Annotated in this window: 49 protein-coding genes (1 of these 49 running past the window's edge); 13 read left to right on the forward strand and 36 right to left on the reverse strand. The window is 42.8% G+C overall.

All coding sequences use genetic code 11. The features are described 5' to 3' along the window. From HRU23_09775 to HRU23_09805, 7 genes are all read right to left on the reverse strand, one after another. Nucleotides 1–1,619 carry the 5' portion of a methyl-accepting chemotaxis protein gene (locus HRU23_09775; GenBank protein ID NRA54420.1) on the reverse strand. It extends 709 nt beyond the left edge of the window, so the window shows 1,619 of its 2,328 coding nt (coding positions 1–1,619); it begins with the start codon at nucleotides 1,617–1,619; its stop codon lies off the left edge, out of view. 294 nt (nucleotides 1,620–1,913) lie between these two features. After that, a complete protein-coding gene (locus HRU23_09780) occupies nucleotides 1,914–4,703 on the reverse strand; it encodes a TRAP transporter permease (GenBank protein NRA54421.1) in 2,790 nt (929 codons plus the stop codon). A 232-nt stretch (nucleotides 4,704–4,935) separates the two neighbouring features. Continuing rightward, entirely contained in the window at nucleotides 4,936–5,904 is a 969-nt protein-coding gene (locus tag HRU23_09785; GenBank protein ID NRA54422.1) for a TAXI family TRAP transporter solute-binding subunit, read from the reverse strand. A 212-nt stretch (nucleotides 5,905–6,116) separates the two neighbouring features. Continuing rightward, on the reverse strand, nucleotides 6,117–6,938 hold the full coding sequence (locus HRU23_09790) for a 3-keto-5-aminohexanoate cleavage protein (GenBank protein NRA54423.1): 822 nt from the start codon (nucleotides 6,936–6,938) through the stop codon (nucleotides 6,117–6,119). Next, nucleotides 6,928–8,289 (reverse strand): aspartate aminotransferase family protein, encoded by a 1,362-nt coding sequence (locus tag HRU23_09795; GenBank protein ID NRA54424.1) that lies wholly within the window; start codon nucleotides 8,287–8,289, stop codon nucleotides 6,928–6,930. The genes HRU23_09790 and HRU23_09795 overlap by 11 nt, the downstream gene beginning before the upstream one ends. A 90-nt stretch (nucleotides 8,290–8,379) precedes the next feature. Next, nucleotides 8,380–9,315, reverse strand: a complete 936-nt coding sequence (gcvA, locus tag HRU23_09800; GenBank protein ID NRA54425.1) for a transcriptional regulator GcvA — start codon at nucleotides 9,313–9,315, stop codon at nucleotides 8,380–8,382. A gap of 48 nt (nucleotides 9,316–9,363) precedes the next feature. Next, complete coding sequence (locus HRU23_09805; GenBank protein ID NRA54426.1) at nucleotides 9,364–9,708, reverse strand: HopJ type III effector protein; 345 nt, start codon at nucleotides 9,706–9,708, stop codon at nucleotides 9,364–9,366. A 147-nt stretch (nucleotides 9,709–9,855) separates the two neighbouring features. On the opposite strand from HRU23_09805, the gene HRU23_09810 reads away from it, so the two are divergent. After that, nucleotides 9,856–10,974 carry an N-acetyltransferase gene (locus HRU23_09810; protein NRA54427.1) on the forward strand — a complete coding sequence of 373 codons (1,119 nt, stop codon included), beginning with the start codon at nucleotides 9,856–9,858 and terminating at the stop codon, nucleotides 10,972–10,974. A gap of 9 nt (nucleotides 10,975–10,983) precedes the next feature. Here the strand turns inward: HRU23_09810 and HRU23_09815 are convergent, their stop codons facing one another. The 3 genes from HRU23_09815 to HRU23_09825 all read right to left on the reverse strand — a co-directional run bounded on the left by HRU23_09815 (nucleotide 10,984) and on the right by HRU23_09825 (nucleotide 14,979). Continuing rightward, nucleotides 10,984–11,574 (reverse strand): DUF938 domain-containing protein, encoded by a 591-nt coding sequence (locus tag HRU23_09815; protein NRA54428.1) that lies wholly within the window; start codon nucleotides 11,572–11,574, stop codon nucleotides 10,984–10,986. A gap of 116 nt (nucleotides 11,575–11,690) precedes the next feature. Continuing rightward, a complete protein-coding gene (locus HRU23_09820) occupies nucleotides 11,691–13,757 on the reverse strand; it encodes an extracellular solute-binding protein (protein ID NRA54429.1) in 2,067 nt (688 codons plus the stop codon). Between the two features lie 517 nt (nucleotides 13,758–14,274). Continuing rightward, the gene (locus tag HRU23_09825; protein NRA54430.1) at nucleotides 14,275–14,979 is read right to left on the reverse strand and encodes a hypothetical protein; all 705 of its coding nucleotides are present in this window, start codon (nucleotides 14,977–14,979) and stop codon (nucleotides 14,275–14,277) included. A gap of 294 nt (nucleotides 14,980–15,273) precedes the next feature. Here HRU23_09825 and gmk point away from each other — a divergent pair, with 294 nt between their 5' ends. The 6 genes from gmk to HRU23_09855 all read left to right on the forward strand — a co-directional run bounded on the left by gmk (nucleotide 15,274) and on the right by HRU23_09855 (nucleotide 22,097). Then, complete coding sequence (gene gmk, locus HRU23_09830) at nucleotides 15,274–15,906, forward strand: guanylate kinase (GenBank protein NRA54431.1); 633 nt, start codon at nucleotides 15,274–15,276, stop codon at nucleotides 15,904–15,906. A gap of 45 nt (nucleotides 15,907–15,951) precedes the next feature. Next, nucleotides 15,952–16,230, forward strand: coding sequence for a DNA-directed RNA polymerase subunit omega (gene rpoZ, locus HRU23_09835; protein ID NRA54432.1), 279 nt, complete (start codon nucleotides 15,952–15,954; stop codon nucleotides 16,228–16,230). Nucleotides 16,231–16,280: 50 nt separating this feature from the next. After that, nucleotides 16,281–18,386 carry a bifunctional GTP diphosphokinase/guanosine-3',5'-bis pyrophosphate 3'-pyrophosphohydrolase gene (gene spoT / locus HRU23_09840; protein NRA54433.1) on the forward strand — a complete coding sequence of 702 codons (2,106 nt, stop codon included), beginning with the start codon at nucleotides 16,281–16,283 and terminating at the stop codon, nucleotides 18,384–18,386. A gap of 100 nt (nucleotides 18,387–18,486) precedes the next feature. Next, entirely contained in the window at nucleotides 18,487–18,870 is a 384-nt protein-coding gene (locus HRU23_09845; protein ID NRA54434.1) for a RidA family protein, read from the forward strand. A 134-nt stretch (nucleotides 18,871–19,004) separates the two neighbouring features. Next, the gene (gene recG, locus HRU23_09850; GenBank protein ID NRA54435.1) at nucleotides 19,005–21,086 is read left to right on the forward strand and encodes an ATP-dependent DNA helicase RecG; all 2,082 of its coding nucleotides are present in this window, start codon (nucleotides 19,005–19,007) and stop codon (nucleotides 21,084–21,086) included. 12 nt (nucleotides 21,087–21,098) lie between these two features. Then, a complete protein-coding gene (locus tag HRU23_09855; GenBank protein NRA54436.1) occupies nucleotides 21,099–22,097 on the forward strand; it encodes a DUF3014 domain-containing protein in 999 nt (332 codons plus the stop codon). On the opposite strand, the gene HRU23_09860 is transcribed toward HRU23_09855, so the two are convergent. Genes HRU23_09860 through HRU23_09875 form a run of 4 tightly spaced genes read right to left on the reverse strand, consistent with a single transcriptional unit; the run spans nucleotide 22,081 to nucleotide 25,172 of the window. After that, nucleotides 22,081–22,893, reverse strand: a complete 813-nt coding sequence (locus HRU23_09860) for a YiiD C-terminal domain-containing protein (GenBank protein NRA54437.1) — start codon at nucleotides 22,891–22,893, stop codon at nucleotides 22,081–22,083. The two genes, HRU23_09855 and HRU23_09860, sit on opposite strands and share 17 nt — an antisense overlap. Further along, nucleotides 22,890–23,330 (reverse strand): D-tyrosyl-tRNA(Tyr) deacylase, encoded by a 441-nt coding sequence (locus tag HRU23_09865; GenBank protein NRA54438.1) that lies wholly within the window; start codon nucleotides 23,328–23,330, stop codon nucleotides 22,890–22,892. The genes HRU23_09860 and HRU23_09865 overlap by 4 nt, the downstream gene beginning before the upstream one ends. After that, nucleotides 23,327–24,295, reverse strand: a complete 969-nt coding sequence (gene pip, locus HRU23_09870; protein ID NRA54439.1) for a prolyl aminopeptidase — start codon at nucleotides 24,293–24,295, stop codon at nucleotides 23,327–23,329. The genes HRU23_09865 and pip overlap by 4 nt, the downstream gene beginning before the upstream one ends. Continuing rightward, nucleotides 24,258–25,172, reverse strand: coding sequence for a virulence factor BrkB family protein (locus HRU23_09875; GenBank protein NRA54440.1), 915 nt, complete (start codon nucleotides 25,170–25,172; stop codon nucleotides 24,258–24,260). Before HRU23_09875 ends, pip begins: the two co-directional genes overlap by 38 nt. 110 nt (nucleotides 25,173–25,282) lie before the next feature. On the opposite strand from HRU23_09875, the gene HRU23_09880 reads away from it, so the two are divergent. After that, nucleotides 25,283–25,924 (forward strand): DUF2959 domain-containing protein, encoded by a 642-nt coding sequence (locus HRU23_09880; GenBank protein NRA54441.1) that lies wholly within the window; start codon nucleotides 25,283–25,285, stop codon nucleotides 25,922–25,924. A 64-nt stretch (nucleotides 25,925–25,988) separates the two neighbouring features. Here the strand turns inward: HRU23_09880 and HRU23_09885 are convergent, their stop codons facing one another. Continuing rightward, entirely contained in the window at nucleotides 25,989–26,729 is a 741-nt protein-coding gene (locus tag HRU23_09885) for a transporter substrate-binding domain-containing protein (protein NRA54442.1), read from the reverse strand. A 228-nt stretch (nucleotides 26,730–26,957) separates the two neighbouring features. Between HRU23_09885 and HRU23_09890 the strand changes: the two genes are divergently transcribed. Further along, entirely contained in the window at nucleotides 26,958–27,530 is a 573-nt protein-coding gene (locus HRU23_09890; protein NRA54443.1) for a PhnA domain-containing protein, read from the forward strand. A gap of 59 nt (nucleotides 27,531–27,589) precedes the next feature. Here HRU23_09890 and HRU23_09895 read toward each other — a convergent pair whose 3' ends face one another. The 8 genes from HRU23_09895 to HRU23_09930 all read right to left on the reverse strand — a co-directional run bounded on the left by HRU23_09895 (nucleotide 27,590) and on the right by HRU23_09930 (nucleotide 35,435). Continuing rightward, a complete protein-coding gene (locus HRU23_09895; protein NRA54444.1) occupies nucleotides 27,590–28,336 on the reverse strand; it encodes an SDR family oxidoreductase in 747 nt (248 codons plus the stop codon). Between the two features lie 87 nt (nucleotides 28,337–28,423). Beyond that, a complete protein-coding gene (locus tag HRU23_09900; protein NRA54445.1) occupies nucleotides 28,424–28,888 on the reverse strand; it encodes a YaiI/YqxD family protein in 465 nt (154 codons plus the stop codon). Further along, nucleotides 28,885–30,156: an O-antigen ligase family protein gene (locus tag HRU23_09905; protein NRA54446.1), complete on the reverse strand. Its 1,272-nt coding sequence runs from the start codon at nucleotides 30,154–30,156 to the stop codon at nucleotides 28,885–28,887. The genes HRU23_09900 and HRU23_09905 overlap by 4 nt, the downstream gene beginning before the upstream one ends. Nucleotides 30,157–30,246: 90 nt before the next feature. Then, nucleotides 30,247–31,203, reverse strand: coding sequence for a siroheme synthase (locus HRU23_09910; protein ID NRA54447.1), 957 nt, complete (start codon nucleotides 31,201–31,203; stop codon nucleotides 30,247–30,249). A 52-nt stretch (nucleotides 31,204–31,255) separates the two neighbouring features. Continuing rightward, nucleotides 31,256–32,086 (reverse strand): uroporphyrinogen-III C-methyltransferase, encoded by an 831-nt coding sequence (gene cobA, locus HRU23_09915; protein ID NRA54448.1) that lies wholly within the window; start codon nucleotides 32,084–32,086, stop codon nucleotides 31,256–31,258. Between the two features lie 508 nt (nucleotides 32,087–32,594). Then, nucleotides 32,595–33,068 carry a DUF494 family protein gene (locus HRU23_09920; protein ID NRA54449.1) on the reverse strand — a complete coding sequence of 158 codons (474 nt, stop codon included), beginning with the start codon at nucleotides 33,066–33,068 and terminating at the stop codon, nucleotides 32,595–32,597. Then, the gene (dprA, locus tag HRU23_09925) at nucleotides 33,068–34,168 is read right to left on the reverse strand and encodes a DNA-protecting protein DprA (protein ID NRA54450.1); all 1,101 of its coding nucleotides are present in this window, start codon (nucleotides 34,166–34,168) and stop codon (nucleotides 33,068–33,070) included. Before dprA ends, HRU23_09920 begins: the two co-directional genes overlap by 1 nt. A 169-nt stretch (nucleotides 34,169–34,337) precedes the next feature. Then, the gene (locus HRU23_09930) at nucleotides 34,338–35,435 is read right to left on the reverse strand and encodes a LysM peptidoglycan-binding domain-containing protein (protein ID NRA54451.1); all 1,098 of its coding nucleotides are present in this window, start codon (nucleotides 35,433–35,435) and stop codon (nucleotides 34,338–34,340) included. A gap of 219 nt (nucleotides 35,436–35,654) precedes the next feature. Here HRU23_09930 and def point away from each other — a divergent pair, with 219 nt between their 5' ends. Genes def through trkA form a run of 4 tightly spaced genes read left to right on the forward strand, consistent with a single transcriptional unit; the run spans nucleotide 35,655 to nucleotide 39,828 of the window. Continuing rightward, nucleotides 35,655–36,170, forward strand: coding sequence for a peptide deformylase (def, locus tag HRU23_09935; GenBank protein ID NRA54452.1), 516 nt, complete (start codon nucleotides 35,655–35,657; stop codon nucleotides 36,168–36,170). A gap of 1 nt (nucleotide 36,171) precedes the next feature. Further along, a complete protein-coding gene (fmt, locus tag HRU23_09940; GenBank protein NRA54453.1) occupies nucleotides 36,172–37,113 on the forward strand; it encodes a methionyl-tRNA formyltransferase in 942 nt (313 codons plus the stop codon). Further along, nucleotides 37,110–38,408 carry a 16S rRNA (cytosine(967)-C(5))-methyltransferase RsmB gene (rsmB, locus tag HRU23_09945; protein ID NRA54454.1) on the forward strand — a complete coding sequence of 433 codons (1,299 nt, stop codon included), beginning with the start codon at nucleotides 37,110–37,112 and terminating at the stop codon, nucleotides 38,406–38,408. Before fmt ends, rsmB begins: the two co-directional genes overlap by 4 nt. A 10-nt stretch (nucleotides 38,409–38,418) precedes the next feature. Continuing rightward, entirely contained in the window at nucleotides 38,419–39,828 is a 1,410-nt protein-coding gene (gene trkA, locus HRU23_09950) for a Trk system potassium transporter TrkA (protein ID NRA54455.1), read from the forward strand. A gap of 45 nt (nucleotides 39,829–39,873) precedes the next feature. On the opposite strand, the gene HRU23_09955 is transcribed toward trkA, so the two are convergent. The 13 genes from HRU23_09955 to HRU23_10015 all read right to left on the reverse strand — a co-directional run bounded on the left by HRU23_09955 (nucleotide 39,874) and on the right by HRU23_10015 (nucleotide 53,293). Then, complete coding sequence (locus tag HRU23_09955; GenBank protein ID NRA54456.1) at nucleotides 39,874–40,548, reverse strand: DUF2982 domain-containing protein; 675 nt, start codon at nucleotides 40,546–40,548, stop codon at nucleotides 39,874–39,876. Between the two features lie 25 nt (nucleotides 40,549–40,573). Continuing rightward, complete coding sequence (gene hemG / locus HRU23_09960) at nucleotides 40,574–41,104, reverse strand: menaquinone-dependent protoporphyrinogen IX dehydrogenase (GenBank protein ID NRA54457.1); 531 nt, start codon at nucleotides 41,102–41,104, stop codon at nucleotides 40,574–40,576. Nucleotides 41,105–41,107: 3 nt separating this feature from the next. Beyond that, nucleotides 41,108–42,565 carry a potassium transporter gene (locus HRU23_09965; protein ID NRA54458.1) on the reverse strand — a complete coding sequence of 486 codons (1,458 nt, stop codon included), beginning with the start codon at nucleotides 42,563–42,565 and terminating at the stop codon, nucleotides 41,108–41,110. Nucleotides 42,566–42,755: 190 nt separating this feature from the next. After that, a complete protein-coding gene (locus HRU23_09970; protein NRA54459.1) occupies nucleotides 42,756–44,627 on the reverse strand; it encodes a methyl-accepting chemotaxis protein in 1,872 nt (623 codons plus the stop codon). A 563-nt stretch (nucleotides 44,628–45,190) separates the two neighbouring features. Continuing rightward, nucleotides 45,191–46,099, reverse strand: a complete 909-nt coding sequence (gene hemF / locus HRU23_09975) for an oxygen-dependent coproporphyrinogen oxidase (protein NRA54460.1) — start codon at nucleotides 46,097–46,099, stop codon at nucleotides 45,191–45,193. 39 nt (nucleotides 46,100–46,138) lie between these two features. Beyond that, the gene (locus HRU23_09980) at nucleotides 46,139–46,693 is read right to left on the reverse strand and encodes a threonylcarbamoyl-AMP synthase (GenBank protein NRA54461.1); all 555 of its coding nucleotides are present in this window, start codon (nucleotides 46,691–46,693) and stop codon (nucleotides 46,139–46,141) included. After that, nucleotides 46,694–47,203, reverse strand: coding sequence for a 5-(carboxyamino)imidazole ribonucleotide mutase (purE, locus tag HRU23_09985; GenBank protein NRA54462.1), 510 nt, complete (start codon nucleotides 47,201–47,203; stop codon nucleotides 46,694–46,696). 42 nt (nucleotides 47,204–47,245) lie between these two features. Beyond that, a complete protein-coding gene (locus HRU23_09990; GenBank protein ID NRA54463.1) occupies nucleotides 47,246–47,797 on the reverse strand; it encodes a topoisomerase DNA-binding C4 zinc finger domain-containing protein in 552 nt (183 codons plus the stop codon). A gap of 132 nt (nucleotides 47,798–47,929) precedes the next feature. Further along, the gene (locus HRU23_09995) at nucleotides 47,930–48,580 is read right to left on the reverse strand and encodes a hypothetical protein (GenBank protein ID NRA54464.1); all 651 of its coding nucleotides are present in this window, start codon (nucleotides 48,578–48,580) and stop codon (nucleotides 47,930–47,932) included. 276 nt (nucleotides 48,581–48,856) lie between these two features. Next, nucleotides 48,857–49,933, reverse strand: a complete 1,077-nt coding sequence (locus HRU23_10000) for a nitroreductase family protein (protein ID NRA54465.1) — start codon at nucleotides 49,931–49,933, stop codon at nucleotides 48,857–48,859. A 204-nt stretch (nucleotides 49,934–50,137) separates the two neighbouring features. Continuing rightward, nucleotides 50,138–50,992: a PEP-CTERM sorting domain-containing protein gene (locus HRU23_10005; GenBank protein ID NRA54466.1), complete on the reverse strand. Its 855-nt coding sequence runs from the start codon at nucleotides 50,990–50,992 to the stop codon at nucleotides 50,138–50,140. Nucleotides 50,993–51,242: 250 nt separating this feature from the next. Continuing rightward, nucleotides 51,243–52,097 carry a ThiF family adenylyltransferase gene (locus tag HRU23_10010; protein NRA54467.1) on the reverse strand — a complete coding sequence of 285 codons (855 nt, stop codon included), beginning with the start codon at nucleotides 52,095–52,097 and terminating at the stop codon, nucleotides 51,243–51,245. A gap of 104 nt (nucleotides 52,098–52,201) precedes the next feature. Continuing rightward, nucleotides 52,202–53,293 carry a hypothetical protein gene (locus HRU23_10015; protein NRA54468.1) on the reverse strand — a complete coding sequence of 364 codons (1,092 nt, stop codon included), beginning with the start codon at nucleotides 53,291–53,293 and terminating at the stop codon, nucleotides 52,202–52,204. Nucleotides 53,294–53,665 lie beyond the last annotated feature (372 nt).

A 53,665-nucleotide genomic window follows, 5' to 3' on the forward strand; every position in this document is an offset into this window, starting at 1 on the left:
TCCATGGCTGTAGCGACCATCGCTGTTTGACTGTGTTGCTCTTCAATCAAGATACTGTTTTGATTAGTAATCACCGACGCTTGCTCAGCTGTGGTCGCAATTTGTGTCGAGTTCTCAGCGACATTTTTAATGCCACCGTGAAACTTAGTTAACATTGAATTTAATGCCTTCGACGCTTGACCAATTTCGTCACCAGTTTCAATCAGAAACCGGTGAGTTAAATCGGAATCTAGTTCAACTTTCTCGATACCTGTACTTAGGTTAATGATCGGCTTACTAATTCTATTCGCAAAAAATAAACCGCCTAGCAATCCGAATATAATTAACACTAGCCCGACAGACACCGCTGATATTTTAATCACTGCCGTCATTGCATTGGCACTAGCAAAAGCCTCACTGGTATCGATTTCAGCCAAAATAGCCCAGTTTAAGCCGTTAAACGTTACCGGTGCATAAGCCGATAACACTGAAACTCCCCGATAATCATTAATGGTTTCAATCCCTGATTTACCATTTAATGCCTTTGCCGCCGACGGTGTGCTTACGGCCTGCAGACCAATTCCGCTCTTTTTCGCTTCAATAATACCGACAATCTCAGCACTCACCCCACCATTCTTTAAGGCTGTTATATAAGCGGGTAAATCTTGCTGCAAAAATCGACTCTGAGACCTGAGGGTATTGTCTGACCCAATTAAGTAGGTTTCTCCTGACTTACCTAGTCCTGATTGCTGCCAGTGGCCGTCTTGATTCATAATGTTATTGATTCGACCAATCGGCATTTGAAAAATCAGTACCCCGATATTTTTGCCTTGATCAAAAATAGGCGTTGCGATAAACGCCGCCGCATCTTGGTAAGACGGCTGATAACTTGCAAAATCACTGATCACTGTCTCACCTGGTGTCGTCGCTTGTTGCGCTGTTCTAAATACTTTGCCGATGGCTGAATTAGCAAATGTGCCCGTTGTTAAGGACGTTGAAAAATCCAATTCTTTAAACACCGAATAAACAACATTACCGCTGGTACTATCAACTAAAAATATATCGTAATACTCAAACTCCGCTAAATAGTTACTAATAATTGGATGGTAAAGCTGGTGAGTACGGTCATAATCGGAGCGATTATTAAGCGCAACCATTTGGTCTTTTTGCCCCAAAGGGTCGGGGTTTTTCTCGATTAATTGATGCTGAAGCAAGACCGAGGTATCTGACAAATTGCCAAGCCATTGTTCAAACGGCGCATTATCACCTTGGTTGCGTGATTGATATTGCTGATTAAACTCTTGTTGATAATACCGACGAAGTTCACTTCTGGCAGTGTCTGGCGATATTGTTACTTGCGTAGCATAATTGTCATAAGACCATTTAAACGCATGCATTGCATTAATCGTCATCGTACTTTGAGCAAAAGTCCGAACTTGCTTATCAATATTACCTAAATAATCTTCGATCCGGCCCTTAGTAATATCTCTAATGGCTAACAGACGCTCGTTAGTCGCAACCTCCATCGCTTGATAAGCGCTGGTCGATGATTGATAACCAATAATGAATGAGGAGATAATGACAGGAAGAGCAACCAACAGGGTAGCGCCAACTAAAATTTTACTTTTCAACTTGAACATGAAATTTACCATCCTTGATAAAAAACCCTAACCATTAACTCAACACTACGTAATTTTTTCGCCATGCGCCAGAAATAACTGAACTCAGTGCGCACTATTACCCCTGAGATTTATAGCAAATATCCTGGATTGAGTTATCAATTCACAAACTAAAATTCACCATAAACCAAGGTAAATTCAGCTGCCTGCAATGTGGTTATACTAATTTAATTAATTAGCTGATCAATTTTTTATCAAAAAAAACGGCCCATCAAAGGACCGTTTTATAATCGATAAATCAATTACCGCATCAGGTTAAACTTGCGCTTGACTCAATACCGCCGCACGACGACGTTGAGCAAATCCAATTAAACCTAATAACAATAAGGCTGGAATATAGAACCACTGACGAGCAGGACGGTCAACGGGTACGCCAACACTAGCAATTACCTGATCAAAGTCGAAGCCAGCTTTTGAAGCGCCACTGTCAAAACCAACCCCATCGATCATGACATCGCCATTATCTTGAGTAAGCAACTCTAAACCATAACCTTCCAGTCGATCTTGACCAGTAGTTTCATCACCAACGGTCAATAACATCGTTAAGGTCACGGGATCACCAACATCGTTTTCGCCATTAACCAAGATCTTTAATTCTTGTCCTGGCTCAACATCGGCCATTGCTTGCACCAGACCAGCACCACCGCGTTCTTCGTATGGTGGCACCACATAGTCCATCCAAAAACCAGGACGGAATAAGGTGAATGCAACCAACATTAACGCTGCTGATTCCCACAGCTTTGATCTTGCAAGGAAGTAACCCTGAGTACCCGCGGTAAAAATCAACATCGCAGCAGTTGCCACAATAAAGATAAATATACCTTCGGTAAAGGTGACGTCAATCAGCAACAAATCGGTATTGAAAATGAACAGGAATGGTAATAAAGCGGTACGCAACGAGTAGAAAAATGCGATAAAGCCAGTCGTTATTGGTTTGCCGCCAGATATTGCGGCGGCGGCAAAGGACGCGAGCCCCACCGGCGGCGTAACGTCGGCCATAATACCAAAATAGAACACAAACATATGCACCGCAATTAACGGCACAATTAAACCATTTTGCTGACCAAGGCTAACAATAACCGGAGCCAGTAACGAGGAAACAACAATATAGTTCGCAGTGGTCGGCAAACCCATGCCTAAAATTAGACTCAGGATTGCGGTCCACAACAGGATCAACATAATGTTGCCCATTGACAAGAACTCAACCAGTGCCGCAAGTTTAAGCCCAACGCCCGTTTGCGATACTGCGCCAACGATGATACCTGCAGCCGCTGTTGCGATGCCAATACCAATCATATTACGTGCACCAGCGATTAAACCTTCAATCAACTCGTTAAAACCTAATTTGAAACGACCGATAGTTTCTTGATTGCGGAAAAAAGCAAAAACATAACGCTGGGTCAGCAAAATGAAGATCATCAATATCGTGGCATAAAATGCCGACAGTCCTGGTGATAAACGCTCAACCATCAAACACCAAATCAACACGATAACTGGTAATAAGAAATGTAAACCAGCCATTACTGTCGGTTTTGTTTCTGGTAATTCCAACACGGGTGAATTTGGATCGTCCAACACTAAATCTGGATAAGCAGAGCTAATTTTAGCTAAATAAATATATGCTGCGATTGTAATCGCACCCATAACCCAAGGAGTAAAGTCTTTACCTACCGTAGCTTGAACTATGTCAATTAAGAAAAACAGACCAAAGGCACCAATCACAATATTACACAAGACCATCGCACCGGTTGATACTAGCTGCGCATAAGTATTTTCCGTCGTTTTAGCCTTTAGACCATTAACAACGAAGAACTGCACCGCTAAAATTCCCGCTACACCCATTAAACGTGCGCCGGTAGATTCCAGTAACTGATAAACTTCGGATAAGTAATAAAGACCACCGCCCATCGCCATAATAGCCGATACGGTCATTGCCCAAGATAGCATTACATACTTAGCTGGCTTGCTTTCACCAAGCTTAGTCAAGCCTTGCATGCCAGACTTCATCGCTTCTAAATGCACAATGTAGACGAGTGCGATGTAAGAGATGATTGCCGGCAAAAATGCGTGTTTAACCACTTCGAAATAAGGAATGTTAACGTATTCCACCATTAAGAAGGCCGCGGCCCCCATCACGGGTGGCATAATCTGGCCGTTTACTGACGAAGCAACTTCAATCGCACCGGCTTTTTCAGCGCTAAAACCAACGCGTTTCATCATTGGAATGGTAAAGGTACCCGTAGTAACCACGTTGGCAATTGAAGAGCCAGAGATTAACCCGGTCATACCTGACGCAACAACGGCTGCTTTAGCAGGTCCACCACGCAAGTGGCCCATCATTGAGAAGGCAATTTTAATAAAGTAGTTACCCGCACCAGCGCGATCTAACAAGGCGCCAAATAATACGAATAAGAACACTAGCTCGGTCGATACACCCAGTGCGATCCCGAAGACCCCTTCACCGAATAACCATTGGTGATCCATGGTGCCACCAAAAGAAGAACCTTTCCAAGCCAGTAACCCCGGGGCATATGGCCCAAGGAAGGTATAACACAAGAAGACGATTGCAACGACCATTAACGGCGGCCCTAAGGCACGACGAGTAGCTTCAAGCAACAAAATGATGCCGATAACCGAGGCAACAATGTCAAATGTGTTAGGATTTGCCGGACGATCAGATAGCATAGTGCCAAATATTGAATCCACTAATGCCGAATCAGCAATAAACGGATAAAGCGCACAAAGTGCACCGACAATAGCCAGCGTCCAGTCAAATACTGAAATATGTTTACGCGACGAACTTTTCAGGGCTGGATAGGCCAAGAAAGTAAGAAACATTGAAAATGCTAGGTGAATTTTACGTGCTTCATCCCCAGAAAATACTCCCCAACCAATAGTAAATGGCACAGGTGAGGCGATCCACACTTGAAATAGCGACCAAGCCAATGCGGTCATAGCAAGTAAATTAACTATGGCTTTATTTGTAGGCGATCGCCCTCCCATATCACTTGATGCGACTAAATCTTGTATTTCTGAATCAGTCATTTGTTGTGAGTTGCTGCTGTTATCTGCATTCATCCCCATATCTCTATCTCTCTGGCGAATATCAACACCTAAATGTCGATCACTTCTCGCGTTATTAATGGAATTTTTCTTAACTTTTCTACTTCTAGTCGCTGCAGGTTGACAGCGCTAAAAACGAAATCAGGCGAAAGTGTTGTGACACTTTCGCCTTTGGTAGACTACTGAATTATATTCACTTTAGGCGAATATTAAATTACATCCAACCGCGTTCTTTGTAATAACGAATTGCACCATCGTGTAATGGAGCAGATAGGTTATCAATGATCATGTTGCTCTCTTTAAGATGAGCAAACGCTGGATGCATTTTCTTGAAACGCTTAAAGTTTTCGAAAACAGCTTTTACCATTTGGTAAATAGTTTCGTCATCAGTCGCGGTTGAGCTAACAAAAGTAGCGCCAACACCAAACGTTGCAGTATCAGTATCAGTACCTTTGTACATGCCACCAGGAATACTAGTCATTGCATAGTAATCATTGTCTGACGCTAGTTTCATCGCTTCAGCATTAGCTACAGGTACCATCACAGCATCACAAGAAGTTGTTGCTTCTTTGATTGAACCGTTAGGATGACCCACAGTAAATACGATTGCATCAACTTTTCCATCACAAAGCGCTGCTGCTTGCTCTGATGATTTTAGCTGAGAAGCCACGGCGAAATCATCCATGGTCCAACCCATTTTGCCCATGATTACTTCCATGGTGCCGCGTTGACCAGAACCTGGGTTACCAACATTAACTTTTTTACCTTTAAGATCAGCAAAAGTCTTGATACCAGAATCAGCACGAGCAACTACAGTGAATGGTTCCGGGTGAACAGAGAATACTGCGCGTAATTCTTTGTAAGCACCGTCTTGGAACTTGTCTGGTGCAGTGCCGTTATATGCGTGATACTGCCAATCAGACTGAGCAACACCCATGTCAACATCGCCAGCACGAATGCCGTTAAGGTTAGTTACAGAGCCACCTGTTTTATGAGTACAGTTAATGTTGTGATCAGAAGTGCCTTTATTAACTAGGCGACAAATTGCACCACCAACTTGGTAATAAACACCAGTTTGACCACCGGTACCAATAACCACATGTTTAGTTTCTGCAAATGCAGACGCTGTCATCATAGTGGCAGCACCAACCATCGCAGTAATGGCTAACTTTTTAATTAACATTCATTTCTCCTTTGTTTTTATACTTATGTAATTAGAGTAAACATACAGCTGTTGCTGTTAGTTTATGACTATATAATAGTTGGTCTTTGTGACTTCAACCAAATATAACCATTAAAATAATAATCCAGTATTAGGTAAAACATTGCTCTAAGCCAACCTGCTCAGTGCGGCGCTAGTGTATGAGTATTAGCACCCAATAGAAAGTCCTTATTCTATTTCATCCCTAGAATTTCTCTAGAGTCGGCGGAGGTTGCCCGATTACGGCCCAACTTGCCAAGATTTGACACGAAATTTGTGACCAATGCCGCGTTATTAGGCGCTTTAGCACCATTTGGCAGTAACATGTTGTTCTCGAATCCGATGCGACAGTGACCACCATGCATCGCAGCAAGCAGTACGCACTCAGCTTCTTTAGCACCAAATGCACAGACAGCCCACACAGATTCAAACTCATCAAGCGCTGCCAGCATTGGTTTTAAGTCATCAGGATCTGAGGTTTGGTTTTCACTATAACGCCCTAAAACCAGCAATAATGATGGGCAGGCATCAGGAATAACGCCTTGGCGATGTAGCTTAATAAAACGTTCAATGTCTTCAACACTATAAAGAATATATTGAGGTGCAATTTTATTTTGTAATAACCAGCGAAAGAACTCGCCAGCTTGCTGTTCACGGCCCTCTGGACACAGTTCTTTTAAGGCTACTGAGACGGCTTCAGGTTTTAGCTCGCGTACCGCAGCCATCTGCTGCTCTGGCGTATACATGCCTACAGCTTCGGTGGTCGCTTGAATAATTAAGTCATGGCCAACTCGCGCTCTAATTGCCGCAATTGCCGGACGATAATATGCAGGCTCAATTGAATGTTTACCTTGGGGGTCTCTAACATGCAAATGAATCATTGAAGCACCTGCCCGTAAACAATTTTCAGCTTCAGTCGCTAATTCCTCAGGACTAATAGGTATAGCACTATGATCTTGTTTGCTTTTTCTAGCACCATTAGGTGCCACGCAAATAATCACTGAGTTATTTTTCATCTTGAACAATCCCTTTTTCGACTAATGCTTGATCTAATGCCAGACCCAGTTTGGTGACAATTTCATCAATATGGCATTGCTCGATGATAAAAGGTGGTGCGAGTAAAATATGGTTGCCAGCGACCCCGTCAATTGTGCCACCGCTCGGATAACAGATGAGACCTTGCGCCATTGCGGCCTTTTTTATCGCGCTATGGATCTTTAACCCCGCATCTAATGGTGCTTTCGTACTCCGATCAGCAACCAATTCAAGTCCCCAAAATAACCCGCGGCCACGAATATCTCCCACATTAGGATGGTCGCCAAAACGCTCAATCAACGCCTGCTCAAACTTACTGCCCATCAAATTGACATTATCGAGCAGGTTATGACTAACTATTTCCTGCTGAACCGCCAAAGCGGCCGCGCATGCCGTTGAATGTGCTAAATAAGTATGACCGTGCTGGAAAAAACCGCTGCCATTGATAATCGCATCGTATATTTTACCGCTGAGCAGCATCGCCCCAATCGCCTGATAGCCAGCGCCCAGGCCTTTAGCCACGGTCAAAATATCAGGGGTGATATCTTCTTGCTCACAAGCAAATAAACTGCCAGTTCGCCCCATGCCGCACATTACTTCATCAAGAATTAATAAAATACCATGCTGATCGCAAATTTCTCGTACCCGTTTAAAATAGCCAGGCACTGGCGTTAATACCCCAGATGTCGCGCCCACGACCGGCTCGGCTAAAAACGCAATAACATTCTCAGCCCCAAGCGCTTGAATGCGTTCGTCTAACTCATTGGCTATGCGCTGACCGTATTGGTAGTCACTTTCGCCGGCCGCTTTGCCACGATAAGGATAACAGGGACTAATATGCTCAACGTCAATCAGCAGTGGATCAAATTGTTGGCGGCGCCACATATTGCCACCAGCAGCTAGCGCCCCCAACGTATTACCATGATAGCTTTGCTTGCGAGCAATAAAGTATTTACGCGAGCTTTCGCCACGCTCCATAAAATATTGCCGCGCCAACTTTAGTGCTGACTCAACCGCTTCAGAGCCACCCGAAACAAAATACGCATAAGCAAGTCCTGCTGGTGCTTGCTCAACCAAAAAGTCAGCCAAATCTTCGGCCGGATCACTGGTAAAAAATGACGTATGGGCAAAAGCAATTTTATCAACCTGATCTTTAATTGCTTGGCGGACTTTAGTATTTGAGTGGCCCAAGCAAGAAACAGCGGCACCGCCGGAGGCATCAATGTAACGCTTACCGTCTTGATCGATGATATATGGACCATCTCCCAGCGCAGCGACTGGTAATGTATCTTTGGGTTGGCGGTGTAAAATTCGGGTGGTACGGCTTGGCATAGTGAACAGCTTGTATCGTTTAAAGTCTTACCAGACTAAGCCATCACTTGGTCGTTTTTCAATCGATTTAATCTAATGCACACTGTTAGATTATCTAACAGCCACCACATACTGACTCAGCGGCGTCCGCGTTTGTTGGTAATGTTCAACTTGTGCTAGTAACCAACGATGAAATAGCTCAATAGTCGGTTGTGAGCTGTCTTTCTTAGGATAAAACAAATAATAAGCCATGCGACTGCCAACAAATATATTGAACGGAATAACGAGTTTTCCTTGCTCTAATTCTCGCGCAGCGAGAATACTGCCTGCAGTGATTATGCCTTGACCATCAATTGCCGCCTGCAATGCTAACGCAGAATCTGAAAAGTAGTGTCCGGTCGTCGTATCAACGTTGTCAATTCCCGCTTCTTGGCACCAAGTTTTCCACGCCGTGCCATCGTCATCATGAATTAAGGTTTGCCGTGCCAGATCGGTCGCCGTTTTTAAACCACAATCGCCGTCAAGTAATTGCGGTGCACAGGCAACAAAGGCATCGACATCAAAAAGTTTAGTCACGTTAGTCATTTGATCGTGCTGACAGTCCCAGCGGATCGCAACATCGACTTCGTCACCGTTATTAAAACCATCAAAGGTTGCGCTTGGCTGAAGTCTAAGTCGAATATTAGGGTGGCGCTGTTGAAAGTCATTTAATCGCGGTACTAACCAATGAATAGCAAACGCCGAGGTCAAACTAATCGTTAGCGTTTCAATTGCAATATCATTGCTCAGTTTCTCACAAACGTTCGCGAGTTGGTCAAGAGCACTAGAGGTTACTGGTAACAGTTTTTTACCTTGCTCATTCAAAGATATTTTACCGTGTGAACGGACAAATAATGGCTGATTAAAATAAGCTTCCAATAATTTAATTTGCTGGCTTACCGCACCATGAGTCACATGCAACTCTTGGGCAGCTAAGGTAAAACTCTGTAATCGTGCCGCTGCCTCAAAGACTCGCAAGGCTTTTAAAGGTGGTAATTTCCGCTCCATTTGTTAACCCCTAGACCATGATTTTAATAGCAATGACGACTCGCTAACTTAAACTGCAACCAGTGCCACACCTTCAAATTTTATGCCTTGCCAACCTTGAGCGATAAATTGTCGAATATTGCCATGATCTTCACCCTGAGGATGCTTTAATACATCATCACGATAATAGGCACCGAAACAGGCTAACGTTTGCTGCTGATTCAACTTATTAAGCAGTGCAAAGGCAAATATTTTGCACGAACCTTCATTTTTACCTGCGGCGTTAAGCAGCGAACCATTGGCAAACGTTGTTGGCAGGTAATTATAATGTTCACTTATCACCGCCATTACTTGCACAAAGTCGATTTGCTGTGGCTGGTCTTCAATTTGGTTAAGTAATTCAGTCAATGACATTTTTTTGATTCTTGATGGTTAATTTATTAGTATTTTGTCAGAATAAGCGTTAACAAAATAGCCTCAGTAGCAATAAATTACCGCTTAACCTCCAGCGAGCTAACCATCGCAGTTAAAATATTAAGAAAAAATTTATTAGGAATAACGATGAAGATTGATTTTATCGACAGCATTAGTCCGATCCCTGCCGCTCAATGGCAAAGATTAAACAATTGTGAGTCGCCATTTTTACAACAGTCTTTCTTTAGCGCGTTAGAAACAAGCCACAGCGCCGTAGAGGCCAATGGCTGGATACCACACCACATGCTGGTCCACGGTGAGAACGAGCAGCAACTTAAGGCGATTTTACCGCTCTATATTAAGCAGCACTCGTGGGGGGAATTCGTTTTTGACTGGGCCTGGGCCGACGCATTTGAGCGTAATGGTTATGCTTATTATCCCAAGTTAGTAAGTACCATTCCCTTTACCCCGGTTAGCGGTGATAAGCTACTATCGAACGATATTTCACAATATGAAGTTATGCAATCGCTGACGGAACACTGTCAGCAACAAGATTTTAATAGCTGGCATTTATTATTTTGTCCCGCAACAGACCAGTTGCCCGATGATGTTTTTTTACGTCACACCGTTCAATTTCAATGGTTTAATCGTGACTATCTAGATTTTGATCATTTTTTAGCGACATTTACAGCCCGAAAACGTAAAAACACCCGCAAAGAACGCTTATCAATTGCTGCACAAGGGCTAACAATACAACGACTTAGCGCTGATGAGATAACCGAGCACGAACTGGACTTCTTTTACCTGACCTATCAATTAACCTATGCCAAACGCGGTCATACTCCGCATTTAACCAAAGCGTTTTTTCAGCAAATCATTGCAGATCAAGCAAGCAATGTCTTGTTGGTTATCGCCAGTTATCAAAAAAAATATGTTGCGGCGGCTTGGTTTTTTGTCGACCAACACCAGCTGTATGGTCGTTATTGGGGCTGTACAGAATATTTTCCCAATTTGCATTTTGAGCTCTGTTATTACCAAGGTATTGAGTTTTGCATTGAGCATAAACTGCAAGGATTTAACCCCGGCACCCAGGGCGAACATAAGATTCAACGGGGTTTTGAACCAATATTAACCCACTCGTATCATTGGATAAAACAAGTAGAATTTAGGCCGGCAATCAAGGCCTTTTGTACGCAAGAGCGCCAAGAGCTTCGCGCTTATCAGCAGCAGTGCCGGCAAGCCCTGCCCTTTAAAAATGCCGATTAATCGGCGCTACTAGATTTTTCGAAAAACCAACAATCTATTATTAGCAGGCATTTGATGATCGAACGCCAACGCCAAGCCCGCCGCGATGGCTAATCGTTCAATCGCTTCGATATCACGAATACCACTGTCTGGGTCGCGTCCTTTTAACCACAAATCAAAATCAGCGTTGCTGACGCTGGTAAATTGACCTTGATAATTAAAGGGACCATAAACACACAATGAACCACCCGCCGTAAGGTGCTTGGCCACTCCAGTAAAGAAATTCTCTACTAAGCGCCAACTAACAATGTGTAAGGTATTGGCGGTAAAGATGCCATCAAACGATCCAACGGGCCACGTGAAATTAAGATCTAAAGCAATTGGCGGCTGTAGGTTAGCCAAAGAAACACCGCTCAACCATTGATTAATGCCTTGGTGATTACAGGCTAAGTCACTGGTTTGCCAGGTTAGATGGGCTAAGTTTTTGGCCAAATAAATCGCATGCTGACCGGTACCTGAGCCCACTTCTAATACCAGCTCGGATGAACTAAATGCTTGTTCAAGCACAGATAATATCGGTTGCTTATTATTTTCACATGCCTGAGAGAATGGTCTTTCCATGTTTATGCCTAAAGTTATGCTGTTATCCATGATATCGACCAAGCACTGGTTTTATATGATGAACAATCAAAAATTATACCGCCAGTTCATCATTATAATATGTTGTCGTCTAGGTTTTAATTTCCATAACCTGCTAATCGCATTTTTTTAGCCACAAAGCTTTGCGAGCTTCGCAACGCATTACTTAACGTTTTCTTTCTCGCTAGCACTAAACTAATATTTTTTCCCACTTCAGTGCCTAACGCAGGAAATTCAGGTATAGCTACCAAATTAGATCCCAAATAAGGGGCCGACCTCGGTGTTTCTCCCTTCGGAGCGCTATTCTCAATTGCTGCCAGCACAAACGATGAAAACGGTGCAGCAAAACGATAATTATCATTTTGATAAGTTGAATAACGAGTGCCTGGCGGCACAGCCATCCAGCCATTCGATTGAGCAACTTTATCAATATAATTTTTGGAGGTTGCCCAAGTAATAAACTCAAGTGCATCATCTTTTAGGGTCGAAGAGCTCGGTATTGCCAGCGCCCAAACCCACAACCAACCGCCGCCTATTGATGTGACAGTAGTTGGCGCTGAAGCATACCCGATCAAGTTTGAGACTTTTGACTTATCAGGATCAAATAACAGACTAGATGCTACTGTAGCATCAATAGTAATACCGCAATGACCATCTGCTGTTAATTGAGATATTTCGCTATATCCATTTTTGTCTGGATTGGGCGGGCCATAATTTTGCAATAAACCGATATAAAATGAAATGGCATCAAACCACTGACGTGAATTGAGTTGGGCTTGCCAGTTTTTATCAAACCAACTAGCACCAAAAGCATTAACGATCGTATTAATGACCGCCATATTTTCTCCCCAACCAGCTTTACCTCTTAAACAAATGCCATAAATTTTTGCCTTTGGATTATGAATTATTGCGGCATATAACCGAATTTGCCGCCAAGTCGGATTAGCTGGCATGGTTATTCCCGCCTGTTTGAAAAGATCCTTCCTGTAGTAAGTCATCGAGCTTTCGGCATAAAATGGTAAACCATAGATATCACCATTATGAGAGAGGCTTTGCCTAACCTGCTTAATCAAATCAGCTTGATCATAATTCTGTGGTAACTTCACCAGCGGTATTAACCAGTGATCTCTTGCCCAAAATTGAGCCTCAAAAGCACCAATCGTCATTACGTCAAATTGACCGTCAGAAACGGCTAGGTCACTTAATAATCTTTTTCGTAACACCGTTTCATCGAGCACGCGCCAATCGAGCACAATATCGGGATGCTCCTGTTCATATTGACGTGATAAGTTTTTCATTGTCAGCATATCTGGGTTAGCGACAGTAGCGATACGTAGCACTTTTTTACTATGACTAGGTTTAAACGAAAGTAACCCATGTTTATATAAAATATTATTCAACGTTCCATTGACTGTTATTTTTTTTAAGCCCTGGTTAAAAGCAGCGACCAGCGCTTTACTGCTAGTATTTTTTTTTGAAAAACCAACATAAAAATTTACCGGTTTGATCGTGTCTTTGACAAAGTCTAATTTACCAATCATATAAGGCAGTTTATCGACCATTAAATCTGCGGCTGTAAACTTATCGATTAGGACATAATCAACCCGCCCAACGTATAGCATTTTTAATAAGTCTTCATTGGAGCTCACCTGATAAAATTTTGCTCCCGCTGTTTTTATATCCATGCGGTTAAAATCTGAAAATCGCCCTCTTAATACCCCAATATATTTACCGCGAGGCTCGTATGTTGCTTGAATACTTGTTTTCTTGTGCAACATGCCTAACCGCTCCCCTGGCAAAGGGTCAGAAAAATACATATCCGCTTCGAGCTCGCCGTCATAGCTAATCGGAAAAACCGCGACCGATGAACCAGCCTTGGTCAACTTCATTGCTCGAACAAATGGATAAAATTTGCTTTCAATCCTATAACCAGAGGCGTCAAAGGCTTGCTCGACAATCTCATGGATTGCTCCCTTGCCCGCTAGGTGCTGCCCGATATAAGGATTATGTTCATAAGTAGATAATTCGATTATAGGAAGCTGCGCGGCGAAAGGACTCGTCGCAATAATAATAAATAACCAGACAATTTGGATTTTCTTTATGGCCCACCAACGATTTAAACGTGATACTAGGACCTGATGGAGTGTATAGCTAAGAGTAAACATTAATAGTTTATCCCCTAAAGGAAAAAAGCAATTTTAGTAGACAAAATTCACGCTATTAATTTTAGTACACGATAGCTAGGTGTCAAAGCAAAACAACAGCCGAGAACCGAGTTCAACATAAAGAAAACCGCTCTTTGCGAGTAATCGCTGGCGCTTTAAGCCAACCACTCGCTGCACAGTAACATTCATGCGCGACGTCTAGTAACAAATTCAAGGGGGAATTAACACTAGCATGGCGTGGGTTTCGGCATGACCCATGTAACATACTGTTGAACTGTGATTTTACGATCAACGAAGAGCGTTGTTTACCAGGATGGAATGACTAGCGGTCAGTTATAAAGGCTTGTTCACCGACACCCTATGTATGGAGATTGTCTGGCCCGCTAGCAGCGACACTCCTCTTAACAGGCAAAGGGACTAACTCTCAATAATACAAGATGATCTGCGGTTAAGCGCCGTAATAATAGCCCTGCTATAATTTCATTTATAACCACCGCGTATTCCTTGTGATTTTTCGTTAATGTTTTCCAGCAGCTAACAGCTGCACCAGCTCTCCTGATACTTGCATACTTTCAAGTTGTTTAGTAATAAGAGGGATTACACCAAGATGCTTACGATGAACATAATGAAAAAGCTGTGAGTGCCTTACCGCAGGTGATACTTCGACAATATTTTTATTTGCAAAAGTACTATTCATTAACTCAGTGGCGCCCGCACGCCCAAGCAACACATAGTCCACGCGATTAGCAATCAGTAATTTAAACAAACTGGTGGCACTATTGACTCGGGTATGAGGACCTTGGCTATGCTGAACAAAGCTCTCTTGCCACAGCATCCCGCTATGAATGCCTATCCGGTAATTTAGTAGGTCGTCTACATCTGCAAATTTTATCGACTTAGAAATGGTATAGGCCACCCCATCAATGAGAGTCATAGACACTGGGATTGCGATTAAATTACGATAGCTATTTTCAATGTTAGCCACCCGTAATACCTCGCCATCTAACAGGACACTGTCACTTTGTTGCAACGAGCGTTTTGCTGGCAAGCCAATAAACATCACATCAATACCAATGCGCTGATAAGCAATAAACAACACGTTACTAGCCGCTAACGCTATTTGACTATCTTTGATATAACCAAAAGTCAATTGCTTAGGCAGTGCATCGACAGCCCCCGAAAACGTCAGCAATAGAACCAATGAATAAAGTGCTAGTCTCATGCTTTTATTTCACTTCTATATTTATAATCGTCAACCATTTTGTTTCGAGCCACAGTTCGTCAGTATGAAAATTGGTCACAAAAAAATACTAACCAATTACCCCTTCATCACCACTGGACTAAAGTCTAGAAAAACCCAAAGCGTGACACATATCACGCTTGTGGCGTTTGTTTTAATGACCGACCTTACGAGTGCCTCAAAACAATAAAGTTCATCGGCATTATTAGGCGTTGTAGATTAACTAATGGTATATTTCGCCATTAATATTGTTTTTGAGTTTTATTGGGGACCGCCATGCTACCTACAGGCACGCTATATATTGTTTCTGCGCCGAGCGGCGCAGGTAAATCCAGCTTAATTTCGGCGCTGCTAGACCAGAGTAATGACCAACTTCAAGTGTCGGTATCTCATACTACACGTAATCCTCGCCCAGGTGAGATTGATGGTCAACATTACCACTTTGTCAGCGTTGAAAAATTCAAACTGCTGATTGATGATGGCGTATTTTTCGAATGGGCAGAAGTGTTTGGTAATTACTATGGCACCTCGCGTACTGTCATTGAACAGCAACTGCAACGCGGCATCGATGTCTTTCTTGACATCGACTGGCAAGGTGCTCGGCAAGTAAAGCAGCTGATGCCACAAGCGCAAGGGATTTTCATTTTACCGCCTTCGCAACCCGAACTTGAACGTCGGTTAATTGGCCGTGGCCAAGACAGTGATGAAATCATCGCAGCAAGAATGTCTAAAGCCGTTAGTGAAATGAGTCATTTTAACGAATATGAGTTTTTAATTGTTAATGATAATTTCGAGCAAGCTTTAGTTGATTTTAATGCTATTATCAAAGCCAATCGCTTAAAAGAATCACCCCAAGCAATAAAACATTGTGATATGCTCAAAGAGTTATTGGCAGAGCAACTTAAATAGAGTACACTTTTGCGTCATTTTTTATCAATTTTTTAGGAGTGCCTGATGGCTCGCGTAACAGTTGAAGATGCTGTAGAACAGGTTGGCAACCGTTTTGACTTAATTCTAGTGGCAGCACGTCGTGCCCGCCAACTAGCCAACGGTGGTCAAGAACCACTAGTAGATGTTGAAAACGACAAACCAACAGTCGTTGCACTACGTGAAATTGAACAAGGTCTGGTGACCACAGCAACCATGGATGAGTGTGAGCGTTTAGCTCAACACGAGCAAGAAGTAGCTGAATTAGCGGCTGTTGCAGCAATTGCTGAAGGTCGAATCGGTTAATATCGAATCGATACTTCATCATCCTAATTTTAACACTGTCGGGGTGATACTTGTATCTGATAGAAAACCTTGTCGAGGTAGCCTCTGGCTACCTCGAACCATCACAAGTTGAACAAATAAAGCAAGCATATGTCGTCGCTCGTGACGCCCACTCGGGACAGTTTCGATCAAGCGGTGAGCCGTATGTTACGCATCCAGTCGCTGTTAGCCAAATTTTGGCTGATATGCATCTCGACCACGAAACCCTGATCGCCGCGCTTTTGCACGACGTTATCGAAGATACTCCAGTTACCCAAGAACAACTAGCACAGCAATTTGGCAAAACTGTTGGCGAATTGGTTGAAGGCGTTTCAAAGCTCGATAAATTAAAATTTCGCAATAAAGAAGAAGCCCAAGCCGAAAATTTTCGTAAGATGATGATGGCCATGGTGCAAGATCTGCGGGTCATTTTAATTAAACTGGCTGATCGCACGCACAACATGCGAACGTTAGACTCATTACGCCCAGATAAACGACGTCGTATTTCGCGTGAAACACTCGAAATATACGCACCTATTGCGAACCGTCTAGGCATTCATAATATAAAGTTTGAGCTAGAAGAGCTTGGATTTAAAGGCTTGTACCCAAATCGTTTTCGGGTGTTAAGTAAAGTAGTGCACCATGCTAAAGGCAACCGCCGTGAAATGTTGCTCAATGTTGAGCAGGAAATTTCGGGCCGATTAAAAGAAGCAGGCATTGAAGCAACAACGTTAGGTCGTCAAAAAAATCTTTATTCGATCTATAAAAAGATGAAAAGTAAAGAAATTCAGTTTGAAGATGTCATGGATATCTACGCATTTCGGATCATCGTTGCTGACATTGATACCTGCTACCGTAGCCTCGGTGCGATGCACACCTTGTACAAGCCTCGCCCCGGTCGATTTAAAGACTATATTGCACTGCCTAAGATTAATGGCTACCAATCACTGCATACCTCTATGCTTGGCCCTCATGGCATTCCGGTCGAAGTACAGATCAGAACTGAACACATGGAACAAATGGCTGACAAAGGCGTTGCTGCACATTGGCATTATAAAAACAGTGATAATCAAGGCACAACCGCACAGGTTCGTGCCAGACGCTGGATCCAGAGCCTGCATGAGTTGCAACTGAGCGCTGGTAATTCTTTCGAGTTTATCGAAAATGTTAAAACCGATTTATTTCCTGAAGAAATCTATGTATTTACCCCTGATAGCCGTTTGCTCGAGCTACCTGCTGGTTCCACTGCGGTCGATTTCGCCTACGCGGTCCACACAGATGTCGGTAATACTTGCGTTGGTGCTCGCATCAATCGTCAGGCTTATCCGCTAAGTCATCCGCTTGAGAGTGGCCAATGCGTTGAAATTATCACGGCACCGGGCTCACAGCCCAACGCTGCATGGTTAAACTTTGTTGTTACCGCTCGCGCTCGCTCAAAAATACGCCAGGTTTTGAAAAATCGTCAGGCCCAAGAGTCAATAAAACTTGGCAGGCGCCTGTTAAAGCACGCCTTAGGTGATATTGAACTCGACCAATTACCACCGGAGCTTATTGCCAAAGTGGTCGCAGAAACCAAGAATGAAAGCTTTGATCAGCTATTGTCTAATATCGGACTAGGTAATGTGATGAGTTTAGCTATTTCGCATCGCTTAACCAACGGCCATACCGAGCATAATCACGACTTACCAGCAACCAAACGCATGCCAATTAAAGGTGCTGAAGGCATGCTGGTTTCATTTGCTAAATGCTGCAAACCAATTCCTGGTGACCCGATTATTGCTTATTTAAGCCCAGGCAAAGGCCTCGTGGTGCACAACGAAACTTGTTCTAATATTCATGATCACGCCAAAGAACAAGAAAAGTATCTTCATGTGCAATGGGATAAAGATAGCGAGCAGCAGTATGTCACGGCAATCCGGATTGACATGGTAAATCATCAAGGTATTTTGGCGGCTGTAACTACCGCTATCTCCAAAGCTGATGCGAATATTCACACCATGACGACCGAAGAGAAAGAAGGCCGGATTTACACCGTTAATGTCACAATGAGCGTCAATGACCGAATTCATTTAGCCAACGTTATTAGAAAAATAAGAGTATTGCCTGATATTTTGAAAATTATCAGAACGAAGCACTAACATAAACTAACTTTACGTAACTCTGTATTTATGTTTTTAAATATAAACATGGGGTTGCGTTAATTTTCGGGCGTTACCCGATCCAAACAGAGAGTGAAATATGGCCGTTAAAGAAATCATTTCAACCGACAACGCTCCACAAGCGATAGGCACTTATAGTCAGGCTGTTAAAGTAGATAATACCGTATATTTGTCAGGTCAAATCCCACTAGTACCAGCTACTATGGAAATGGTCAGTGATGAATTTGAACCGCAAGTTGTTCAGGTATTTGAAAACATGAAAGCAGTGTGCGAAGCCGCCGGGGGTTCACTAGCCGACGTGGTTAAGCTTAACATTTTCATGACTGACCTTAGCAACTTCGCCACCGTCAATGAAGTAATGGCAAAATATTTCTCTCAACCTTATCCGGCCCGCGCTGCACTTGGTGTTCGTGCATTGCCAAAAGGCAGCCAGGTTGAAATGGATGGTGTAATGGTGCTGTAAACTTCAATGGTTTACTCAACACTGAACGGGAGGCTTAGGCCTCCTTATTTGTTATAAACAGGTTGGTTCTAAGTGCTTTGTATTGTATGTTAGCGTTCAACTCCAATTTTGTTCTTGAGATATAATCACCGGCTATGTTAGTGCAAACGAGTATGTTGTCTTCTCCGTTAACCGATCTGTCTGGGATCGGGGTAAAAATGGCCGAGAAATTAGCCAAGTTAGGCCTCAATACAATTGAGGATGTATTATTTCATTTACCGCACCGGTATGAAGATCGCACCCGTGTCTACAGCTTAAATCAGGTTACTCCCGGTCAGCACGTTAGCATAATTGCCACCATTGATAGTTGCGAGATAACCCACGGCCGCCGTTCGATGATGGTCTGCCAAGTCTCTGATCTGTATGGCAGAGCAACGCTAAGATTTTTTAATTTTAGTGCGCAGCAAAAGAACAGCCTTATTATCGGCAGTCAAATTCGTTTTTTTGGTGAAATTAAGCTTGGTAATCGCGGCCTTGAAATTATCCACCCCGAGTACAAAGTATTTAATCAATCAGCCACGGTTGAACTAGAGCAAAGCTTAACACCGGTTTACCCCGCGACTGATGGCGTTAAGCAATTAACCCTGCGTAAACTTTCTGACCAAGCATTAGATTACCTCAATAAATACCCCATTAGTGACTTGTTACCGCCTCAGCTTTACCCAAATCAATTACCGTTAACCCAGGCACTGCTTTATTTGCATCGTCCACCGCCAGAAGCCTGCGTTGAACAACTAGCCAATGGTGAGCACCCAGCTCAGCAGCGCTTAATTATTGAAGAATTACTGGCGCATAACTTATCAATGCTACAAGCTCGTCAGCATAACCAGCAGCATCAAGCGGCCCAAATTTCACCGTGCAACCTTTATGAGTCGCAATTGTTGGCTGCGCTGCCATTTAGTCCAACCAAAGCTCAACAGCGAGTTTTAGCTGAAATAAAAACAGATTTAGCCTTAGACAAGCCAATGATGCGCCTCCTGCAAGGTGATGTCGGCTCAGGTAAAACATTAGTCGCCGCTTTGGCTTCCCTCGGAGTGCTTTCTCAAGGTTATCAGGTCGTATTAATGGCACCGACCGAATTATTAGCAGAGCAACATACGAGCACCTTTGAGCAATGGTTTGCGCCATTAGGCATTAAAGTGGGCTGGCTGGCTGGGAAATTAAAAGGCAAAGCACGGCAACAAACGATTGCTGATATTGCCGCTGGCGAAATTCAAATGATTGTCGGCACCCATGCAGTATTTCAAGCTGATGTTAATTATAATAATTTAACGTTGGTTATTATTGATGAACAACATAGGTTTGGTGTAAATCAGCGCCTAGCGCTGCGAGAAAAGGGCCTGCAAGGTGAACATTTCCCGCATCAATTGGTGATGACTGCCACCCCTATTCCGAGAACGCTCGCAATGACGGCTTATGCCGATCTAGATACCTCAATTATCGATGAGTTACCTCCGGGTCGAACACCGATTACTACAGTTGCGATTGATGATCTGCGCCGCGATGACGTTATTGAACGCGTTCGTAATGCGTGCCTCGCTGGCCGTCAAAGTTACTGGGTCTGCACTCTGATTGAAGAATCTGAAGTTTTGCAATGTCAGGCAGCGGAACAAACGGCGCAAGAGCTGCACGAGCGACTACCAGATTTAGCGATTGGCTTAGTGCATGGCCGAATGAAAAGCGCTGAAAAACAACAGATCATGAATGAGTTTAAACAAGGAAATCTTAATCTGTTGGTCGCAACAACTGTTATTGAAGTGGGGGTTGACGTGCCCAATGCGAGCCTAATGATTATTGAAAACCCCGAACGGCTCGGGCTAGCCCAACTGCATCAACTCAGAGGACGAGTTGGTCGCGGTAAAATTGATAGCCACTGTGTCTTGTTGTATCACAGCCCTTTGTCGGTCACTGCGACTAAGCGACTAGGCGTATTGCGTAAAACCAATGATGGCTTTGTTATCGCGCAAAAAGATCTCGAAATTCGTGGTCCTGGAGAAGTACTTGGCACCAAACAAACGGGCTTGGCCGATCTAAAAATAGCCGATCTCATTCGCGACCAAAAGCTAATCCCACAGATCCAACAAATGGCCCATAATTTAGCTGAGCATTATCCACAATGGGTCTCCCCCATCGTCACGAGATGGCTCGGCAACAAACAACATTATAGTCAGGTATAATTGAGGAACCCAATGCAAGTGAAATCACCGCGAGATCCAAAAACAGCGAACAATTCGACTGAAATTTATATTGTTATTGCTATTGCGCTCGTCATCGTAGTCGTAGGTACGTATCTGTATAACTCTAACGACCCATTAACTGCGCATCCAACTCCGGAACAACTGCCTCTACTTCAAGAGCCTAACACCGCAGGAGATAGCCCTGTCATCGAACCCAATGATCAAATAAGCATTGGTGATAACGATCTTGCAAGCCAAGATGTAGCAACTCAAACGAACATGTCAGCGGTCAACAGCTCGAGCCAGCAACAGCCTCAATCGATAGCGGCTCAACTCATCGCGGCTAAGCAAAAAATAACAGGCTATGAGCCAGAGATCGAACCGACGACAACACCCGAGCCAGCAGCGGTATCACTGCCAAGCCTCGATAAATCAGACGCGGTAGTATTACCTGCAGCCAAGCAATTGTCTTGGTTACCACTTTATTCTGCCTTACTGATTAATAAAGATCTTATTCGCAATTTTGTGGTATTTGTCGATAACTTATCGCGCGGTGATTTAGTGACAAAATTTAGTCCGTTACAGCGGCCTCAAGAAAAGTTTTTGGTGACCGAGCAGGCGCAAGAAATTTATTTAGATACACTAGGTTATGCGCGCTATGATTTGTATGTCGATATTATTAATTCGATTGATATCGAGTTTGCGACCAATCAGTATCTCGCGTTAAAACCTTTATTTAAAGATGCATATCAAGAGCTTGGATATCCTGGCGATTCATTTGACGCAACGCTTTATCAAGCAATTGAAGTATTGCTCGACGCGCCAGTGATCCGCGAGCCGATCAAACTCGTTGCGCCATCTGCGATGTACAAATTTGCGGATCCAGACTTAGAACAGCTGCCAGCAGCGCATAAATTGATGCTAAGAATGGGTCCAGATAACCAGCTAAAATTACAGCCTAAATTACTGCAAATTCAACTGGCCTTAGAAAACATCACGCGGCAGGGCTAGGCAATATCACATAGCGGCCGTTAAATATTGCGGCTGCGCTTGATTGTTGCTGACAAAACATCTCAACTGTTAATTCAATACTGACCTTATCGCCGCTTAAGATCGGCAATAACTGGGTTATTTCAATCAACTGATTCGCCACTCCAGTAGGTTGTTGTGACAAGGGCCGTCGATAGCGGATTTCTCCTTTAGCTAGCACGATGCTGCCTGATATTCCAACACGCTGTAATGCTAGATGCACTAAACCCCAACCGGTTAAAACCGCTTGAGAGTATATCGCACCGGCAAACATTGTTTGATGAACATTAATGCTCGCTGCCAGTTCACTGCTGGTGACCAAACGGTCTGGCGTTGCGGCAGTAATGGCTAATTTCATATAATCAGTCATCGGGATACCGCTGTGCCAAGTCAATTCAAGTGCTTGAGTCGCTGGCGGCAACAACAACGAAAAAGTCTTATCAACTGTTGGTAAAAAACCAAGACTTAACCAAAAATTCGGCTCGCTAAAAGCTATTAGACGTTGAAATTGTTGCTGAGTGGCTTGGTCGTTCAGCCGATTAACGACCTCACGACCTAAACCCATGCGACGAAATGAGGGCAATACAACAACGTCGAGTCTCGCGTGTTCATCACTCAAATGAGATAACTTCCCCGCAGCCACAATATGTTGCTGATGATCATAAGCAACGAGGTAATCACCGATACTGACTTCATAGTCGATCATAAACTGAGCTAACAATAAATCATCACTCGGTAACCACTGCCAGCTTAATGCTTCAACCGAGGCATGGTTCATGTCGTGCGCAAAGTAAAGGTCACCGGACCATCATTGACTAAAGCTACCTGCATATCGGCACCAAATATTCCGGTTGCGGTATCAAAGTCGAGCTGACGACAGCCAGCGACAAAGTATTGATACAAAATGTCGGCTTGCTCAGGGACCGCGGCACAAGAGAAACTAGGCCGCAGGCCTTTTTTAGTGTCAGCGGCTAAGGTGAACTGAGAAACTACTAATAATTGGCCGCCAATATCACGCAGACTTAAATTCATTTTGTCTTCGTTATCGCTAAATATTCGATAGTTTGTAACTTTTTTCATCAATTTATCGGCATCGGCTTTTGTATCACCACGCTCAACGCCTAATAACACTAATAAACCTTGCTCTATTTTACCTACGACTTGATGCTCAACAGTGACACTCGCTTGGGTCACCCGCTGAATTACTGCAATCATGTTAATGCTCCAAATAACCAATCTGCGACATTATCGGTGGCAAACACCAAGGCGTCAATCACCCCGTCTTCGCTACTTGAATGACCGGCACCAGGAATAATTTGTAATTGGCAGTTTTGCCAGTGTGCAACTAAGGCTTGCGAACCTTCGAGCTTGCACACCATGTCATAACGGCCGTGCACTATGGTTGCGTCAATCTCATTAATTTTAGCAATGTTATCAATAATATGATTCTCTTCCATAAAACAATGATGACCATAAAAATAACTTTCAATCTTGGCCAATGCCAAGGCTTCATGGGCATGCCCAAAACGATGCTCAGCATCCGCTAACGGCAACAAGTGTGATAAGCCTCCTTTCCATATTGACCACTGCTTGGCCGCGGCTAGTTGTTCGAATTGGTTGGCACTATTAAATAATTCGTTATAACCAGCAATAGGGTTGCTGTGGTGATGTGATGGAAGTTTTTCAATAAAACGTTGATAGTGATCTGGATAAATTTGTGCAGCCCCACCATTAGCATCGAAACGCCACTGCATGTCCTGAGCTCGGCCTAAAAATGGGCTGCGTAAAATATAGCTATGGATAAATTTCGGATATTTAAAACCATATCGCAAGGCCAACTGCGCTCCCCACGACCCCCCAAAGATAACCCACTTTTTAATGTCGAGGTAACAGCGGATTTTATCAATGTCATCAATTAATGCTTGGGCATTATTGTCGGTTAATTCACCGTAAGGCGTTGACTGACCACAGCCGCGTTGGTCAAATAAAATAATTCGAAAACGCAGCGGGTCAAAAAAGCGACTTAACCGCTGTGAGCGGCCTCCGCCGGGCCCGCCGTGCAGCACAATAACAGGTATTCCTTGCGGGTTACCTGCTTGCGATACTGATAACCGGTGTCGTGATGAAACATCAATAAATGTCTCACTGTACGGTTTTATTACTGGGTAAAGGATCCGCATCGTCAGAGACCTCCCGATCTATAAGTAATTGGTCTTCGTTACTTTCGTAAAATTCTGGCAAGCCGGCTGTCAGCTCAGCGCCAATGAGCACCACAATCCAGACCAAGTAAACCCAGACAAATAAAATTGGAATGGTCGCTAATGCGCCATAAATCGCTTGATATGATGGAAAGTAAGTAATATATAAGCCAAAGCCTTTTTTACTTAATTCAAACAACAAAGCTGCCACCATGGCACCAATTAACGCATCAACAAAACGAACTCGCACATTAGGTACCAGCAAATACATCATTAAAAATGCTAAGACCGAAAATAATAACGGTAACCAGCGTAAAAAAAATGAAAAAACTTCGCTGAACATTCCCTGCTCAAGCCCACCGAGAGATATCACATAAGATGAGATTGCAATACTAGCACCGAGTAATAGCGGCCCAAGCGTTAGGATCATCCAGTAAATAGAAAAAGAAATGACTATCGGTCGCTTGGTTGGACTGCGCCAAATTTCGTTAAGTACTTTATCAATGTTAGAAATAAGTAATAAGGCGATAAACACTAATGCCACAATGCCAACTGCACTGGCTTTAGAGGCATTATTGACAAACTCAGTTAGGTTTTGCTGCACAATATCGCCAGCCGTGGGCAAAAAGTTACTGTAAACGTACAGCTCTATTTGGCTCTTAATTTTGTCAAAAACAGGAAAAGCAGACAGCATAGAAAAAACCACTGAGACTAAAGGTACAATCGACAACAAAGTGACATAAGACAAGTATCCCGCCGCCATTCGTAACCGATTTTGCACAGCTCGCTGTTTGATGTGTAAAAACAAAAGTGGCAGCTGACTGAAAAAATTCACAGCACTTCGTGATTTATGATTCACAGGTGAGCATCTCCTATTACGACATAAGATAAAACAAAATAGATTTAATCATAGCTAGCTTTGTGTTGTTATAATATAGCTAACGCGCAAAAACTCACAAGGATATTATAATGTTTAAAGCTCTCGCGGCTACGCTTGTCGTGTTAAGTCTGCTTGGTTGTCAGACTGTGTATTTTAATGCCATGGAGCAACTAGGCATTGCTAAACGGGATATATTAGTCGATCGGGTCGAAGATGCTCGTGACGCTCAAACTCAAGCCCAGCAGCAATTTAAGTCGGCGCTCGATGAGCTTAGCACCTTAATAGACTTTGATGGCGGCGATGTGCAACTAGCCTATGATTCACTATCAGATCAGTATGATTCAAGTCAGGACGCAGCAGATCTGGTTAGCGCACGAATAGATGACATTGAAAGTGTCGCCGCGGCCCTTTTTGACGAGTGGCAGGACGAGATCGAGCAATACTCGAGCACTAAATATAAACGCAGCAGCACAAAGCAGTTGCGCAAGACCAAAAATTCTTATCAAGCATTATTGCGCTCGATGCGCCGCGCCGAACACAAGATGCTGCAGGTACTTAGCTCATTAAAAGACAATGTGCTGTATCTAAAACACAACCTTAACGCCCGTGCAATTGGCGCTATAAGCCTTGAGTTTGAGGGGCTAAAACAAGAAATTAGCTCATTGCTGACAGAGGTCAATAACTCGATATCCGAGTCAAACAAATTTATTGCCGAAATCGATCACAAATAACCTGTTATATATTGGCCAGTGCTATGAGGGCTCGCCCCTCATAGCAACAACAGTACCTTAATCTTCATGGATAGCAGCCTTGCTCAACTTGCTGACGATAAACTTCAACCGTTAAGTTAAATCGATATATCCGATCAACGCCCTGTTGTAATATCGAAATTAAAGCTCTGTGGTTATCGGTCTTAGATAGGTGCAACCACGCTTCTTTATTACCAAGATGGTAAGCTTGTTTTAATATGCTTGGATTGATCGCCAGTTGCTTCATCGCATAACTCAGGCCAAGTTCAGAGCCAATTATCGCTTCTACTAGGCCAACCTTCAACATTTTCAACCCTTGCTGATAGCTCTCGACATAGATTTTATTTAGCTCGCGATCCTGATCAAAGTCGACTTGATATTGCGCCTTTCTAATCACCGCTATGCTCTGTAATTGCTTGAGATCAAGGTAAGATTGCGATTGTGCCTCACCGAGACTTACCACTAATATCCGCGATGTTGTCACCGGCCCTACATAATAAACATCATCACGCAACATCCTGTTCTTAAATATTAATGCTGCGTCTAACTTACGTGACTTTAAGGCCTTTAAAATACGGGCGTAAGGATAGCTCTCAATCTCAAAATGAACCCCCGTTTGCCGGGTGATAAGATCAAGAATTTTAACGCCTACGCCCCGGCAATCCTTATTGGCATCAACATAAAAAGGGGCAAACGGCGGTAAACTGGTCGTTAAACTCAATGACTGTGCTGAAAGTTGCCAAGTAATTAATAGGCTGCAAGACCAAAGTTTATACTGATTTTTCATCTTGAAAGTGTAGTATACATTTGGTTTATCTCAACACCCTAAGCAAGGATTTACTCTGATTTACCTCAATTATTGGGCTGTGTCGTCTCTGTTGATTATTGTGAATCAACAAAGCTACTGCCGGCATTGATAATACTGATATAATAAGGCTCATTGTTATCGCCGTCGGCGATGTTTTCCAGAGCAATACCCACCTACTTGTTTGCTCTTAGATTAAGGTAGTTAAAGATGTCTATTGAAACCGCGTTAAAACAACGTAGTGATTCAACCTGTGAATTATGCGCCAGTGCCAATAACTTATCAGTATTTGAGGTACCGCCGACAGAGGCTCATTCTGATAAATGTATTTTACTGTGTGACACCTGTAAAATTGAGATCGAGCAAGCTGATGCCCTAAACGTTAACCATTGGCGTTGTCTTAACGACAGTATGTGGAGTCAAGTGCCGGTCGTTCAGGTAATGGCTTATCGTATGCTAAATCGTTTAATTGGGGCTGGAGAAGCATGGGCTCAAGACTTACTAGATATGTTATATCTTGACGATGCAACGCTTGAGTGGGCAAATAAGGGCAGTGCTGAAGTTGAATTAGACGAACCACATGTTGACAGTAACGGCTCAACCTTAAGTGCTGGTGATAATGTGGTATTAATTAAAGATTTAGTGGTTAAAGGCGCTAACTTTACCGCCAAACGCGGTACTCCAGTACGTGGAATTTCATTAACTTCAAATCCAGAGCATATCGAAGGACGTGTTAACGGTACTAGAATTGTGATCCTGACTCAGTACGTCAAAAAAATGTAATAACGCTATTCTCTTTACCGTAACGACCAAGTCAGCATGTTCATGCAGGCTTGGTCTGTTTAACGCCCACCAGCTAAATCAACGAAAGTCCCGGTAGCATATGACGCTTGCTCCGATAATAACCAGACTATCGCTTGAGCAACCTCGCTTGGTTGGCCTCCACGCCCCATCGGCAATGAAGGTGCCATTCGATCCACTCGGCCCGGCTCACCACCAGCGGCATGCATTTCGGTATAAATTAAGCCAGGACGAACACAGTTCACTCTAATTCCCTCACCAGCAACTTCTAGCGCTAAACCAGTGGTTAACGTATCTATTGCTCCTTTTGACGCCGCATAATCAACATATTCATTGGCACCGCCAAGTCGTGAAGCGACCGAACCGACGTTAACAATTGCCCCACCCTGACCGTTGTTGTTAAGTGACATCCGTTTAACGGCTTCACGACAACATAGAAAGTAACCAGTCACATTGGTCGTGAGGATCTGGTTAATCCGCTGCGCGGTCATATCTTCAACCCGCATTTGTTGCTGCAAAATTCCAGCATTGTTAACCAAGGCTGTTATGCTGCCCAGTTCACTATCAATCGCATTAAATAACCGAACCACATCCGCTTCATTGGAGATATCGGCCTGAAAAATAATCACTCGACGACCTAGCGCTAATATTTGCTGTTGCAGCTTCTGAGCCGCCTGCTGGTTACTCTTATAATTAATACACAGATCATAACCTTGCTCTGCTAGCAGCAATGCTGTTGCCGCGCCAATGCCACGACTACCACCAGTGACTAATGCGATTTGTTGCATTTTAGACTCCTTGCTTAGTTAATTATATTTGTATTGATTAAATTTCAATGCGTTACAAAGAAACCACCAAAATTCAAGTTAATGATTCTAATTGGTCTTAACCTGTCCGATAAATCTCGCAATAATTTTATCTAAATGATTAGCAAACTGCTGACGATCTGCCTTATTTAACGGTGGCGGTCCGCCAGTATGGGCGCCACTCGCGCGCATGGTGTCCATAAAGTCACGAATATTAAGTCGCGCTTTGATATTCTCCGTTGTATGCAGCTCACCACGCGGACTCAAGGCTTGCCCCCCTTTTTCGATCACCTCAGCCGCTAAAGGAATGTCACTGGTGATCACTAAATCACCCGGTGTCAGCCGCAATACTATTTCATCATCAGCGACATCAAAGCCACTATCAACTTTAAGGGTCTTGATATACGGCGACGGCGGTACTCGCAGCACTTGATTGGCGACCAAAATCATTTCAATTTTAGCGCGATGGGCCGCTCGATATAAAATGTCTTTTATAACGATTGGACAGGCATCGGCATCAACCCAAATTTTCATCGTTTATTATCTCCAACCACTAAATTTACCGCCTCAGCTTCGACTCGACTTTGTGCCAACAGCAGTCCAAGGATCAAGGAAAATAAACCTAAGGTAAATTGTTTGTGTAAATAGGGCTCGGCGATAAAGCCAACTAAAAATACACTTAAAAACATAACCTTAAGTGCCACAAAGAGTGGGTCTTGCAACGGAATTTGATAGATACGATAAAACATCATTAAAAACAATGCTAAACCAACTAGGCCAATTTCAGTTACCACTTGGGCGTATTGGTTATGGAAATGCATAAACCAGCGCAAACAACTAAACTCTGGATATTTGACATCAATTATCTCACGTAATAAATCAATGTTATCAACCGTGCCAGTCCCGATTAATGGATGAATAACTATAATATCTTTAGCAACAACTAACGCACCAGCCCGATTGCCCCACGAAGAACAAAAATCGTCCTGTTCAATCACGCTGCTGACATTGTTTATTCCCGCATTAATTCGCTGATGGAATAAATCACTGGTTTGGTAAGCTGTCGTTAAAATAATAGCGCCAAATAATGTCGATAATACCAACGCTTTAAGCTTGTTCTCGAAATGAAGAATAAACAACACCACAATCGAGATCACAAACGCCAACTGGCCACTGCGGCCACCGGTAATAAATAAATTGATGGTCAATGAAGTGAAAAATAACAAATAGAGTAACTTATATTTATTAGATTTTTCAAACAGTATCCGACTTAACACCAGTAAGGCTGATAATGATAAAAAGATACTGTACTCAAGGTGCTTCATAAAGGGCGAAGGGTTGCTCGGTGGCACATTTTTATAAGTAAACAACTCAAAAAATATCCCATACGAGATCATTTCACTGGCGAACATTCCGCACGAGAAGGCCGTTAACAAGATTAGTATCTGTGATTTTTTTAGGCTTAACCCTAAAATGAACCCCGGTAATAAGTACCAATACTTACCGATATAGTCAATTGCTTGAGGCCAATTGGTTGGCTTAATCCATGTTAATGACAACACATAAAAACCAATCAAACAGGCGAAAGCAACAAAGGTTTTATTTTGTTTGAGTTGAAATAATTGAGCTCGATTGCCCGGTTTAAATAAAAACAATAAAATAATCAGTATGCTAAAAAATACTAGCCCAGCCCGCGAAAGCGGCATCACAAAGGCATAACCAATTAGACAAAAATTAAAAATTCGCTCATGCACATTAGCCGTAGCAGGTTCAGCCGAAGTAGTTTCCATTAAAGTAGACATTACGATTCCATATAGCAGACATTACAAGGTATCAGAGAACTCTGAGGCGGCGAATATTAGCTTTTTTTACGAGTAATAACTAGTTTCCTCTTAATCAGGTAACAAAGCGGCGGCAGAAAAATAACCAACGCTAAAGTTGGCTGCTTTAAACTTGCGCCATAATGGAGCTTGGCTGGTGGCAGGTGTCGTTGATAAATAACACACCCGTAATCCTTGCTTCAATAAACTCTCAATTTGAGTGTCAATATCCACTGAAGCTAGCTCACGGTCAGCGTCGCGCCTGATTAATTCAAGCACAGCACTACTAATCTGGTCATCATAAACGGCAATATCAGCCTTTTGCATATGCCGCAATGCAGCCAAGGACAACAAATCAGGCTGTTGTGGCGCTTCAACGACATACAACTCGCCAGAAACTGGCTGTTGATTGTCTGATTGCGCGATTAACTGCTGATAAAAACTTTCCAATTGTTGCGGCTGCTCGCTACGCGAGCTGGAAAAGAACAGCTCCCAAAAATTGCGACGCTTGGTCACGCTATCGAGTTTCTGTTTAATTTGCTTACGCTTTTCACCAGCAAATGTCGCGATTCGTCCCATATTTTGCGGCACCAGCGTTTCAAGCTTTTCACGCCAGTATCTCACTAAAACCGGAGACTTGCCTTCACTGCTAATCGCAAAGACCATTGGCGAACGATCAACAATCGATGGCGTAATAAAGTGACAAAGTTCAGGTGAATCCACGACATTAGCTAAAACACCAGCGGCGCGAGCATCTAGGCTAACCTGCCGATTAATTTCATGATCTGCCGTGGCGACAAACACCAACTGCTTACCCGCCAACAGGGCTTTATCATAATCACTATTGATATAATTAAGTTTGCCTTGGTGATTTAAACTTTTTAAGCTTGATGATAGCTGCGGCGAGACGACGGTAACTTTCGCTGGCGTTTTAAGGATTAATTCTACTTTGCGCGTTGCTACTTCACCCCCGCCAACAACCAATACATTTAACTGCTCACCATCGACAAAGATTGGAAAATACTGCACATTACTACCTATAATATCTGAGCCAATTATTAGCTATATTGTTAACGACTGGCTAAATAGCCTGTTGCTGAACTTGCGGTTTCGTTGCATTAAAATAACCTAATTTCCCTACCTGCTGTGGTTCAAATTGTTCAACCACATCACCAATAACAATCAGCGCTGGCGGCTTAATGTTATGCAGCTCAACCAGCTCGGCCAGTGTCGCTAAAGTACCTCGGTAAACTTCTTGATTATGCCTAGTGCCATTACGAATTAAGGCTGCCGGAGTATTAGCACCGCGACCATGTGCCATTAATTCTTTCGCTATAGTTGGGAGGCTATTGATGCCCATATAAAAGACCACTGTCTGAGAACTGCTGCTGAGGCTTTGCCATGGTAAATCTAGCTGACCATCATTTTGTAAGTGGCCGGTAATAAAAGTACAGCCTTGGGCGACTCCACGATGGGTCAATGGGATGCCAGCATAGGTTGTACAAGCCGATGCCGCGGTAATGCCTGGCGCGACATGACAATTTACGCCTTGCGCCAGCAAATGTTCCACCTCTTCGCCGCCACGGCCAAACACAAATGGATCACCACCCTTTAGCCGCAACACTCGCTTACCGAGCAATGCTTGGTCGCTGAGCATTTGATTGATACCATCTTGTGGCACGCAATGCTTGGCTTGTTTTTTACCAACATAGTATTTTTCGCAACGGTCTGGTAATAGCGCCATAATTTCATCGCTGACTAAGCGATCGTAAATAGCCACTTCGGCTTGCTCAATAAAACGTAACGCTTTAATGGTTAATAATTCAGGGTCGCCAGGCCCAGCACCGACCAAGGCAACTTCCCCTGGTTGTAAAACCCCTTTCATTGCTATTTTTGTGATTGTTTTACTCATGACGCTTCTCTTATTACTTCGGGGTTGTAGCGGGTGTGCTCTGACTTAATAGGTCATAGCATATTATGTAATGCTCGCTACGCCTAAGACCGTTAATTCATTAGTTATTAATTTTCAGTGAATTTTTATTACAGCAGGCTATTTCAACGCTTACTTTCTCAAATAACGACCTAAAACTGATATATAATCGAGGGCGATTGCTTAAGCCTAGGTTGGTGCGACTTGCACTATTACGGGGCGTCGATAAATTAAAAACTTGATACCACCACTACACAACTCTTGCTAACTCACTGAAACGAAGGCATAACGCACAAATTTTCGCGTTGACTAAATATCACCATATGATTAATTATAGCAATAATCATACCATGCAAGCTATACACTGAGATTAATAGCGATGATTAGGGAATCTGTTGGTGGCAGATGAAATAAATAACTGGGAAAGACAAAGCACCCAAAACAAAAAACACTCAAATAGAGTGTTTTAGGGGTGAGATAGTCACTTACACTAGTGCATTATTCCGCCACCGGCATCAAACATTAACCCTTCAAGCTGAGTAAACGCTTGCTCTTCTCCTGACAGGTTAAATAACACCATTAAAATAACCCATTTTAAGTCATCAACCGAAAAAGCTCTGTTTTCAATCTCAAGCGCTCGGTCTATTACCATTTCACGCGTTTCAGGTGCTAATACGCCAACCTGTTCCAAAAAATGTAAAAAGCCACGACATTCCATATCAAGTTGTAACGCTTCACGGTCTGTATAGATCCTAATCGAAGAAACCGACTTGTTAATCAACAGCGAGCTATCCCTGTTGTCTTGCATGCCAGCTAAGCGTTCAATCCAGGCCAAAGCTTTAAAAACTTCATCTTTTTGAAATCCGGCTCCGGTCAATTCATCAGTTAATAATTTATGATCAGCCATTACATTGAGCTCACTATGAATATAGTTTTCAAATAAATACATAAGACATTTAAACATTACCCACCTCCTGAAATACGGATATAACCACCGGATCCCAAAACAATAAGCCCAGCCAATTCTAACGTCAGTAATTGCTGCAGCACGATTTCAATAGACATCTTACTACGTTCAACAACTTGGTCTATTGACGTTGTTTCGAACCCAACGCTATCCAAAATGATATCAAACGGTAACAATGACTGCGGCGATAATCGGCTATGTATCTTATGTTCCATTGTTGCCAGATCAAAACTATCTATTGGCAACTCTTCTAAGATATCGGCCGCAGTCGCTACAAGTTTAGCACCTTGATTAATTAATTTATGACAACCTTGCACTTTGGGGTTATTTACCGAGCCTGGAACGGCAAAAACCTCACGGTTTTGTTCGGCAGCCAATCTCGCTGTAATCAACGAGCCACTGCGTTGCGCAGCTTCAACCACCACCACACCCAATGACAGTCCGCTAACAATTCTATTGCGGCGCGGAAAGTTTGGTGCTTTAGGTAATACGTCAGGCCAAAACTCTGATACCAACAAACCTGTTTGAGAGATATTAGCAGCAAGATCGCCATTTGAGCGTGGATAAATGTTCTTAAGACCACTACCTAGTACAGCAATAGTTGTTCCTTGAACCGATATAGCACCTATATGGGCACAACTATCAATGCCAGTCGCCAATCCACTGGTAATCGTTAAGCCGGAAACAGCTAGATCATGCGCTAATGATTTAGCGGTTTCGCGCGCTGTAATAGTTGGTGCTCGACTGCCAACAATCGCTAACTGAGGCCGCGTTAACAATTCAACATTGCCCTGACAAAACAATAATAAAGGAGGAGATGATATTTGCTTTAATAAAGAGGGATATTCAGAGTCAAAAAAGCTCACTACTCGGCGATTACCAGCACCATTGAGCCATGTGGTAACGGAGGTAATAACAGGCTGGTAAGGCGCTTGTATAATCGCTCGTTGTGGCGCATTAAAGCCCAATGCCACCAATTCTAATTCTGTACAGTTAAATAATTCAAAAGGTGACAAGCCCTTAAGCTTTTGTCGTAGCCGATAACAACCAATGCCAGGCAATAGGTCAAGAGTTAACAACTGCTGTAGCTTATCCATTCAGACTCCTTAAATGATCGTTTTAAGATGGAAAACAATCAAAGCCAAGCGGCTTCGTGGAGTTGAACTACATTAAGAATTGACCAGAGACAATAGCTAAATATCAAATCCAGCGCTTACATTTTACCGTAAACGCCATCATCAGATTATAGCAGATAGACTAAAAAAGTTAGCGAGCGGCCAGCGGATTAATTAATTCGTCGCCAATCCGTATCGGACTAGCTAATTCAATAACTAACGCGTAGCTGACTTTTTCGAACGTTTGAAAAACCATTAACTTCCCTCGATATACATCGGGTAACTTTAATTGATTTTGCTTAACAAAATAGGCTTTAATATGATCATAACGCCTTAATTCTAGAGGCCCACGCACACGATTATCACCATCAATTAACTGAATCGTGCCAGGACGATAAACTGAAAACACACTGCCCTGTTTAATTCCTTGATTGCTACCCCCTTCGATGATAACCACTGAATTCTTGCCAATATCACGAAAATGCTGTGCTGACGCGACAACAGTCGACATCACATCAATCGCGGCGGGCCGCGGAGTGAAATAAGCGGGCAAGCTGTCAGTATCTGCCAGCGCCATGACCATTTGGCCATTTTTGACCGCTCTGGCGGTAGATAATAATTCGAGGCGACTAATCGCGGCAGAGACAGTGACACGAGCCACACCGCTTAGCTCTATTTCATTACCAAGAAAATCGTCATCTGCGACCGATGAAAAGCGACGACCTTTATTATAAAAGCCATACAACCCATCGACAGGAAGCTCTTGATTGACATAAACAATATCACCAACCTTGTAAAACAGAGTCGAACGTTCACTGCCGACGATAAGAGGTAGATCTTCAATTTGGCGATCCGAGACGATTTTGTTGTCGGTTAGGTAATGCCCAATGTCCGCCAAAGATAAGGTCGGGATCGGTTGACGTTGATCTATAATCCGGCCGTGTGGCACCATTTTCAATTGCTTTTTTCCGCTGCCGTTAGCAAGAACTAATCTCGGCACCCCATTGACATAAACCAAGGAAATCACATCTCCTGGATAAATCCAATGTGGATCATTTATTTGTTTGTTATAACCCCAAATTTCAGGCCAACGCCACGGTGATTTTAAAAACTGAGCGGAAATATCCCACAAAGTATCGCCTTTAACGACCACATAGCGGCTAGGAGAGTCCGATTTTATTTTCAGAACATCAGCACTAACCCCAAAGGCAAACCCGATAACAGTTAAAACCAAAAAAAGTCGCTTCATTACAGCATCCTTTGTATTATTTGCTTAGATTTAGCTGATCATTACTCATTCCAACCAAGCAGTAAACAATATAAGCGTGATTTAGCTTCAATCCTTACAAATAGCAGCAGCTGCTCGCAGATAAACCTGTAAAAGCCAGCGCTAAATGTATAAAATAAGAGCATATCATAGTTTTATACCAAGCCTAATTCTGTTAGTGCTTAATTTTCGAGAAATTTAATGTCTATTCTTAATGTTTTACGCTTTCCTGACAAACGGTTACGAACTGTTGCGGCACCTGTCGAACAAGTAACACCTCAAGTTCAAGCCATCGTCGATGACATGCTTGAAACAATGTACGATGAAAAAGGGGTTGGCCTAGCGGCAACACAAGCTGATATCCACCTGCGCATTGTAGTGATGGACTGCTCTGAACAAGGTGATACACCCATTGTCATGATCAATCCTGAAATTACCGCCACTAAAGGTTCGATTCAAAATGAAGAAGGCTGCTTATCTGTACCTGGTACTTACGCCACGGTTGAGCGCGCCGAAGAAATCAGTGTAAAAGCACTAGATCGTGACGGCAACAGTTTTGAGTTTGATGCCACTGGTTTATTAGCGGTTTGTGTACAACATGAGTTAGACCATTTGATCGGTAAATTATTTGTCGATTACTTATCACCGTTAAAACGCAAACGGATCCAGAAAAAATTAGAAAAAGAAGCTAAGCATCACTCACAAGAGGAAAGCTAAGTTGCAACCATTGCGTATAATTTTTGCTGGCACGCCTGACTTTGCAGCCCAGCACTTAGCAGCATTACTTGATTCTCCTCACGACATCGTAGCCGTTTACACCAAAGAAGATACCCCATCAGGGCGCGGTAAAAAACTGCAAGCCAGTGCGGTAAAACAATTGGCAACTGAGCATGGTCTAACGGTTATTCAGCCTAAAACGCTTAAGGCTCTTGAAGCAGAGCAACAGCTTGCTTTATTTAATGCTGACTTAATGGTCGTGGTTGCTTATGGCTTAATTCTGCCGCAAGTAATTTTAGACACGCCACGTTTAGGCTGCATCAATGTCCATGGCTCTTTACTGCCTCGCTGGCGCGGCGCCGCTCCTATTCAACGTGCTATTTGGGCTGGAGATAAGCAAAGTGGCGTTACCATTATGCAGATGGACCAAGGTCTAGATACTGGCCCGATGCTGTATAAAGCTGCACTTGATATCGCTCCTGATGAAACCAGTGCGACGTTATATCAACGTCTGGCCGAGTTAGGTCCTGTCGCTTTAACTCAAGCCATTGATCTGTTAGCTCAAAACAAGTTACCAGCAGAAGTGCAAGACGAAAGTAAAACCAATTACGCCGCCAAACTATCGAAAGATGAAGCAAAAATTAATTGGCAAGACGATGCTTTATTGATTGAGCGCTGCATTCGCGCCTTTAATCCGTGGCCAATTTCTACTTTTGAACTTGATGGCATGACAATTAAAGTATCGAAAGCCCAGCTTAGTGAGACCACAACTACCGAGGCACCAGGCACAATTATTGCCGCCGACAAACAAGGTATCGTCATCGCTACCGGCTCAGGTGCCATTGTATTACAACAACTTCAGTTCCCAGGTAAAAAAGCCATGGCTGCTGCAGACATTTTAAATAGCCGCAAAGCTTTATTTGCCCCAGGAAACCTACTATGAACTTGCGAGCCGTTACCGCGCAAATCATTGGCGCAGTCTTAGATAAAGGCGAATCACTTGCTACCGCTTTACCTGCTGCCCAACAAGAATTAGAAAACCCAAAAGACAAGGCCCTATTACAAGAGCTTTGTTACGGTATTATGCGTCACTTACCACAACTTGAGTTTTACATTACCAAGTTAATGGACAAACCAATGACGGGTAAACAACGGGTAGTCCACTATTTATTACTCGTAGGGGCTTATCAATTATTGCATACCCGCATACCAGCTCACGCTGCATTGGCTGAAACCGTTGAAGCTTGCATCGATTTAAAACGCCCTAAGATTAAAGGATTAATTAATGGCGTATTGCGTAATTTACAACGCCAACACCTGCAATTAGCGGAGCAAATGCCCGGTAAAGCCCCACTGCAGTTTAATCACCCGAGTTGGTTAATTAAACGTTTAAGCAAGGCTTACCCGACTGGTTGGCAACAAATATTAACCGCTAACAATCAACGTTCACCAATGTGGTTACGTAACAATATCAGCCAACAAAGCCGCGAAGCTTATCTGGCCCAGCTGCATGAACTTGAGATCGAAGCCAGCGCTGGTGAATATGGCGATAATAGTATTTTATTAGCCCAGCCAAGCCCGGTATTCAAACTGCCTAATTTTGACCAAGGTAGCTGTTCAGTTCAAGATGCAGCAGCCCAACAAGCCGCGCAATTGCTCGATGCTCAGCCCGGTGAATTAGTGTTAGACGCTTGCGCTGCACCTGGCGGCAAGACATGTCACATCCTTGAATTAACTAAAGATGTTGAAGTTATTGCATTAGACTGCGATCAGCGACGCTTAGAACGAGTTCAAGAAAACCTTGACCGCATCGGTCTGACTGCACAGCTAATTTGTGGCGACGGTACGGATCCAGCAAGTTGGTGGTCATCAGATCGAAAGTTCGACCGGATCTTACTTGACGCTCCTTGTTCGGCGACCGGTGTTATCCGCCGTAATCCAGATATCAAATGGCTAAGACGCGAGAGCGACATTGCCCCACTGGTATTATTGCAACAGCAAATATTACAAGCTTGCTGGCAATTATTAAAACCAGGCGGCACCCTAATTTATGCCACTTGTTCGGTATTGCCAGATGAAAATAATCAACAAATAATTAAGTTTTTAGGTCAACAGACCGATGCGCAATTAGTGCCATTACACGATAATGATACGCCTGAAGCTCCAGGCTGGCAGATATTGCCTGGCGAACATGACGTTGATGGTTTTTACTACGCTAAGTTGATTAAAAAAATATAAGGACATTGCTGTGAAGATAATTATCTTAGGCGCAGGTCAAGTTGGCGGCAGCTTGGCTGAAAACCTGGTCGGTGAAGATAGCGACATTACCATTATTGATAATGATCGTGATGCTTTGGCTGAACTCAAAGATAAATTAGATTTACGGGTTGTACTTGGTCACGGCTCCCACCCGCAAACATTGCAGGAAGCGGGAGCCGATGACGCCGATTTATTAATCGCCGTGACCAACTCCGATGAAATTAATATGACCGCCTGTCATGTTGCTTATTCACTGTTTGATGTGCCCACTAAAATTGCCAGAATCCGCGACGAAAATTACCTTGAATACGCCAAATCATTATTTTACTCGAGCAAGCAACTAAAAAATCAACCACCAAGCCATCGTGGTTTTGTTATTGATGAGTTAATTTCGCCTGAGACATTAGTGACTGGATATATCAGACGTCTTGTTGATTATCCTGGCGCATTGCAGGTGCTGCAGTTTGCGCAACGCAAAGTCAGTTTAGTCGCAGTACGCGCTTATTATGGTGGGCCGTTAGTTGGTCATGCTCTGTCGGCATTGCGAGAACATATGCCAAATATTGATGCCCGAGTTGCAGCGATATTTCGGCAAGGGCGACCGGTTAGGCCACAAGGCACCACGATTATCGAAGCCGACGATGAAGTGTTTTTCATTGCCGCAACGGGTCACATCCGTGCAGTAATGAGTGAGTTACAGAAACTGGAGAACACCTACAAACGTATTATGATTGTCGGTGGCGGTAATATCGGTGCAGGCTTGGCTAGCCAGCTAGAGAAAAACCACCAAGTTAAGCTAATCGAACGCAATCCAAAACGTGCCCAAACACTGTCGCAAAATTTGGTTAAAGCAACGGTATTTTGTGGTGACGGCGCCGATCATGAGTTGCTGAGCGAAGAAAATATCGACCAAACAGATTTATTTATTGCGGTAACCAACGACGATGAAGCGAATATCATGTCATCGATGCTGGCCAAGCGGATGGGCGCTAAAAAAGTCATGGTGCTTATCCAACGCAGTGTTTATGCTGATTTAATGGAAGATACTAATATTGATATTACTATCTCGCCACAACAGATCACTATTTCGGCCTTACTGTCACACGTGCGGCGAGGTGACATCAGCAATGTATATTCCTTGCGTCGTGGAGCAGCCGAAGCTATCGAAGCGATAGCTCATGGTGACGCCATGACGTCGAAAGTCGTTGGCCGCCGCGTAATGGATATCAAGCTACCACCAGGCACCACGATTGGCGCCATTGTAAGGGGTAACGAAGTATTAATTGCCCACGACAAAACTGAGATACATTCCGACGACCATGTCATTCTATTTTTAGTCGACAAAAAATATATTGGTGATGTTGAACGTTTATTCTCACCGAGTGCATTCTTCCTTTAACCCGGAAACTGTGCCCCGAACTGCCGTATTACTTACCCTCGTAATTTAAACCCGAGTCGCCGCCGCGAGTCGGTATTTATTGAGTAACGCAATCATTTGCGCGGGCGAGTGAGCAAAACTAGTTACCGGCACGTACAAGTCATAACCATAGGCGCTACGCAACGCCGCCATCTGATGAAGCCATGCCGCGCGCGGACCATTGATTACTTGGTTATTAGCCAACTTATACTCTGAGAAGTTAATTGTAATTTGCTCTAAGCTCAGTAACTCTTGCTGATGAGCGAGCATTAATATATCTCGCTGTTCATGAATTTGGCGACTCGCCAAACGCGGAGAAACAGAATGGGCAACTGCTGCAACGTCATTTAGTTTAATCCCAAGATATGGAATATCACATCGCTCCAGTCCATACCGGATACTAGGATGGGCGACCAAGATTATATCCTGCCACTCGATTGACCAGCGCCCATAACGATGAATGTACTGTAACGAGTGTTGGCCTAGCGCCAAGCTATACTCAGGCTCAGAGTATTTTAAAAATCCAACAAAGATTAACAATGCGCCTGCTAGATAGCCCAATAAAATGGCGAGCTGCAGCACTGGCCACTGATACACTAGCACGGTACTGCCAAACCATAATAAGCCACCAGCTAACAATGAAAACAATTTATTGCGTCGAGTCGGGGTTCTGATTAACAAGTCGGATACAGGTGGGGACATTTGCTCTCCTTATATCAGTGCATTACTACTTTTGTGCAAGGATCTCGCGACCAAATTGTGCAACCTTGGCCCAATCGGTATATTCAATGTCTTGTGAGGTATCAGTGACGCCGCCAGTTAACTTCATAATAAACTGGATCATGCGTCGGTCAAACCAACGGTACTTGCTGTACCGTAAAGCGCCGGCAAATACCGCTTGTAACTGCGGTTGCCACGGCGAATTACTTATAAACTTAACCATGTAGGCATTAGTTGTTGGCGTATTCTTTTCAGGCTTGCGCGCCGTCAAATTAACACAGAAAAATCCGTTCGGCCGCGCTGCCAGCTGAGCTTGCTCTTTGGTAATAAACGTTTGTAATTCTTTGTTAAAATTACCATATCGGATCGAAGCACCCAAATAAACTTGCTCAACCTGCTCCCAATCTATCTGCGACTGCTGCGCTAACGGACTTAAGCGAACTTCCTTGCCTGCATCGGTCAATTGTGAGGTTAACGCCTCACAAATTTTCTTTGTTTGACCATCGGTGGTCGAATATATAATTAAGGTATAAGACATCTATTAACCTTTCCAGAACGTTGGAGTAAATAAAACCAGTAAAGTAAAAATTTCCAGTCGCCCAAATAGCATCGCCATAACTAAGATCCATTTGGCACTGTCATTAATGTTGCCATAATGTGCTGCAACTTCGCCCAAGCCAGGCCCAAGGTTATTCAAACAGGCCGCGGTCGCACTAAACGCTGTAACATCATCAAGGCCGGTATATAACAAGGCCAGCATACACACCACAAAAACTAGTGCGTAAGCGGCAAAAAAACCCCAAACGGCATCAACGACGCGATCTGGTAACGCTTTATTACCAAGTCGAATCGCAAAAATTGCGCGGGGATGCACCAAACGCTTAAGCTCTCGCGCTCCCTGTAAAAATAGCAACACCACCCTGATTACTTTCATGCCACCGCCAGTTGAACCCGCACAGCCACCAACAAATGACGTAAAGATTAACAATAATGGTAAAAATAATGGCCAGCCACTAAAACTGTCGGTGCCAAAGCCTGCGGTGGTTGAGACTGATACCGCCTGAAATAACGCATGACTAAAGGCTTCATCGGCAGTTAAATAAATATTTTCTTTATATAAAACAGAAAAAACCACCAATACCAGCGCTAATTGCAGCCCTAAGAAAAGGCGCATTTCAGGATCGCTAAAATACGAACGCAGCATTTTTCTCGGGCGGATAATAGCCGCGTAATGCAAACTAAAGTTGATGCCTGAAATGAGTAAAAAGATCACACAAATGAGGTTGATACTATATGAATCAAAATACCCCATGCTGGCATCATGAGTTGAGAAGCCGCCGATTGCAATCGTGGAAAAGCTATGACAAATTGCATCGAATACCGACATGCCAGCTGCCCAATAAGCGGCAGCACAGGCAATGGTTAAGGTAAAATATATATACCACAATGCTTTAGCTGTTTCGGCAATGCGTGGTGTCATTTTTGAATCTTTAACTGGCCCAGGGGTTTCCGCCCTATATAGCTGCATACCACCAACACCAAGCATCGGCAAGACTGCAACAGCTAAGACAATGATGCCCATACCACCAAGCCATTGCAGCAAATGACGATAAAAGAGAATAGCTTTTGGTAAATCGTCAAGGCCGGTGATAACTGTCGCACCAGTGGTTGTCAGCGCCGAAAAAGATTCAAAGACACTATCAACTAATGTCATATCTGGGCGGTCTGACAACACAAACGGCACGGCACCAACACTGCCTAGTACCAGCCAAAACATCACCACAACGATAAAACCATCTCGTACATTTAGCTCTTTTCTGTGCCCTCGGTTGGGGTACCAACATAAAAAGCCAAAAACGACACAAAGGAAAAATGATTGTACGAAAGCAACACCACCACCATCATTAAAAATGGCAGCAACTAACCCGGGGAGTAACAAGGTAGTACTGAAAATGGTAATTAATAAACCCAAAATCCGGATCAACGAACGTGTCTGCATAAGTGTTTACTGTGGCCAGTGAGGTAAGTGAAATGAGTTGCTAATGTACCACAGGTCTATTTGGAAAAATATTGATTTATAACACAACACAGGCCGCTAGAGCGGCCTGTCACTAAGTTGGTATATTTGTACCAGCGCTCATAAAACAAGATCACAGCGCTTGAGCCAGCCTTGCCTTAAGAACCGTCCCTTATACAATAAAGCGGCTCAGCACATCGTGCTGTTGCTGCGTTCGATCTTTTTGAGCCATCATATCTTGATTGGTTACTTGCGCATTATCGGATACCTGCTGTGATAAATCTTTAATGTTAACCGTGTTACGATTAACTTCTTCGGCCACTAAACTTTGCTCTTCAGCTGCCGCAGCTATTTGCAAATTCATATCGGTGATACGGCCAATTGACTCTCGAATAGTGTTAATAGCATCGTTTGCTTGCTGTGCTTTTTCAACACTTTGAGCCGCTTCTAATTGAGATTTAGACATAACATTAGCAACAGACACAGAGCTTTGTTGCAAAATATCTATCATATTTTTAATTTCTGCCGTTGATTCTTGAGTACGCTGCGCCAAATTACGTACTTCATCAGCAACCACGGCAAAACCGCGACCTTGTTCACCAGCACGAGCAGCTTCAATTGCTGCATTTAATGCCAACAAGTTGGTTTGCTCAGCGATACCACTAATAACAGACAAAATAGTTTCAATATTGCCCGTTGATTGCTCGAGTAATTTAACCTCTTCAACCGCATTCTCGATATGAACAGATAGTTGGGTAATTGAATCAGAAGTCGAATTGACAACTGCGGCGCCGTCTGCCGCGGCCTCGTCCGCTTCTTTTGCTGATGAAGCGGCTTGCTGGGCATAACCAGCAACTTCTAAGGCAGTTGACGACATTTGAGTCATCGCGGTAGCTAACTGCTCTAACTCACTCAACTGCTGAGTCAAAGCATCAACCGCAGCCGAAGAGCCACGTGCAGTTTCATCGGTTCCGGCCATGATTTGGTCGCCTAAATCTTTGCTATCGCGGATCAATACCTGCAATTTATCGGCAAAACCGTTAAAGCCCCGAGCTAAATTAGCAAACTCCAGATCACTATCTGTTGCTAAACGCTGAGTTAAATCGCCTTCGCCACTGGCTATACCTTGCATTGCCTGGGTGATGTTATCTAAAGGAGCCATTAATTTAGTAACCAGTAAATAAATCGCCGCAATACTTATCAATAACGCGATAGCAGAAAATAATAACGCTTGATTACGCAACTCACTGGCTGTTGCTCCGACAATCTCAGCATCGATCGCCACCCCAAGGTACCAATCAATATTAGCGACCTTAGCAAGCTTGATCACAAAGTTTCGCCCATCTATAACAACGTCTTGCTGAACAGTATTGAGTTGTAATTGCGAACCAAAGTAACCTGACATTTTAGAGCCATTCAGTTTGGTATCCGGGTGAGAAATCAGCACACCTTTATCGGTCACCAAAAAGGCATAACCGGCGTTTAATGGTTTTGCTCGGTTAACAGTCTTTCCTAAACCTGCCAAACTGACATCAAGAAACATTGCTCCAGCAAATTTTCCTTGATCAACCATAGGAGCAGCCATCGAAACCAGCACCTCATTGGAAACAGCATCGGTATATGGCGCTGTTACAATCACTTTTCCAGTTTGTTTAGCATTTTGATACCACGGACGAGTTCTCGGGTCGTAATCTGATGGTGGTGTCCACGATGGGTCATTTGATACCACACGCCCGTCAGATTCAAAACCAATTCCCGCTAACACAAAATCACGCTTAACGATCGATTTAGTCACGACGCGAATTATATTTTCTTCGGTTACATCATCATCAATTAAATCCATAATGTAAGCCGTCATTGCGCGATGGCTGTCCATAACATGAGAAATATTGTCAGCTAACTCTTCAGAAACTTCTGTTAATGTTTCAGCAACAGTGTGGTCAAGACTGGTTTTAACTTTAAGGTATTGGCTGATTGATAGCACTGACATCGAAAGCAATAATACCAAGGTCGTGGCAGCGATTAATTTTGTTTTAAATTGCATGAAGCTAACTCCAATTTATTTTTTGGCATAACGCCATAGTAATAGAACGAAGGTCAATATAAATGCCTCATATTATTGCCTAGTTGATTGTCACAAGTCTTTAAAACTTCGACTAATGCTTATTTAGGTATAGCCCAAAAATAGCAAGTCAGTAACAACATCCAGTCACTCGCGATGAAATAAAGTAATCTAATTGTTTTTTTAATTTTAAAATAGATGCGCAAACTTCGTTTCTCTCGAGCAAGACTAAGTTGGTTACTACTACTTCCACGCAGAACCAATAAGCATGTTCACAATAACACTCAGTTAATTCATAATTAACCGGAAAAACGGCGGCAGAGATACTCGAATCCTTTTAAGATTCTGGTCACCAGATAAGTGTAGTTACATTTTGTATAATATAGCTACTAAAGTAGTATGGATGATAACAGACTTTATGCATTTTTTAGATTAATTTATTTTAACTATAAGATGCATATTAGAATTTAACGATGAGATAGGTGTTAGTTAGATATAAATATAGTAAAGGCAATAGGGTTCACCCCATTACCTTTTCTATTGTTTTATACCCAGTTTCGAATTGGTAAAAATTCTTCGTAAAGTTGCGCTTCCGCACTGCCTGGTGCCGGTTGATAATTATATTGCCATCTAACTAAAGGAGGCATCGACATTAAAATTGATTCGGTACGACCGCCACTTTGTAATCCAAAGTGAGTCCCACGATCATATACAAGATTAAACTCAACATAACGTCCACGTCGATATAGCTGAAATTGACGCTCTCGGTCCCCAAATTCAAGTTCTTTTCTCGCTTTGACAATAGGTAAATACGCTTCTATAAAGCCGTTACCCACCGCTTGCATAAAATCAAAACTTTGATCAAATCCCGGCGTATTGAGATCATCAAAAAATAAACCACCGATGCCGCGAGCTTCATTTCGATGTTTAAGATGAAAATACTGATCACACTCTTGCTTATAAAGTGGATATTTGTCCTCACCAAAAGGCTGGCATAAGTCTTTGGCTGTCTGATGCCAATGGATACAATCAGCCTCAAAACCATAATATGGCGTCAAATCTAAGCCACCACCAAACCACCAAACCGGCGGTTTGTCATCGGCATAAGCGATAAAGAAACGAACATTGGCATGTGAGGTTGGAACGTATGGATTATTAGGATGAATAACTAACGACACGCCCATAGCTTCAAAGCGGCGACCAGCGAGTTCCGGACGCAATGCCGTAGCCGATGGTGGTAATTGCTCTCCCATTACATGGGAAAAATTAACTCCTGCTTGCTCAAATACCTGACCATTAGTCAGTACTCTACTTTCTCCGCCACCACCTTCGGCGCGTTGCCAACTGTCAAATTCAAAACGTTTAGTTGGCTCTTGGCTTTCAAGTGCCTGACATATACTATTTTGTAATGCCAACAAATACGATTTTACGCTCTCGCTAGAAACCTCAGTCACGATAATGTTTCCTACATCAGTCAATTGTGAATAAGCTAATTATCTTATTTGCTGGCCAGTAATACCATCAAATATTTTACTTGGCTGATCATTTCCACCTAAAGGCGCATCAATGACGTAACCCAATTGATGTTTAAAATTCAAATTAACTTGTTTTGCGCACATTGCAGGAGGCAGCCCCGACACGTTAGCGCTAGTTGAAACAATTGGCAGGCCCAAACTCTCACTCAAAGCAATAATAACCGGGTGAGCACTTACTCTTACTGCGATGCTGTTATATTGACCGGAGAGCCAAGGTGGACAATTTTCACTCTTAGGTAGAATCCAAGTAACGGGTCCCGGCCAACTCTGCTGAATCTGTTGCCATTGAGTTTTACTCACTAGCGTGAGATCAACATACTTAGCAAGTAATTTGAAATCACCAGCGACTAAAATTAAACCTTTGGCAGGATCGCGCTGCTTTATCTGAAGAAGTGATTGCACCGCTGGCTCATTAGTCGGATCGCAACCTAAGCCGTAAACAGCTTCGGTGGGATACGCAATTACAGCGCCATGCTTCAGAGCTGTAATTGCAACGTCGTTTGATAATTTCATTTATAGCGACTGTAATTTCTCTTGTAACGCTTTATCTTTTGCAATCACAGCTTCGGCATTAGCCTTACGATCAGCTTTTACCGCAATAGCCAATTCATCATCGGCTACAGCCAGCATCTGCGCGGCTAAGTAACCAGCATTTTTAGCGCCTGCTTTACCGATAGCAACAGTTGCTACAGGAACTCCAGCGGGCATCATTACTGTAGACAATAATGCATCTTGGCCATTTAATGGGCCTGCGTCAATTGGTACTCCAATAACCGCACGCGTCGTAATACCAGCAACAGCACCAGCTAAATGAGCAGCTAAGCCAGCAGCACAAATAAACACCTTACAGCCACGAGTTTCAGCATCCGTTACATAGTTGTGAGTTGCTTCTGGGGTACGGTGTGCCGATGTAATCTTAACTTCAAATGCAATATTAAAAGATTTCAGGACATCAAAGGTGTGTTGCATTACGGGTAGGTCAGAATCTGATCCCATTAATATCGCGACAAATGGTTTGCTCATTATATTTTCCTAACTGATTTAAATAAAATAATTGTATCGAAATTATTCACGCTCGAATTTATAACTACATTTTTTTTGCGGGCATTGAATTTTAGTACCAGTCGCTGTTTTCTTTTCGATTAAGATTGCCCAATCACACTCAGGGCAGACTTTGGAAATCGGCTTATAGTTAACGACATACTTACATTTCGGATAACTATCACACGCATAAAAGGTTTTACCATAGCGCGATACTCGCTGCGCTAAGTGACCCTTACTACATTGAGGGCAGCTGGTTTGTTGGAGTTGATTTTGATGTTCAATGTGGTGGCATTGGGGGTAATTAGAGCAACCAATAAAAATACCATAGCGGCCCTTTTTAATCGCTAACTCATGCTGGCACACCGGGCAGTTTGAACCGTCGATGAGCTGCTCGTCCAAAGTTTCATGCTGAACTAAGGGACGGCTATAATCACAAGCCGGATATTGACAACATCCCAAAAAAGGACCGTGCTTAGAATTTTTAATCGCAAGTTCGCTACCGCACTGCGGACACAACTCATATTCTTTCTCTAAGGCGTGCTCATGTTGTGTGAACAACTGAGGCTGCTTCATACGACGTCACCAAATGAACAATAATGAGGCAGATTATATCAGACTAGCTTGTTAACAAGCTATCTATTGACGACATTTTATGTCACCAAGTCAATAATCCTCACAAACCATCGGTCGTAAACCAAGCAACACTTAACCCTGACAGTAGTATAATGCCGATTTCTCTTGAATATTTAGCTGATAAGTAACATTGAGTTCTGTGTATTGATTAGCTAAGTCCCCTTGGGCAACCGAGTCCATGTCAGTGACACACAGCATATGCTCAAGATCATCGAAGTCGCCTTCTTTTTCAATCGAAATATTCTCACAATTCCAATAGTCATAACCATATTGACGAAATAAACGTTTATAGAAACGATGGTGAACCTTACTAGAAATACAAAACCCATAACGATAACCTAGTGCAGCGCTAAATCTAGTCAAGGCTAAACAAAACTGTTTTTGTAAATTAATTCGAGGAATTTTAATATCCGGACGCAAAGACAATCGCATCCATTGACAATAACCTACGCTATTTAAACTGAGATGTGGCATCTGTTGAGTTAATTGTTCACCCGACCGCTCAAGCGGCAATAAGTCCATATTATCAGCACCACATATTCTAATCCCACCAAGACATTGACTGCCGATTCGGGCGATTAGTATGTCAGACTTTCGATCTAGTTCTTCTTCTATTCCGCAAAAATCTGGTAACCGTAACACTTTTCGATAGCTTTCTTCTCGTAATTTATAGTATTGCTTGAGTAGATCTTGGTCACTAGTTATCTCAAATATAACATGCATAATTACAACCTAACGGGAATATCAATGAGTTCTCTACAATGAAATAATCCGTTAGATTGCAGATAGAAATAAAGGGCACTAAATAAGCCCTTAAAGCGTCATACTTGTTTCATCCTTACAAGCGCAAGTGTACGTTAATCGTTCACATATCAATATGATACAATACAAACTTACTATTTTACAAGTACTTATTAGATACCATCGCGTATGAACCACGGCTGAATTATTAAACATAAACTACTTAATGCTTAAAATAACGAATAATTAAGAGCGATATTATTTGATTAATTTTTGCAATGGCTTTCTCGTTGAACGAGCATTTGGCAGCATTCCAACGCCAATACGCCCCATAAATACTTGGGTATTTATGTCACTATCACCAAGCAAACTATCGAGTGTTGACGTCAGTTCTTTTGCTAATTTATTAGCCGGTTTATCGTGGGTGAATTCCAGAGAATTAGTGACATATTTAGAAAATATTAACGGGGTCATTTCAGGCTGAAATTGTAAACCGAGTTGACTAGCGGTTAACCAAAACCTCTGAGTTGCCTTGCCACCGGAGTGGAAGTCATGCTCTGTTGATAAGTCCTTATCAGCAACAATGATAAAATGTGCACCACAGCATAGTGCGGGAATTAGGTCTAATTGAATGCGTGGCAACCAAGTACCGGCAAAGTAACGATTGAGCCAACAGACCCGCTCCCAACTTGTCATCGCCCATCGCATTGACTTTAATGATAGCCAATCAAGGCCAACGGCTTGGTCTGGGATTTTGTCTTCACTAAATTGTGCATCCCACTCAATAATCCTTTTATGGACACAATAAGCCTCAGGGATCGTAAGTCTAACCTTAGCATTTTTAAACAATAATTTAGCAAATTGCCATTTTGAATCACGACCTTCAAACCAAAGCACTTGATAACCAGCACCTACCGACTGCTGCAACATATCTTTTTGATGCTTACTCAAATCAGTCGTAGTAAAAGGTCGACGCTGAGTACAACGTGTTTTAACAAAAGGGAGTAATCGGCTAGTTTTTATTTGTTCGTCAACTTTCAGTTCAGTTTTTATGACGGTTGGCGAATTTAATGTGTTTGGGTAAGAGTATTGAACTGTCATTTTTTGATCGCTGGCGGCAATCTCGATCGTTTCAAGTAGCGCTCCGATAGCGATTTGACTGGCACGGCCATCTAAATCATAGACACACCAATCTTTGGTATCAGTTGCATGAATAAGAAATGTTCGATCATCAATTATTTCAAACTGCCACGGTTGAGTATTATCCCCACTTGGTGCCCAACGCGCTAATTCAAGTATCTGCTGTATCGCAGATGGTTCGTTACCAACAGTCATTAATTTCACTCCTAGCTAGCTGCCTACGGAGACATCATTGTGACAACAAATGTAATGATTTCTTATATCTACCGTCGAGAAGATAGATAGTCCAGCACTAACAGATACTGTTGTTTTTACCTATCTAGAACAATTAATAAAAACGGCATCCTTGCCGTTTCATAGACTTCCATATCAAATCCAGCTACGCTAAATAATTAGTAGTTATGTACGCTTGCGCTTAATTGAGGCTAACCCCATCAACCCTAAGCCGAACAACGCTAAGCTACCTGGTTCTGGTACTTCAGTCGCAATATTGTATTGACCGTTGTTCTGAGTATGAATTTCTACATAACCATCGCCAGCACCATCAATAAACTCCACAATGCCTGTTCCGCCACCGAAATTTTGATCAAGCAAGGCGTCAGTATTTACGGTATGAAGTGTAGTCGCACCATACTCAACATCATTTTCATCAGTAAACAAACCACTAATAGATGAAAGTAAAGTTAATGACAAATCAAGAGTGGCAGTAGCACCTGCACCACCGAAGAAGTCGAGGTCACTACCACCTGATGGCGCGATTAAACCATAAGAAGCCAAAACTAATTGATCGCCTGTGGTTGCAAGAACACCATCCATATCCAATAACATATCAATGGCACCAGTGAAAGCAACACCCGTATCAAAACTGGTTGTTCCGTCAAGATTCAATGTACCCGTTAAGCCAGAAAACACCCCAACTAAGGCAGCAGCATTACCCAAGCCAAAAAGTGATGTAAGACCACCACCTTCAGGTGAAAAATTAGTAAATTGGAAGTAACCCTCATCAACAAAGCTATTACCTAGGCTTACTCCACCCAAAACAATTTGCTCAACCGTTGAGGCCCCAACCATATTCAAATGGTCTATCCCTACCGAATCAGTTAATCCGGCAAAACCAGACAATCCATTGGCGACACTTAGGTTTAAATTCCAGTTATCATCGACGGAAAATCCAGCTTGAGCTACGCCTGACATTAGTACGCTACTAACAACGATAGCGCCTATAGTTTTTTTCAAAATATTTGTTTTCATCATTATATTCCTTTATCAATACAATCCGTAATTGCTGAGTGAGATTGTATAATTACAAGTTGTTAGCCTCTGCAAAGACGACTACTGACATACAATGCATTAAGTAAGCCAACAACATTAAACCATTAAATTACAGAGGCATACGTAAGTTGAAAAAAAACACTTCCGACTAATTTGGTAATTTGTAAAATATACTGACATCGGGATTGACTAAAACCATTAACAGTATCGTTAAATGATAATCGGCTAATAATTAAGTTTTGTTTACAATTCTTTTTGCCACATGAAACATGATCCGTGCGAATAAGCCGTTATTGCCAAACGGTCGGTAAGTCTTAGAAAACTTATTACGATAGGCGTCAAAATGTAGACCATGCGGTGCTGTAACTAATTCTCCACGACCTAGTAATATTTTTAGTACGTATGTGCCCGCTATTCCAGCACAAAGTTGAACAGCCATCGGAGTTGACGGACCTTTTTTGGCATGAAAGTCGACCTTAGATTTATCAACTAAATATGCTTGCTGTAGCATTGCCGGTGACAGGCCGATTAAAAATTGAATGTATTGATCATGCTCAGATCGACCAGCAAACCTAAAATATTCTTCATAAGACATCTTGTCAGGCATAAAACACAGAAAGGCACAACCCATTCCCAGAGGAGCGGCAGTGACTACGGGGATTTTTTTTTCGAAACAGCGTTGAAACACCATTTTTCGAGCTTCTAACGCAAAAAAATCAAGACTATCGACATATATATCAACATCACGTAAAAACTCATCAACATTGTCTTCAAACACACCTTGATCAAAGCTTTTAATCTCTAATTCTGGGTTAATATCTAATGCTATTCGCTCCATTACACGAACTTTTTCCTGATCGATCGTCGACATAAATGCACCTGACTGACGATTAAAGTTATGTACTTCGAAAGTATCAAAATCCGCAATATTAAAACCACCAATCCCTAAGCGGCAGAGCGTTAATAAGTGAACTCCACCAACGCCTCCAGCGCCGGCTATAGCTACTTTTGCCCCTCGTAGTTTCTGTTGTTCTAGTTCGGTAACCCACCCAATATTACGTGAGAACGCCTGATCATAATCAAACATAACATCCCTCATCAATGACAATAACGATAACTAAAGTCTAGCAGGGCATATTTATAACGGATGAGCAATAATTGTAATGGGAATAAATAGGGGCAGCTTATTAATTATTCTTTAACTATTAATATCCTTGCTTCAAAATAATCAGGAAAGTGGCGATAGGTGTTAATATAGTCATCCCAATTTTTAAAGAAACCACCTAAATAGTCCAGTTGGTATTGGTTGTTTTCAAATGCTCCCCCTGTATCAGACAAAATTGTTAAGCGGCTTTCACCATTAGATGTTAATAAGATAAGCTTTCCCAAACCGAGATACTTTAAATCTCCAGCGACAGCGACCATAGGGTGAATAGGAATTTTATAATCAGCGTCTTTACCATAACCCAATATTGATGATGTTTGTTTGAAATACCAATATCTTTGCTGATCTCGTTTTTTCACATTACGCTGGTAAGCGATACCATTATTACGGTGTACATTGAAGAATACTGACCGAGAACCTATAGTTACTTTCGCAGTTCCCTGCATTAAGGTATCTTCTAAATCATCTCGCGTTAGCCAAACTAATGGTTGTGCTAATCGTTTATTATCCAATATGCCGGTTAATACTTGCTGCTTTGTGAGCTGATATCTTATTAAGGTGCTTTTATGCTGGTCAGCCTGCTCTAAACTCATGCCTTGCTCGTCAAACGGCAATGCGTATAGCGGATGTAGATGGCTGATAGCCTGCTCGGCACTGCCCTGTGCTAATTTAATATAATATTTTGTCAACAGGATCTTATTATCTGGAATATTTTGCAGTAATGGTTTATTTAATGAATAAGCTTGAGCTTGAAGTTTATCTGGCCTCCATTGAATCATTTGAAAGTGTCGGCGAATAAAATCAGGATCTAACAAGCGAGAAGCACGCTTAGCCAGAGAGTCTTCCTGCTCAATTTGACATACAAAAGCTAAAGTACGTTTGACTCTAGCTAAATCGATCCCAAAACGAGCAACTACACCAGCTTTTATAACATCAGGATCGTATGCAGCACCTCTGTTTAAGTATGATAGCGTACCATCAGCAACATCACATAAGTCAGTAACTGACGCTGTAACCATCTCTCCAATCTTTTTCTCCTTATCGATAGTGAATAGACCCCCGGCATAAGCTGGTAGTGACATCAGGATGAAAAGATAAATAATTAAAAAACGATACATAAATAGATATTTCATATTTGTTAGGCAAGTATATACCTGAGCTTATCAATAGCACTAAACCAAGTCTAATTAATAATGGCGAATTGCCGCGCTTCAAGTTTGACCTCCCGCTAAACGAATAAACATTTAATTCGAGTTCTTGCTCAACACTTAACGAGAGCCCATTAATCGACGTTCTAAACGCTACGTCTTACCTTCATTAAGAATGGGGGGATTACAATGTCGTTCCGCTCGTTGCTGCGAGCTAGATCTCGCAACGACTACGTCGTCGACGATTAATCTTATCTTTTGTACTCCGCTAGCGACGACGGTCCATCGACTTGCTATATTTTTATTCTACGCATACGAAAAAAGCCCCAGTCTTTCGACTGA

Source organism: Gammaproteobacteria bacterium (assembly GCA_013214945.1).
Lineage (GTDB): Bacteria > Pseudomonadota > Gammaproteobacteria > Enterobacterales > Psychrobiaceae > Psychrobium.

What these genes read in the sequence shown, in the direction of transcription:
- HRU23_09795 (NRA54424.1), bottom strand. Translation starts at nt 8,289, where the DNA reads ATGCCAAGCCGTACCACCCGAATTTTACACCGCCAACCCAAAGATACA.
- HRU23_10005 (NRA54466.1), bottom strand. Translation starts at nt 50,992, where the DNA reads ATGATGAAAACAAATATTTTGAAAAAAACTATAGGCGCTATCGTTGTT.
- rsmB (NRA54454.1), top strand. Translation starts at nt 37,110, where the DNA reads ATGAACTTGCGAGCCGTTACCGCGCAAATCATTGGCGCAGTCTTAGAT.
- HRU23_09855 (NRA54436.1), top strand. Translation starts at nt 21,099, where the DNA reads ATGCAAGTGAAATCACCGCGAGATCCAAAAACAGCGAACAATTCGACT.
- HRU23_09895 (NRA54444.1), bottom strand. Translation starts at nt 28,336, where the DNA reads ATGCAACAAATCGCATTAGTCACTGGTGGTAGTCGTGGCATTGGCGCG.
- HRU23_09820 (NRA54429.1), bottom strand. Translation starts at nt 13,757, where the DNA reads ATGTTTACTCTTAGCTATACACTCCATCAGGTCCTAGTATCACGTTTA.
- HRU23_09825 (NRA54430.1), bottom strand. Translation starts at nt 14,979, where the DNA reads ATGAGACTAGCACTTTATTCATTGGTTCTATTGCTGACGTTTTCGGGG.
- HRU23_09815 (NRA54428.1), bottom strand. Translation starts at nt 11,574, where the DNA reads ATGGAAAGACCATTCTCTCAGGCATGTGAAAATAATAAGCAACCGATA.
- dprA (NRA54450.1), bottom strand. Translation starts at nt 34,168, where the DNA reads ATGGATAAGCTACAGCAGTTGTTAACTCTTGACCTATTGCCTGGCATT.
- HRU23_09865 (NRA54438.1), bottom strand. Translation starts at nt 23,330, where the DNA reads ATGATTGCAGTAATTCAGCGGGTGACCCAAGCGAGTGTCACTGTTGAG.
- HRU23_09810 (NRA54427.1), top strand. Translation starts at nt 9,856, where the DNA reads ATGAAGATTGATTTTATCGACAGCATTAGTCCGATCCCTGCCGCTCAA.
- def (NRA54452.1), top strand. Translation starts at nt 35,655, where the DNA reads ATGTCTATTCTTAATGTTTTACGCTTTCCTGACAAACGGTTACGAACT.
- HRU23_09780 (NRA54421.1), bottom strand. Translation starts at nt 4,703, where the DNA reads ATGACTGATTCAGAAATACAAGATTTAGTCGCATCAAGTGATATGGGA.
- HRU23_09885 (NRA54442.1), bottom strand. Translation starts at nt 26,729, where the DNA reads ATGAAAAATCAGTATAAACTTTGGTCTTGCAGCCTATTAATTACTTGG.
- HRU23_09930 (NRA54451.1), bottom strand. Translation starts at nt 35,435, where the DNA reads ATGAAGCGACTTTTTTTGGTTTTAACTGTTATCGGGTTTGCCTTTGGG.
- gmk (NRA54431.1), top strand. Translation starts at nt 15,274, where the DNA reads ATGCTACCTACAGGCACGCTATATATTGTTTCTGCGCCGAGCGGCGCA.
- HRU23_09965 (NRA54458.1), bottom strand. Translation starts at nt 42,565, where the DNA reads ATGCAGACACGTTCGTTGATCCGGATTTTGGGTTTATTAATTACCATT.
- HRU23_10000 (NRA54465.1), bottom strand. Translation starts at nt 49,933, where the DNA reads ATGACTGTTGGTAACGAACCATCTGCGATACAGCAGATACTTGAATTA.
- HRU23_10015 (NRA54468.1), bottom strand. Translation starts at nt 53,293, where the DNA reads ATGTATCGTTTTTTAATTATTTATCTTTTCATCCTGATGTCACTACCA.
- HRU23_09995 (NRA54464.1), bottom strand. Translation starts at nt 48,580, where the DNA reads ATGCATGTTATATTTGAGATAACTAGTGACCAAGATCTACTCAAGCAA.
- HRU23_09880 (NRA54441.1), top strand. Translation starts at nt 25,283, where the DNA reads ATGTTTAAAGCTCTCGCGGCTACGCTTGTCGTGTTAAGTCTGCTTGGT.
- HRU23_09990 (NRA54463.1), bottom strand. Translation starts at nt 47,797, where the DNA reads ATGAAGCAGCCTCAGTTGTTCACACAACATGAGCACGCCTTAGAGAAA.
- HRU23_09920 (NRA54449.1), bottom strand. Translation starts at nt 33,068, where the DNA reads ATGTTTAAATGTCTTATGTATTTATTTGAAAACTATATTCATAGTGAG.
- rpoZ (NRA54432.1), top strand. Translation starts at nt 15,952, where the DNA reads ATGGCTCGCGTAACAGTTGAAGATGCTGTAGAACAGGTTGGCAACCGT.
- HRU23_09860 (NRA54437.1), bottom strand. Translation starts at nt 22,893, where the DNA reads ATGAACCATGCCTCGGTTGAAGCATTAAGCTGGCAGTGGTTACCGAGT.
- HRU23_09955 (NRA54456.1), bottom strand. Translation starts at nt 40,548, where the DNA reads ATGTCCCCACCTGTATCCGACTTGTTAATCAGAACCCCGACTCGACGC.
- HRU23_09785 (NRA54422.1), bottom strand. Translation starts at nt 5,904, where the DNA reads ATGTTAATTAAAAAGTTAGCCATTACTGCGATGGTTGGTGCTGCCACT.
- HRU23_09900 (NRA54445.1), bottom strand. Translation starts at nt 28,888, where the DNA reads ATGAAAATTTGGGTTGATGCCGATGCCTGTCCAATCGTTATAAAAGAC.
- HRU23_10010 (NRA54467.1), bottom strand. Translation starts at nt 52,097, where the DNA reads ATGTTTGATTATGATCAGGCGTTCTCACGTAATATTGGGTGGGTTACC.
- HRU23_09890 (NRA54443.1), top strand. Translation starts at nt 26,958, where the DNA reads ATGTCTATTGAAACCGCGTTAAAACAACGTAGTGATTCAACCTGTGAA.
- gcvA (NRA54425.1), bottom strand. Translation starts at nt 9,315, where the DNA reads ATGGAGCGGAAATTACCACCTTTAAAAGCCTTGCGAGTCTTTGAGGCA.
- HRU23_09790 (NRA54423.1), bottom strand. Translation starts at nt 6,938, where the DNA reads ATGAAAAATAACTCAGTGATTATTTGCGTGGCACCTAATGGTGCTAGA.
- HRU23_09980 (NRA54461.1), bottom strand. Translation starts at nt 46,693, where the DNA reads ATGAAATTATCAAACGACGTTGCAATTACAGCTCTGAAGCATGGCGCT.
- recG (NRA54435.1), top strand. Translation starts at nt 19,005, where the DNA reads ATGTTAGTGCAAACGAGTATGTTGTCTTCTCCGTTAACCGATCTGTCT.
- pip (NRA54439.1), bottom strand. Translation starts at nt 24,295, where the DNA reads ATGCGGATCCTTTACCCAGTAATAAAACCGTACAGTGAGACATTTATT.
- HRU23_09905 (NRA54446.1), bottom strand. Translation starts at nt 30,156, where the DNA reads ATGTCTACTTTAATGGAAACTACTTCGGCTGAACCTGCTACGGCTAAT.
- HRU23_09970 (NRA54459.1), bottom strand. Translation starts at nt 44,627, where the DNA reads ATGCAATTTAAAACAAAATTAATCGCTGCCACGACCTTGGTATTATTG.
- HRU23_09845 (NRA54434.1), top strand. Translation starts at nt 18,487, where the DNA reads ATGGCCGTTAAAGAAATCATTTCAACCGACAACGCTCCACAAGCGATA.
- hemG (NRA54457.1), bottom strand. Translation starts at nt 41,104, where the DNA reads ATGTCTTATACCTTAATTATATATTCGACCACCGATGGTCAAACAAAG.
- purE (NRA54462.1), bottom strand. Translation starts at nt 47,203, where the DNA reads ATGAGCAAACCATTTGTCGCGATATTAATGGGATCAGATTCTGACCTA.
- HRU23_09805 (NRA54426.1), bottom strand. Translation starts at nt 9,708, where the DNA reads ATGTCATTGACTGAATTACTTAACCAAATTGAAGACCAGCCACAGCAA.
- cobA (NRA54448.1), bottom strand. Translation starts at nt 32,086, where the DNA reads ATGAGTAAAACAATCACAAAAATAGCAATGAAAGGGGTTTTACAACCA.